This window comes from Burkholderia sp. Bp9016 (assembly GCF_003857765.1).
Classification (GTDB): domain Bacteria; phylum Pseudomonadota; class Gammaproteobacteria; order Burkholderiales; family Burkholderiaceae; genus Burkholderia.
This window is the reverse complement of sequence record NZ_QTPY01000038.1, coordinates 1-40,684: the sequence shown is the minus strand read 5'-3', so window position 1 is coordinate 40,684 and position 40,684 is coordinate 1. Positions and strand designations below refer to the sequence as shown.

Sequence of the window (40,684 nt, the reverse complement as noted above, 5' to 3'; positions counted from 1 at the left end):
CCCTGCGCGGCCATCACGGCCGGGCTCGTGTAGTTTTCCGACGCGATCAGCTCGATGTGATCTTCCTGCCGGCGGTTCTCGTCCTGAATGGCAGTCCAGAGTTCCGGATCGACGTTGGCGACGGTGCTGGTAGTGCGATTGAACATGATGATTGATCAAAAGAGAGTGATGGATTGACCCTGGTAGGCCGGGCTTGCCCGGCCCCGCGAAGTCGAGCGCCGGACCGGCGCCCGATGGCATCGACAACCACGCCGCCCCGCGATGCCGGCTGAACGGTTATTCGGCATTGCCATTCCAACAGACGCAAATTCGTTCAGATAGAAGGATTGCGACATTCCGCTAGGACGCATCGCGCGGCGCACCGGCCAAGAAAAATCGAAGGTCCGCATCGCTGCGGAACCTTCGACAGAACCGGTCGTTCCTGGAGAGGCCGTGCCCGACCGGCGGCTTCTTGCGAATATCGGGGCCTAAACAGCGGAGAAACAGTTGTCGACGAACAGTTGAGTGCCGTTGACGAAGCTCGATTCGTCGGAGGCCAGGAACAGCGCGGCGGCGGCCACCTCCGACGGCTCACACAGCCGGCCTTGCTGCACCGCGATAGCTGCTTCGGTTGCGTCCACGCCCATCGCCTGCAGGTCCTTCAGCTCGCGCATCCCGTGCGGCGTGCGGATGAAACCGGGTGCGAGCGCGTTGCAGCGGATGCCGCGGTCGCGGTATTCGACGGCGATCGCCCGCGCGAACATGTGGCATGCCCCCTTGGTCGCGTCGTACAGCACTTCGCCGGGTGTCGCGCAGACGGCCGAGATCGACGACGTGCAGACGATGCTGCCGCGCCCTTGTTCCAGCATCTGCGGCAGCACCGCCTTCGTCATCAGGAACATGCTCTTCACGTTCACGCCCATCAGCCAGTCCCATTCCGACTCCTCGATATCGAGGAACGGTTTGACGATCAGCGTGCCCGCATGATTGAACAGGATGTCCGCATTGCCGTACTGCCGGCGCGCCGCATCGACCGCCATCCGCACGTCCGCCTGCTTCGACACGTCGGCGCCGAGGCCGATCGCCTGCAGGCCGGTATCGCGCAGCCGCGACGCAAGCGCTTCGGCCGCATCACCGTCGCGGTCGACGATCGCCACCTTCGCGCCCTGCGCGGCGAACAGTTCCGACGCGGCGCCGCCGCATCCGCCCGCGCCACCACTCACGATGGCGACCTTGCCGGCCAGGCGACCGTCAATCTTGGCATTCATACTTCGTTCTCCAGTCTGGTTCGTCCGGACCGCTCAGCTGAACAGCGTCCGAAGATGATCGTTGAGAAAATGGCCTTCGGGGTCGATGCTGCGGCGCAGTTCGCGGAACGCTTCGGCTTTCGGGAACCAGCGGTCCACGTCGTCGCGGTTCGTGAAGTGCAGCTTGCCCCAGTGCGGTCGCGAGCCATAGTCGCGCAGGATGTCGTCGACATCCTTCAGGAACGGCCAGTAGTCGACGCCGTTCGGACCGCCCGAGCACGAGATGGTCACGCTGTCCTGGTTGTGGAACGGGCTGATCCACGCCGGGTCGCCCTTCGTGAAGCGATACTCGACCGGGAAGATGCAGTCGCGATGCTTCGTGAGGATCAGGTCGCGCACGCGGCGCAGCGCTTCCTTGCCGTGTTCGGCGGGCACCGCGTATTCGAGTTCGTGGAAGTTCGCGACGTAGTGGATCGCATAGACTTCCGAGCTGTATGCGATCTTCTCGTGCTCGCCTTCGTAGAACGTGCGCTCCTCGGTGAAGTCCATCACCTTGATTTCGCACACGTCGTAGTCCTTCTTCGAGTTCGACACCTTCGTGGTGTCGGGCAGGCAGTACAGGTCGCGGCTTTCGGACGTCGGGCACCAGAAGAACCCGAAATGCCGGTGCTTCGCCGCGAGGTCGTCGTACTTTTCCATCAGTGCCTCGAAGTCCTCGCGCCACACACGGTCGTGCAGCCAGAACGCGTCGGTCACCTGCAGCGTGAGTTCCGAGACCACGCCGAACATGCCGATGTTCACCTGCGTCGCGTGCAGCAGGTCGAGGTCCTGCTTGTCGCTCACTTCCATGATCGAGCCGTCGGGGCGAACGATCCGCATCCCGACGACCTGCGACGACAGGTTGCTCAATGTCGTCCCCGTGCCGTGCGTGCCGGTTGCGAGCGCACCGGCGATGGCCTGCGAATCGATGTCGCCCTGGTTGACGAGCGAGAAGCCGATTTCCTTCAGATGACGCGTCACCGCGTTGAGCCGCGTGCCGGCCTTCACCGTGACGCGCTTCTGCCGCTCGTCGACCGCGACGATGCCCTGATAGTCCTGCAGCGACAGCAGCAGGCCGCTTGTCGCGACGACCGGGGTGAACGAATGTCCCGATCCCGAGCATCGGACGTGCTTGCCCTGGCTCGTCGCGGCGTGCACCAGCCCGGCAATCTCGGCCTCGCTGGCCGGCGACGCCATGTGCGCGGCGACGCACGACTGATTGCCCACCCAGTTCCGCCAGAATCCACCACGTGGAAGCTCCATCAATGTCTCTCCAGAAGTGTGCTGCCGGTACTGCACCGGCAGGCGGGTTCGGTTCGTCCGGCAGCGAAGCCGAGATGCTCGCTGGCCGGCGCGATGCGTTGCGTTACGTTGTGTCGCGTTCGTACCAAAGGTATTTCGCCGGCCGCCTTTTCACTATCGGATTTCGGCAAGCGAGGGTTTCCACGGGGAATCGGGCCGCCAGGCTTTTTGACCGGCGCGCCGAGCGGCTACAATGAATCGACCCGGCCCGCCCCTTCCTCCCCGATGACGCCGTCTGCCGATCCGAGCGATTTCTCCGACACCCCGTTGTTCGCACGAACGGTGGCGTTCTGCGCGTTCACCGACGTGGAGGAACAGGCGCGGATCTTCGACGGCTGGGATCTCAACTACACGCAGATCTCGGGCGGCCTGTTTCATGGCTCGTCGTCGATCGTGTCGCTCGGCGGCATCCGGCTGCTGGTCGAGGATCTCGACAAGGCGATCCTGCAGCAGGGCGCGGTGCCATCGGACCGTATCGCGGTGGCCGTGCCGCTGGAACTCGAAGGCCATGCGCGGATGTGCGGCGCGAAGAGCGGCCGCGACAGCCTGCACGTGTTCTCGTGCCAGCCCGAATTCGAGTTCTATTCGCCCGACCTGCACGTGCTCGTGAACGTCGAGATCGAACCCGACAAGCTGTCGACGGAGGCGATGCGCACGCTCGCCGCGTCGCTGCGCGCACGCACCTTCGCACCGCTGATCCCGATGACGCAGCAGGTTGCGGACCGCCTGCGCGACCTGCTGCGTCACACGATGGCCGCCGCCGCGAAAAGCACGCCGGTCGAGGATGTGACGACGCAGGACCGGATCGAGCTGCTCGAGCGGACGGTGCTGTATGCGATCTCCGAAGCAATGACGATACCCGCATCGGACGCGGATGCCCTCGCGACGCGACCGACGAAATACTGGTCGCTCGTCAACGCGGTGCAGGAGCGCTTGCAGGATGCGTCGACGTGCCCGCTGTCGATCGCCGAGCTATGCGTGCAGCTCGGCATCAGCCGCCGTACCGCGCAATACGCGTTCAACGACACGCTCAACCTGAACCCGATCGCGTACCTGCGCGCCGTTCGGCTGAATCACGTGCGCCGCGAACTGCGGCTCGGCGGGTCCGTGACGTCAGCTGCGACGAAGTGGGGCTTCTGGCACCTGGGCAGTTTCGCGCAGGACTATCGCGCGATGTTCGGAGAATTGCCGTCGGCGACGGCGCGGCGCTATGCGCACCGGGAAGCCTGAACCTCGATCGTGCGATGCGCGACGCATGACGCGGCGTCGCGTTGACAGTGCGCGTACTCGATAGCTTCCATGAAGAGAGCCGCGGCCGAACGCGCGCCGCGGCAAGTTGAAAACAGGTCGCCGCAGTCGGGCGGCCGGCGCCCAACCGGCACGCGCCACCCGCCCGCGCACGACCGCGCTACCCCGTCACTCCTGCTGCTCCTGCTGCGCCGCCGCCTGCCGCTGCTGGATGAACTGCTTCACATCGCTCATCGTCACGCGACCGGTGTGTTTCGTATCGATCTCGTCGAAGTGCTTCGCGACGAAACCCAGCCCGTCGCTCTGCGCCTGCGCCTTCGTCACGGCCGCGCCGTTGCTCAACACCGTATTGCCGCCGAGCCTGGCGTCGACACGCCTTTGGGCCTGCTGCTGCAACGTCGCGCCGGTCGACGGCAACACCGGGGCCACGCGGGTCGAAGGGAAGAACGGACCGTCGACGCCGCGCCCGCCTTGGGGCAGCTTCACGGGCGCCACCGCCTGCGGCGGCAACGCATAGGCGCTGCTCGTCACGGCGCCGACGACGATCAACGGAGACATACGCCGCATCAATTGGATTAGGGACATGATCGCTCGCATTCAATGGATGAATAGAGGGTTCCTTTGACAAGGAGTCCGTCGCTTACGGTGCCGTCGCCAGCGTCGTCGCAGCCGTCGCGCCCGGCATGCTGCCGGTGGGCGTGCCGGCCGGGTTCTCGTCCGGCCACGGCGGCGGCAGCGTGCGCAGCGTCAGCGCGGTCGGAATCCGGCGGCCCTGGTAGAACGTCTTCAGGTCGCGCTTCATCTGCGGACGTGCCACATCATCCAGATAAATCATATGCCCGCCCTGGAAGAAGTTCACTTGCAGCTTCGGGTTCAGGCCCTTCACCGTCTGCAGCCGCGCGAGTTGCTTCTCCGTGTTGAAGAACGGCGTCGCCAGATCGTGGAAGCCGTTTTCCGCGAGCACCTGCAGCTTCGGATTCAACTGCAGCGCGCCGAGCAGATCGGGGATCGTGTCGGGCATCGGCTGGCCGTCATGCGAGAAGTCCCACAGGCCGATGATGTTGTCGTTCAACGGCACGTAGGTCGCGTTCGGCGCGGTGTAGCCCAGGTAATCGGGCATCTGCGTCGCGAGCGCGTTCGTGAACGGCTGCGAGATCAGGATGTCCGACGGATCGCCGTCCGTTTGCAGCCGCGGATCGGCGTTCGGCAACGACACGCGTCCGTCGTACCGGCCGATCGTCGTGCCGGGCAGCAGGCTCGAGCCGAACGGATTCGCGTTGAAGTAGCCGCGCAGCGCCTGCAGCGTCATGCTCGACGGCAACGACCAGAGCTTCAGCGTCGCATCGCTCGGGAAGACCGGCGTTCCGAGCGCATCCGGAATGCCGAGCTGGCTCAACACCCACGACTGCGAGTACTTCTGCAACTGGTTGTAGATCAGCGTCGTGAACAACTCGGTCTGTAGTGCATACAGATCCTGGTTGACCGGCGCCGGCGACACCTGGTTGAAGTATGCCGCGACCGCCGCATAGCCGGGCAGATAGCCGGCCACGGTATCGGTATCGAGCAGCAGCCCTTCGGTCGACTGCGTGATCGCCACCGCCTCCGTTGCGTCCGCGAAGTAGTTCAGGATCGACGATTGCAGCACGATCCCCGTCAGGTGCACGCCGGCCGATTCGAGCGCCAGTGCGAGCATGTCGGTACGCGGCGTGCCGTACGACTCGCCGTACAGGTAGATCGGCGACGCACCGCGGCTGTTGACGTTCAGGTAGCGCTGGATGAAGTCGCGCATGATGTTGACGTCCGCATCCGAACCCCAGTACTTCTGGTTGGTGTTCGGCGCTACCGCTTCCGACAGCCCGGTTCCCGGCGGGTCGATGAACACGAGGTCGGTCGTGTCGATCAGGCTTTCGGCGTTGTCGACGAGCGGATAGTTCGGCCAGTTGTTGCCGAACAGCGGATCGGGCGTGGCGACGCGCGTCGGCGCGAACGAGCCAAGCCGCAGCCAGATCGACGACGAGCCGGGGCCGCCGTTATAGACGAACGTGACGGGGCGCGGCTTGCCGTTCGTGCTCGGCGCGGTGTACGCGACGTACGACATCGACGCTTCCGCATTGCCGCTCGCGTCCTGCGCGGTCAGGTGGCCGGTGGTCGTCGTGTAGTTGACCGTCGTGCCGCCGGACTTCCACTGGTAATGCATCACGGCCGCCTTCTCCGAAACCTGCGCGGCCGTGAGACTGTCGGTCGCGTTCATCGAATAGGCGACAGGGTCGACGTAAGGCTGATTGGCCGACGGCGTCTGGCTGCCGGCCGCCTGCGCGCTCGCCTGCTGGCTGGCGGCGGTCTGCGCGAGACTCGACGCGCCGACGGACGACGAATCGTCTCCGCCGCAGCCCGCGAGTGCCAGCGTGATGACGGTCAATGCGCCTAGCCCGGCCAGCCGGCCGCGACGTTCGCGGCGACTGCCGGTCCTGCTCCTGTCTGGTTTCATGCCTCTATCCTTGTGTTGAGTCGGATACCGCTTCACACAGGCCGCCATCGCCGGCGCGAAACACGCAGGCGTACCCGCCACTCGCGTTGCACGGTCGGCAGACGGCGGTTGGGGATGGGACTTCTTCGAGAGACCGAACTTGATACAGACACAGCAAACTGCTGGCGGAGAATGATGCGTGGACGCCGCCCCCTTGCAGTTCTGACGACTTTTTTATTACCAAAATTTACGACATGACAAAAATAGGCGGTGCTGCGCCGCGTTGTCAAAGATCATTCCGACATTAAAAATTCTCTTATGATGCAAACGGCGGCCAGTGTATTGAATTTGAAAGAAAAACGATTGTTCGAATCAGATACGTCATATCCGAGCCATTCGCCGGGATTCACGTGCTTTCCTGCCCGCTGCGCGATGCGTTGCGAGCCTTGACGCCACATGGACATGTGCATCGAATCGCACCGTCTTTCTTTCATTTTAATTATCGCAATTCGATTGGCGCGGCACGGCGAATAAAATTCATCGCCATCCACAAAATACCGATTCGAATAATTCACCGAATCGAAATGCGGAATTATTTACATGTAATCCGAATAAATCGGCCGTCCGGTCCGGACGGCACCGATATGCAATGCGCGCGGTATTGCAATGGAAAAGCCGTCATTCGTTCCGCGCATTCCGGATCGCACTCGGGCAATCGCGCGTCGGACACGTGAAGCGTGGGGAGAGGCGCCGCGCGAGCGGCAGTGCGCGGCGCCGGCCATGCCGGCTATCTGCTCGTGACGGCGACACGCCGAATGTGCTGAATTCCGCCGAGCGTCTATGGACGCATCAGGACGCGCTCGATCGCGCGTCGGCCTGCAGCACCTGCTGCACGGCCGGCCGTGCCCTCACCCGCTCGTACCACCCGCGCAGGTTCGCATGCCGGCTCAGGTCGATGTCCGCGTTGTACACCGAGCGCATCCAGTCGGCCTTGCCCCAGCCCGTCAGCGCGAACAGATACGCATCGGCGATCGTAAACGTCTCGCCCGTGAGGTACGGGCTGCCGTCGAGTTGCCGGTCGATCCACGCGAAGCGGCCGTCGAGTTTCTGCCGCGCCGGCTCGACGTATTGCCCTGCCTGCACGGCATACAGCAGCGGAATGAAACCCTTGTGGATTTCGGTGCCGAGGAAGTTCAGCCATTCCATCAGCCGGTAGCGGGCGAGCGTGCCGTACGCGGGCGCGAGCCCTGCTTCCGGGCGTCGATCCGCGAGATACTGCGCAATCACCGGGCCTTCGCGCAGCATCGTGCCGTCGTCGAGTTCGAGCAACGGCACGTAGCCGAGTGCGTTGACGTCGTAGTAGTCGCGGCCGTCGTCGATCCGATGCTTGCGCGCATCGACCGTGACGATCCGCGCATCGAGATCCGCTTCGCGCAGCACGATGCGAATCGCCTGCGAACAGCTGCCGGGAGCGTGGTAGAGCTTCATGCGTTTCCTTCGTTGGAGGTTCGTATCTCGATTCGCCGCGACGCGGGCGCTAATATCTCGCATCGACGCAGCAATGAGAAGACGGCAGTCGTTTGTGCCGTAGTCACAAAAAAGTTACCGACCAGGGTCAGCAGCATGAAAACGAGTGCGACAGGATGTTCCGTGGAAGAAGCGATGCGCATGCTCGGCGGTCGCTGGCGGCTGCTGCTCGTGTCGTACCTGCTCGACGGGCCGAAGCGCTTCAGCGACCTGCGCCGCGACATGCCGGGCATCTCGCAGCGGATGCTGACGCTCGATCTGCGCGCGCTCGAAGACGCCGGCTTCGTGCGGCGCACCGTGTATCCGGAAGTGCCGGTGCGCGTCGAGTACGATCTGACCGCGGGCGGCGACCGGCTGCGGCCCGTCGTCGAAGTCATGCGCGAATTCGGGCTGTGGCTGAAGGCGCGCGATGCGCAATGCGATGCGCGCGCGACGCCCGACGCGATCGAAGCCGAAGCCGGCCAGTCCCGATAACCCCCACGCCTGGAGACACATCATGGAACTACACGCCACCGTCGGCGCGGCCACGTCCGACATCGACGACGATGAAAGCTGCGCGAACATCTATTGCCACGACGCGCGGCAAGACTATTGCTTCTCGTTGCTACGCTTTCCGGAGGAGGCATCGATCGAGGTGATGGTGCACGACCAGCTCACCGCGCACGTGAAGGATCTGGCGGTACGCCTGACGGGCGACACGATCGAAGTCGAGCTCGACGAACGCACCGCCGCGCGTCTGGACGGCAATACCCGTTACGTGATCCATCTCGCGCCGGGCGAGCACGACCCCGTCGTGCTGCGTGCCGCGCTGAAGGAAATCTTCGACGGCAAGAGCGGGTATCGCGACGACAGCGCAAGCGCGTAAGCCCGCCATTCCCTCCACGCGTCGGCACGCCGTTCATGACACCCATCTCGCGAATCCAACCGTTTCTCCGCCGCTGCGCGCTGCTGGTCGCGTGCTGCGCGTCGATTGCCGCCGCGCATGCGGCCAAACCGCTGCTCACGTTCAAGGTCGACGACATCGTCACGGCCCGCGTCGAACGTGCGGATGGCACACGCGTCACGATCCGCTTCCTGCCGAGCGGGAAAACACAGACGCTCGACGTCGGCGTAACCGACGAGGAAGGCCATTACCGGCTCGCGTCGGACGACTACAACTTCGACGGCCACCGCGATCTCGCCGCGCACGCGCTGCTCGGGATGGTCAACGAGAGCTACGGCATCTTTCTGTACGACGCCGCACGCCAGCAGTTCGAGCCGCTGAAAATGCCGGCGGCCGACATGCCGCACGGCAACTGCGACGATCTGATCAACATCCAGGCGAAACCGAAGGAGCGCACGCTGTACAGCTCATGCCGCGGCGGCCCGATCTGGTACACCGATGCGTATCGTTTCGACGGCAATGGCCGGATGTATCTCTATCAGGCAAGCGAAGCGATTCCCGACGACCTTCGCGACCTGCTCGACGGCGACTCGGGCCCGTCGTCAATGCTGCTGACCTACGACGAGCACGGCAAGCGCGTCTCGCGCCGCCCCGAAGCGTACGGCGGCGGCAAGATCACGTTCAAGGTGCGCCCGGCGCGCCTGCCGCTGCACGACGTGATGAACGATGCGCCGACGCGCCGCTACGTCGTCGCGGGCGATACGCTGGAACTGGTCGATGCGAGTGCCGATTTCCAGTGGCTGAAGGTGCTATACCGCAATCCGCGCGGCGGCACGACGCAGGGGTGGGTCGCGGCGAAGGAAGCGACCCGCTAGTTTTCCGGACAGGTCCGGACGAGGCCATCGCCAAAGGTATTCAGGGATCTTCCATGTGGGCTGCATCTTCGCCAACGAAGTGGTGCGTCTGCGTCGCCACCATCGCAATTGCTGCGAGCGCATTCGCCGGCACCGACGCGCCTGCGTCGGTCAGGCTATCCAGCGGGCACGAACTGCAACAGGACGGAAAACGCCTGGTGGAGATCGATGCCGCGCATCACCGCACGACCATCGTTCGCTTGCCAGCGGCACTGCGTCGGGCCGTCGCGTCGGCGTCGAGCATCGGCTTCCCGTCGGCGAGCTCGAAAGTCGTCGACGGCAAGGAGTTCGTCCTGATCGTCGTCAATCAATCGTCGAGCGACAACCCGACGGGTTACTGCGGCGCCGGCGAGGAAGGCACGCTGTACACGCTTCAGGTCAGCGGTAACGTCGCGACCTCGCGCTACGCGATGCCGGTGCAAAGCTGCCTGCACGACATATCGCTCGACACCGACGTGAACAACCGGTCGCCCTATCGCGCGATCGAGTGGCGCGACGATCCGCCGGGTTTCAGAATTGCGTGGACCTACATCGGCCACGCGGGCCCCGTGACCCGCGAATACCGCTACGACGGCACCACGTTCGTCGAACGCGGCAAGTAGCGCGCGGCAGTCCGGATCGCAAAATCCGGCGCTTTCGCACAGCTTTCCCACATATTGAGCGCGATGAATCCCATTAATAGGGATACCTGTTCAAATGTTGACGCACCTCGCTCCACGGCTCTAACGTTCGCCCCAATGCCATTGGATACGGCCGCCCCGCCGCGCGGGTGCAGGCCGACACAGAACAGAGGAGACGACCGTGGCCCAATCCGCGTCACGCACCCACGCCAACCCGCCGGAGCAGCCGCGCACGCGCGGCGACACCGCCCGCGATTCCGCCGCCCGCACGGCCGCGGCCGCTTCTACCGTGCCGCCGAGCCGCAAGCGCCTGCTGATCCTGATCCTGCTGTTCGTCACGGTCGTGATCAACTATCTCGACCGCAGCAACCTGTCGATCGCCGCGCCCGCACTGTTCAAGGAACTGAACATCGATCCGGTTCGCGCGGGCCTCGTGTTCTCCGCGTTCGGCTGGACCTATGCATTGATGCAGATCCCCGGCGGCTGGCTCGTCGACAAGGTGTCGCCGCGCGTGCTGTATGCCGGCGCGCTCGCCCTGTGGTCGGCCGCGACGCTGTTGCTCGGCTTCGCCGGTTCGTTCGTCGGACTGATCGTGTTGCGTCTCGCGGTGGGCGCGCTCGAAGCGCCGGCCTACCCGATCAACAACCGCGTGGTGACGACGTGGTTCCCGACCCGCGAGCGCGCCAGCGCGATCGGCGGCTATACGTCCGGGCAGTTCGTCGGCCTCGCATTCCTCACGCCCGTGCTCGCGTGGCTGCAGGTGCATCTCGGCTGGCACATGGTGTTCGTCGCGACGGGCGTCGCGGGCATCGTGTGGGCCGCGATCTGGTATGCGGTGTATCGCGAGCCGCGCGCGTTTCGCGGCGTCAACGCAGCCGAGATCGCACTAATCCGCGACGGCGGCGGCCTCGTCGATCTCGAGGACCGCATCGCCGCGCGCAGCGAACGCACGCCGTCGACGTGGCGCGACCTCGGCGTCGTGCTCGGGCGTCGCAAGCTGTGGGGCATCTATCTCGGACAGTTCGCGCTGAACTCGACGCTGTGGTTCTTCCTCACGTGGTTCCCGACCTACCTCGTGAAGTATCGCGGGATGGACTTCATCAAGTCGGGCTTTCTCGCGTCGCTGCCGTTTCTCGCCGCGTTCGTCGGCGTGCTGTGCTCGGGCCTGCTGTCGGACTGGCTGATGCGCCGCGGCGCATCGCAGGGCTTCGCGCGCAAGCTGCCGATCATCTCGGGGCTGCTGATCTCGACCTGCATCATCGGTGCGAACTACGTGAGCTCGACCGGCTGGGTAATCGCGTTCATGACGATCGCGTTCTTCGGCAACGGCTTCGCGTCGATCACATGGTCGCTCGTGTCGGGGCTCGCGCCCGCGCGGCTGCTCGGCCTCACGGGCGGCATGTTCAACCTGATCGGCAACCTGTCCGCGATCGCGACGCCGATCGTGATCGGGCTGCTCGTCGACGGCGCCGACTTCTCGCGCGCGATCACCTACATCGCCGCGATGGCGCTCGCCGGCAGCCTGTCGTACGGGCTGCTGGTCGGCAAGGTCGAGCGCATCGACGCCTGAGTGCAAACCGGCGCGGCACGCGCGTGCCGCACCGGTTTGCCCGCCATCCTCGAATCAGAACCGCAGGAACCCGTCGCGCGCAAGGTCGTGCGGATTGCCCGCCGCGTAGTCGAGCGCGCATGCGTCGGTATCGATGCCGACCGTCAGCAGCGTTTCCCAGCGTTCGGTGTCCGGCATCGACAGGTCCGGATGGAAGCACACCACCGCCTGGTCGCCGGCCGCGCCGCACATCGCCGACGCACGCTCGCGCACGTCGGCGCTCGTCATCCCCGTCACGACGTCGTTCAGGTGCGCGAAACGCTCGCGCGTCGTCGAGCTGTCCGGCATGCATTCGCCGCCGCTCAACGCACGATCGAGAAAGTGGTTCGTATGCAGCAGCCAGCCGTCCGGACGCGGCACGACCACACCGACGCCCGACGGGCTCAGCTCGATGCTCGCCGCACGCGGATGCCCGTCCTGTCGCGTGAACACCGTCAGCACCGTCGACGCGCTCACGTGCGCGCTGCGGGCGAGGTCGATCGCGTCCCGTACCGTCGTCGCTTCTTCGAGCATGCGCCGCGCGATCGCGTGCACCGGCACGCCCGCACTGTCGTTATCGCTCGCGTGGTGCAGGATGTTGAAGTGCAGCCCCAGCCCCGCGCTGTTCACGCCGAGCTTCGCGAGCATCCCGAATTCGGAGAACAGCTTCACGGTGCGGCCGTGCTGCGTGCCGAACTGCATCAGCAAACCTTGCGGCGCGAGGCTGTCGTGCCAGTCCCATGTCTGCAGCGTACGCGGCGCGTCGGGGCCGGCCGGTGCGTAGACGGTCGTCGAGCATTCGCCTTCGGCCGATGCAGGCGCCGTGGCGAGAATCTCGGTGCGCGCGTTCAGGCACGCGAGTTGCCAGCGCGGCAGGTCGACGCCGTCCGCGATCGCATCGATCTCGTCGGCCAGCGCGGGGCACCATGCCCGGAGCGACGCGAGGCTCGCCTCGCCGATCGCCCGCGCGCGCCGCGGCTCGATGCCGAGCTTCGGAAAGAACGCGAGGTAGCGCGCGACCGTCTCGCGAATCTCCGCCGCGAACTGCTCGCCGATGCGGCGGCCGCGCTCGCGCGGATCGGTGAGGTCGGTCGCGAAAGTGTGCAGCTTCAAGATGAATTCTCCTGGGTTGAATGGGATCCGGGCACATCCGGCCCGGACCGGGTTGCCTCGCGCGGCGACGGCAAGCGATGGCAGGCGATGGCCGCGATCAGAACGCGTAGATGAACTGCATCCCGGCCAGGTCGTTGCTGCGCCCGTAGGTGCCGTTGCTCCTCAGGAACACCGGATGGTTCGCCGCGTCGTGGCGATACTCGACCTTCACGGTGATTTGCTGCGTCGGATAGAACAGCAGGTCGGCCGTGATCGCATAGCGCTGCGCGCCCTTGCACTCGGTGCCGTTCGTCGCCGAGCCCTGGAAGCACGACGGATCGATGCCGAAGCCGCTCGACCCATTCACCGACGGATTGCCGCCCGCGAGCCCGTACTGGATATTCGTGCCGCCGCCGCCGTTTGCCGTGTTGTTCAGGTAGTCGAAGCGCAGCGTCGCGCCCATCCGGCCGACCCACGCCGATGTCCACTTCGTATGGCCGAGCAGCGACATCCCGTACCAGCGCGCGGTGCCGCCGTTCCAGGCGCCCTTCTGCAGCTCGCCGTAGTCGACCTGCGCGTTGATCTGCGTCTTGTCGTGCGTATAGGTCATGTCGGCTTCCACGTACTTGTAGAAACCCGTCGGCGACGATCCGTTGCACTGGTAGCCGTAGCCGCCCGCATCCGCGCACGGCGAGAACAGCGACTGCCGTCCGAGCATGCCGGAAATCCCGAAGTCGAATGCGGTCGACGTCGCGTTGTCGAAGCGCGCGGTGAGGGTCGGCGTCCAGTTGGTCTTGGTCGTGTTGTTCGCCGCGTTCGCGATCGCGCCGGCCGTGCGCAGCACCTCGTTGCCGACGATCACCTGCCAGAAGCGCGTCATCGCGTCGTTCGAGCCCTTCAGCCCGATGCCGACCAGGTTGCCCGGTTCGCTGAAGTCGTACAGCAAACCATGCGTGAGCGTGAGCATCTGGTTCGACGGCTGCACTTCGTAGCCGGCGAGGCTCGTCATCATCCCGGCCTCGAAGGTCTTCGTCGTGCCGAGCGGCACGTTGACCTGCGCCTGCGTGACGATGTTGTTGCCGATGCCGCCGTGCGCGTTGCTGAACACGTTGCCGAAGCCGCGGTTCGGCTGGATCACGATCTCCGCCGACGGCGCCATCGGGCCGACGCCAAAGGTCTTCTTGATGTCGAGGTAGACGTCGCCGATCGTGCTGTTGAAGTAGTCGTACGCGCCCGGATCGTGGTTCAGGAACTGGAACCCGGACGTGCGCTGCGCGCGGTTGAACAGGTACACCGGATCGACGTAGCCGGTGACGCTCAGGCCCGCGAGCGGGCCGGTCGTCGCGGCCTCCTGCAGCGAGTCGACCTTCAGCGACGCGTTCGCGATCTGCTCGCGCATCTGCTGCAGGTCGTCGTTCGTGAACGCGGGCGCGGAATCCGCTGCCGGGGTGGCGGCCGCTGCCGTGTCGATCGTGCCGATCGGCGCGCCGCCTGCCGATGCCGACCCTGCGGTTGCCGGCGCCTTCGACGCGAGCATGCTCGCGCGCAGCTCGCTCACCTGCTGCTGCAGCGCGGCGACCTGCGCCTGCAGCGCCTTCATCTTGCCGGAGTCGGTCGCGTCGCGCGGCGTGTGTGCAAATGCCGATGCCGCTTCGAACGCGAGCAGGCACAGCACCGTCATATGTTTGATTTTCATGTCGTGTGGGAATCGTCGGGACGAGCGCGCCCCCGCCCGCCGCGAAGGGCGGCGGGACGCGCGCAAACGAAAACGGGGAACGGGGCCGGCTTACTCGGTCTTCAGCTTGGTCCAGAGCCGGTTCTGCAGGCGCATCAGCTCGGGTGGAACCGGCTTGCTGAGGCTCAGCTTGCGGATCACGTCGGCCGGCGGGAACACGGCCGGATCGCTCGTCACTTCCGCGCGCACGAGATGCTTCGACGACGGTACCGCGGACGGATACGACGTGTCGTTGGTCAGGTTCGCGCTCTCCTTCTCCGACAGCACGAAGTTGACGAACTTCTGCGCGGCGTCCGGGTGCGGTGCGTCCTTCGGGATCGCCATCATGTCGAACCACATCGCGCTGCCTTCGCTCGGGATCACGTACTTGATGTGATACGGCTTCTTCGCGGCCGCCGCGGCGATGCGCGCGGAGTTCACGTCGCCCGACCAGCCGAGCGCGAGACAGATGTCGCCGCCCGCGAGATCGTTGATGTAGCTCGTCGAGTTGAACTGGGTGATGTACGGCCGCACCGTCTTGAGCAGCTCGTACGCGGCCTGGTAGTCGGCCGGGTTCGTCGTGTTCGGATCCTTCTTCAGATAGACGAACGCCATCCCGAACGCGTCGACCGGCGAATCGATCACCGACACGCCGCAGCTTTTCAGCTTGCTCGCGTACTTCGGATCGAACAGCAGCGACCAGCTGTCGAGCGGCGCGTCGTTGCCGAGCACGGCCTTCACCTTCTCGACGTTCATCCCGAGCCCGTCGGTGCCCCACGTCCACGGAATGCCGTACTGGTTGCCCGGATCGTCCTTCGACAGCACCTTCATGATTTCGGGATCGAGCAGCCCGTAGTTCGGCACCTGGGCCTTGTCGATCTTCCGATAGATGCCGGCCTGCAACTGCCGCGCCCAGAAGATGTCGGACGGCACGACGACGTCGTAGCCCGACGTGCCCGACAGCAGCTTCGCCTGCAGCGTCTCGTTCGAATCGAACTCCTGGTAGACGACCTTGATGCCGGTCGCCTTCTCGAAGTTCGCGACCGTCTGCTTGCCGATCGAGTTGCCCCAGTTGTACACGTTGACGACATCCGCCGCGTGCGCGGACGGCGCCCCGAACCACGCAAGCCCGCCGAGCGCGAGCGCCGCGCATGCCGTTCGCAGCGTGTTGTTCCAGTCTCCTGCCATGTTTTCCTCCGTCGATATCGTGGTCCGTTCGTCGCGAACGGTGTTTCGTTCGGTCAGGAAAATGTAGCCAGAGGAAATTGGCCGGTCTGCCCTGCCAACAGGGGGACACGCTACACAATCGGCATGCGGCGCAAGCGGTTTGAAAGCGATTCCGTCACCGCTTCGCCGCCACCTCGCCGCCGCTTCCGCCCCCGCTCAGTGAGCGACGATGCCCGTGCGCGCGCCGAAATCCTCGCCCACGTGCGTCACGCCGCCGCCCATCATCGTCAGCGCGACGTCGATGCGACCGATGTCGTACTGGCCGACCTCGAACAGGTCGCTCTCGAGCACGACCAGATCCGCGCGCTTGCCGGGCGTCAGCGAACCGACCTCGTGCTCCATCCCGAGCTGGTACGCGCCGTGGATCGTGTACGCGGCGATCAGTTGCGGAATGCTCAGGCGCTCGGCAATGTCCGGGAACACCGGCGCATCGGGCTCGCCCGCGAGCTGGCGCGTGTGGCCCGATTCGATGTGTTCGAGCGGCTTGTGCTGGCAGCGGCACTGGCACGCGAGGCCGTCCATCCCGATCGACACCGTCACGCCCGCCTCGACGAACGTGCGGAACTTGTACATGTTGCTCCAGCGCTCGTGGCCGTAGTGATCGCGCAACTGCTCGGTGTATGCGTCGACCACGCCCCATTGCAGCTGCGTATTCGCCATCACGCCCGCGCGGCGGAAGCGCGGAATGTCGTCCGGATGCGTGAGGAACGCGTGCGTGATCACGTGGCGGCGATCGCGCGGCGGGTTGTCCCGGTTGACCGTTTCGAAGCCCTCCAGCGCCATCCGCACGGCCGCGTCGCCCACGCAGTGGACCATCACGTTCGCGTTCGCGCGATCGGCTTCGACGAGGTAGCGGTTGAACGTGTCGGCCGGCATCGTCGGCGCACCGCAGGTGTCGGGACGGTCCGCGTACGGCTCCAGCAGATACGCGGTGTGGTTCGCCTCGGTGCCGTCGAGGAACAACTTCAGCGCGCGCGCCTTCACGAGCGGCGAATCGTATTGCTCGCGATATTTCACCAACGTGCCGACCGGATCGTCGATCTCGCCGATCACCGCGACGCTGCCGACCACGCGCAGCTTCAGGTCGCCCGCGCGCTCCATCGTCTGCAGCGTCTCGTACAGCAGCGACTGGTCGCCGCTCGCATCGAAGAAGCCCGCATCGAACACGGTCGTCACACCGGCCGCGCACAGCTTCTTCTGCCACGGCGGAATCGACTTCAGGTACAGGTCGATGCCGGTCGGCAGCAGCCCGGCCGCACTGATCCGCTGCATCAGGATCGAATACGCGGCGCCGTCGACCACCAGCCCGGTCGGCTCGCCCGTCACCGCGTCCTTCTCGAACCAGCTCGCACCTTCCTGCACCGGTGGCGTCGACGCGTCGATGCCCGCGATCTCCAGCGCCTTCGAGTTCACCCACATCGAATGGAAGTCGGTCGACAGCAGGCACACCGGGCGATCCGCGCAGATCGCATCGAGCGTTTCCTTGCGCAGCAGTTCGGGCGAAATCGTCGCCTGCACCCAGCCCATCCCGGTGATCGCCGGCTCGTCCGGATGCGCTTCCACGTATGCGCGCAGCGCGCCGAGCACCTTCTGCGGATCCTCGTAGTTGACGAACGCCTGGAACGCGAACGCGGTCGTCTCGAAGTGCCAGTGCGATTCGACGAAGCCCGGCAGCACGAGCCGGCCGCCCGCATCGACGACTCGAGTCGTCGCGCCGACATGCGCCTGCACACCCGCGGTATCGCCGACGTAGACGATCCGGCCGTCACGCACCGCGACGGCCTGCGCCCACGGGCGGTGCGGATCGACGGTGTAGACCTTCGCGTGCGTCAGCACGAAATCCGCCGGCGCCGCGGCCGGGTGCATCGATTGATTCTGCATTGCCTGTCCTTTCCGGTTTTCGAAGTGCTTTCACTATAGGCAGACGATACGCACGGGTCTGCCCCCCCGGCGCCGGGGCTTGCGCGGAATCGGGCTGTGCGCGGCGGGTTGCTTGTCGTCAATGTGAGGACAACGCGCGACACGGGCCGCAAAATCCGGTGAATTCCCGGCAGACGCGCACGCGGGCTTCGCGTAACGTCGCGCTGTCATCCGCTCGACTCCGCCCACCATGCGACTTCTCCATCCCGATCCCGCCGCGCCAGGCCACTATCTGATCGGCGTGCGGCCCGGCTCGCTCGGCGCGACGCTGCGCGCGGTCGGCACACCCGATTTCATCGGCGCGATCACCGCGTTCGTGAACGACAGCATCGCGGCGGACGCCGTGCATCTCGAACGCTGGCGCGCCGACGCGGGCAGTGCGTCCGGTCACGTGGTCGAGTGGCTGGGCAGCGGCAGCACGCGCTATGCGGCGGACACGCTGCGCGTGATGGATGCGTACTACCAGGACTACTGCCACGTCGATCCGCTGTTCGCGCCGCTGCGCGGCAAGGCCGGCACGCTGCTCGTGCAGCGTCATATCGACGGGCTCGCGCAGGGCGACTTCCGCCGCCGGATCTTCGACGAGCCGCGCATCGCACAGGAATGCGTGCTGGTGCACGGCACCGCGCACATGCAGTACGCGCTCGGGCTCGCGCGCACCGACGGGCAGGCTGCGTTCACGACCGACGAACTGTTCCACTTCCGGCAGATGGTCGACCTGCTGTTCCCGATGTTCGAATTGCATGCGCGCTCATGCGCCGCGCGGCGGGTCGCGTCGATGTCGGCGAATGCGGTGTCGTATGCGGGTTTCGATGCGCGTCTCGAGCGGCAACAGGTGCAGCTGTCGCGCCGCGAGCACGAGATCTGCAAGCTGCTGCTGTGCGGACGTTCGGTGCCCGAGGCCGCGCAGCAGATCGACGTGAAGCTGTCGACCGCCGAGTCGTACGTGAAGCGCGCGTTCGCGAAGCTCGGCGTGCGCACGCGCCGCGAGCTGTTCGACTGGGTGATGGTGGACTGCTGACGCGAAGCGGCGCGAACGCCGCTCGCGCTAGGCGGCCAGCGCGACTGCCTTGATGTTGAACGCGCGCAGCAGGTCGTCGCAGAACGCATCGACGATCGGCTTGTCGCTCGCGCTGCGCTTCATCGCGAGATGCAGCGGCACGTCGAAGCTGAACGTCGAGCGGCCCACCGCCTTCACGAGCCCGCGCTGCTCGAACGGCTCCGCGTAATGCGCGGGCAGGTAGCCGAGGTGCCCACCCGACAGGATCAGGATCGTCGCGGCCTCGATGCTGTCCGCGCTCGCGGTCACGCGCCGCTCCGGCAGCGGATACTGCTCCTCCGGCACCGGATAGGTGCGCCATACCCAGTCGTGCGCCTGCAGATCGTCGGCCGACACCGGCCGCGACGCATGAAACAGCGGATGCCCGCGCCCGCAGTAGACCACCTGTTCCTCGGTAAACAGCGGCGTGTAGTCGAGCCCCGGCACGCGATGCCAGAAATACCCGATCGCAAGATCGAGCTGATTGTTGACCAGACTTTCCTCGAGCTCCTGCGGCGACGCGACCTTCATCGCGAACGTGACGGCCTGGTCGCGCTTGCGGAACGCGCCGATCGCGTCGGCGAGGCGCGCATTCTCGACGAGCGGCGCCTGGCCGATCAGCCCGATCGACAGCGTGCCGACCAGCTTGCGGTCGATGTCGCGCACGCGCGCGACGAACTCGGAGGTCGCCGCGACCAGCGTACGCGCGGTCGCCGCGAAGCGCTCGCCCTTCGACGTCAGGCGAAAGCCGCCACGGCCGCGATCGCACAGCTTGAAGCCGACGCGCGCTTCGAGCGCGGACAGCTGCGTGCTGATGGTCGACTGCCGCACGCCGAGCGACGCCTCGGCAGCCGTGATGCCGCGTGCGTCGACGACGGCCAGAAAGACCCGGATGAGCCGGAGATCGAGATCGGTGGTATTCGAAAACATGCTTCAAGCCGCTGCGCATGCGCGCGTTGCCGGGCCGGCACGGCACGACGCGCATCGCGCGCCCCGCCGGCCGCCTTCGCCGATGAACCGAATCGGTCGCGCGCCGCCATCGGCAGCGACGCGCGCCGCGTCCGTCACTCGGGTGTCGCCGCGAGTGCGCGCTCCATGCCGAACACCGCGGGCCGCAGCCGCACGTAGCAGAGGAACGCCACCGCGCACAACACGATCGCCGCGATCAGCGCCGACTGCGTGCCGACGCGCTCGATCAGCGAGCCGCCCGCGACCGAGCCGACGCCGTAGCCGAGCGCGACACAGCCCGGCGACAACGCGGCCGACTTGCCGATCAGGTCGTACTGCGGGATCGTCGCGTAGATCAGCAGCGCGCCGCCCGTCCAGCAGCCGATGAACACGATCGCACCGAGCGTGAAGGTCGCAACCGACGCCGGCATTGCGAGCAGCACGGCGGCGACCGCGCAGCCGCCGAGATTCGCGAGCGTCCAGCGGCGCAGCCCCGCGCCGGCGCCGAGCTTCGGCATCGCCGCGCAGATCACGAGGCTCGCGACGTTCGCGACGCCGAGCACGAGCGAGACCGCCTTGCCGCTCAGGCCCGCATCGGTGCCGATCTTCTCGAGGAAGGTCCACACGACGCCCACGCCGCCGTACAGCGCGAGCTGCGCGCACAGCACCAGCATCGCGCCCTTGCGGTCGATGCCGCCGCTCGCGCCGTCCGGCATCGGCGCCGCCAGCGTCTCGCCGCGACGAAACAGCGGCGTCGCGAGCACGAACGCGCCGAGCACCGTCGCGACGAAACCGAACACGCCGTGCGCGCCCCACGTGTCGCTCAGCATCGGGAAGATGGTCGCAAGCAGCACCATGCTCCACAGCACCTGCCCCATCAGCATCATCCCGAGATTGCGCTCCGGCGCACGCGAATACGACAGGTAGCGCAGCGCGATGCCGTTCAGCCCGCCCGAGCCGACGCCCGCGACGAACTGCAGCGCCGAATACGCGACGAGCCCGTGCGTCGCGAGCGTGCCGAGGTTCGCGCCGGCCGCGAGCGCGACCGCCGCCGCGAGCACGAGCCGCACCGGCTGGCGGCCGAGCACGAACGCGACGAGCAGCGTGCCGGTCGATTCGCCGAGCACCTCGACGAAGCTCGACAGCCCGAGCGCCGCTTCACCGAAGCCCCAATGACGTTCGACCTGCCCGACGATCGCGGGCAGGCCGAGAAATACCGTCGGCCCGAGAATGCCGAGCAGCAGCATCACGACGACGAACAGCGCGCTTTCCTGTCGCGCTTCACCCTGCAGATTCACACCAGTCATTCCGTGTCTCTCTCCGTGTCCGCGGTGCGGACCGTCCCCTCGAGGGGTTGTTGTCGTGCGGCGGCCGGACCCGCGCCGCCGCGGCGCTTACATCGGGAAGCCCATCGCCTTGATGCCGTTGATCCACGCGCGCTTCCAGCCGCCCTCTTCATCTGCGCCGTCGAACGCATGAAACGTGATCTTCGCGGCGACCCAGCGCATCGGTTCGGGCGGGATGTAGCTCGGGCTCTGGTTCGCGATGTCGAGCTTGCGCTCGGGACTGTCGCGATCGAACAGGATGTTCAGGCCCATGAACGCGCCGAACCGGCTTGCCGCGACGCCGAAGCCCGTATAGCCGGCAACGAACACGGCCTTGTCGCCAAGATAGCGCTTCGCGAACACCGAGCCACGCGAGCAGTAGTCGATCGGGCCGCCCCACGCGTGCGAGAAACGCACGTCGCTCAGTTGCGGGAACGTGCGATAGAACGCTTCCGCGAGCCGGATGTAGGTTTCGCGCTGGCCGTCCTGATGCGGTTCGGGATCGCCGTCGAAGTGATAGCTGACCAGCCCGCCGAAAATGATGTTGTTGTGCTTCGTCAGCCGGAAATAGTTGAGCTGCGTGCGCGTGTCGTACACGCCCTGGCGATTCTTCCAGCCGATCCGCGCAAGCTGTTCGTCGGTGAGCGGCTCGGTCGCGAGCACGTGGTCGCGCACCTGCATCACGCGGCGGTTGATGTCGGGAATGCCGACCTTCGCGGTGCCGCTGCCGAACACGACGCGCGGTGCGCGCACGCTGCCCTTCGGCGTCTTCACGAATACCGTGCTGCCTTCGTCGGTCACGGTCGTGAGCGGCGTGTGCTCGTACAGCTTCACGCCGAGCGACAGCGCCGCGCGCTTGAGCCCCCACGCGAGCTTCGCCGGGTGCACGATGCCGCTGCGATTGCGCGACCACAGCGCGCCCGCGAACAGCGGCGAGTTCAGTTGCTCGAGCGTTTCCTCGCGGTTGAGCAGCACGACGTTGTGCCCGTACTCGCGATGCAGGTCGTAGTCGCCCTTCAGGTGCGCGATGTGCTCGGGGTCGACCGCCACGGTCATTTCGCCGTTCCACTCGATGTCGGCGTCGATGTCGTAGCGCTTCAGCGTTTCCTCGAAACCGTCGAGGTTGCGATGGCCGAATTCCTCGAGCTGCGCGATGTCGTTCGGGAACACCCGCACCGCGTTCGGCAGCCCGTGCATCACCGACGTCGAGATGATCCCGCCCGCGCGGCCCGATGCGCCGTGCGCGACCTTGCCGGCCTCGATCAGCACGACGTTCAGGTGCGGCATCTGTTCCTTCGCCTGCACGGCCGTCCACAGCCCGGTGAAGCCGCCGCCGACGATCAGCAGGTCGGCCGTCACGTCGCCGACGAGCGCCGGCTCGGTGGCCGGCGCGGCCGGGTTGTCGAGCCAGTACGGGAACAGCTTCGTATTCGCGAGCGCGTCGGCGGCGCTCAGTGCGACCGGTGCGCCGCCCGTGGCGTGCGCGTGAGCCGGTGCGGCTTGCGTTGCTTCGTTGACTTCCATTTCCATGATCCCAGGCATCCCACGTGAACGCGGCCCGCGCCTGTCATGCATGCGCGGCGTGCCGATTTCGCCGATTTCGCCGATTTCGCCGATTTCGCCGATAGCGACGATCGGCGCAAGCGCCGCAAGCCGCGACGCGTTCCGCCGGAACGCGCGCAACGGACGTCGCTTGCGGTCGATCGAAAACACAACCGCCGCCGGACCCGCGTCAACCTGACGACGACGCCGCGGCGGCAGTTGCTCACATCACGACTTCTCGAGCAGCACGTAGAACTTCTTCGCGTCCTCGATCGTCTCCCAGCGTCCTGCGAAACCGGCCGGCAGCAGGTAGCCCTGGCCCGGCGTGAATTCCTTGCGGTTGCCTTCGACGTCGGTCAGCGCGATCCGGCCCTCGACCAGCCACACGGCTTCGTCGGCGGCGGTTTCCGGGAACTCCACCGAGCCGGCCTTGCCTTCCCACCAGCCGATCAGGTAGTTGCCGCTCTTGCCTTCGGCCGCGCGCCAGTCGCTTTCGTCCATCCCGAAGTCGAGCTTCGTGAATTCGCCAATGCCTGCGCCGAGCGGCAGGATGTCCTTGATCAATTTGGTCATCTGAATCTTTCGTCTCTTGATTGAAAAAAGCAGAGACAAAGTTACGCATTTACACTGCCCCGGTATGCCCCCCTTCGGGGGGGACAAGCCGCGTTTTCCGGGGCAGGCAAGGTCGCAGGACTCCGTACCGTATTTCTCCCTAATGACGTTTTCGTCGCCGAACGCTAAAATCGCCCCCGCTTTTCACCCGGGGAACCGCATGCTGCTCAACGTGAACCCCTTCCACCGCGACACCGACCGCTTCGACGTGTCGTTCAAGGCGCTGGGCGAGCTGATCGAGACGGTCGGCACCCCGCACTTCGTGCCGCGCCTCACGCAATTGCTGAACGAAGTGGTGCCGCTCGACGTCGCGCACGTCGAACGTTCGCGCGTCGACGGCTCGATGCCCACCGGCTACCGCTGCGAATGGATCGGCAGCAGCGGCATCGGCACCGAGGCCGCCGAAATCTCCGACGTGATGACGCTCTACTACGATCGTTTTCTCGACAGCGATCCGTTGTTCGCGGGGCTGCGCGGCAAGACGGGCACGATGCTGGTCGTGCGCGACATCGCGGCGATCCCGCCGGGCGAATTCCGCCAGCGGATCTATGACGACGTGCATATCGGCCACGAATGCGTGCTCGCGCGCGGCACCCGCTATGCGCAGCATTCGATCGCGCTGGAGCGCGGCCGCGACCGTCCGCCGTTCACGCTCGCCGAGATGAACCGCTTTCGCAGCATCAGCGACGTGCTGTTCCCGCTGCTCGAACTGCACGCGTCCACCACCGCCGCGCGGCGGGTCGCGCATCCGACGCCCGAAGTGCATCCGCTCGCGCAGTTCGATGCGCGGATCGCGGCCGACGACGTAAGGCTGTCCAAGCGCGAATACGAAACCTGCAAGCACCTGATCTCCGGCAAGACCGTGCCGGAAACCGCCGACATCCTCGGCGTGCGCGTCGCGACGGCCGAGTCGTACGTGAAGCGCGCGTTCCAGAAGCTCGGCGTGCGCACCAAGCGCGAGCTCGCCGCATGGGGCTCGGCCGTGCCGGCGTTCCCTCCCTCTGCTTCGCACCACGCCGCCACCGACGACGACGCGCCGCCCGCGATCGCCGGCTGATCGCTCGCGCCCCGTCGCTTACGGTTGCGCCGGGTCGATGCGGCAGCGCCGCTCGCATCGAGACCCGTCGATGTAAACGTTGCGACTTCAAAATCTTCGGGCCCGCGTTCTCCTCTACCATCGGCCGATCGTTTTTCACCGGAAAGAGGAGACGGCCCCATGCACCGCGAACTGAACCAACCGATGGGCGGCAACGAGATGCCGCGTTTTGGCGGCATCGCCACGATGATGCGCCTGCCACAGGCCGACACGACCGACGGCCTCGACGTGTGCTTCGTCGGCGTGCCGCTCGATCTCGGCACGTCGAACCGCTCGGGCTCGCGCTTCGGCCCGCGCCAGATCCGTACCGAATCCGTGCTGCTGCGCCCGTACAACATGGCCACCCGTGCCGCGCCGTTCGATTCGCTGCAGGTCGCCGACATCGGCGACGTCGCGACCAACCCGTACGACCTGAAGGATTCGGTGCGCCGCATCGAAGAGGCATACGACGAGATCGTCGCGAACGGCTGCCGGCCGATCACGCTCGGCGGCGACCACACGATCGCGTGGCCGATCCTGCGCGCGCTGCACCGGAAATACGGCAAGGTCGCCGTGGTGCACGTCGACGCGCACGCGGACGTCAACGACACGATGTTCGGCGAGAAGATCGCGCACGGCACGCCGTTCCGCCGCGCGGTGGAAGATGGCCTGCTGCAATGCGACAAGGTCACGCAGATCGGCCTGCGCGGCACCGGTTACCACGCGGAAGACTTCGACTGGTGCCGCCAGCAGGGCTTCACCGTCGTGCAGGCGGAGGAGTGCTGGAACCAGTCGCTCGCACCGCTGATGGCGCACGTGCGCGAACGCGTCGGCGACACGCCGGTGTATCTCAGCTTCGACATCGACGGCCTCGACCCGTCGTTCGCGCCCGGCACCGGCACGCCGGAAATCGGCGGGCTGTCGGTGCAGCAGGGGCTCGAAATCATTCGCGGAATGAAGGGGCTGAACATCGTCGGCGCGGACCTCGTCGAAGTGTCGCCGCCGTACGATCCGACCGGCACCACCGCGCTCGTCGGCGCGAACCTCGCGTTCGAAATGCTCTGCGTGATGCCGGGCGTCGCCTACCGCTGACCCGCCAATCCGACCGACAGGAAAACCGTCATGTCCACCGCTGAGCTTTTCCCTTCCGCCACGACGCGCGTGCTGCCCGCCGCGCACATCGCCGGCCGGCCCGTGCGCACGCATTCCGACGAGGCCGGTGCGCCGATCTTCAACGCGTCGACCGGCGAGACGATCGGCTGGCAGGAGTTCGCGACGGCCGCGCACGTCGACGCCGCGGTTCGCGCCGCGCATGACGCGTTCGCCGGCTGGCGCGACACGCCGCCCGCCGAGCGCGGCCGCCTGCTCGCGAAGATCGCCGAGCGCGTCGAAGCCGACCGCGAGCGCCTCGCGGCGCTGCAGATGCAGGTGAGCGGCAAGCCGCCGTTCGAAGCCGACGCCGACGTCGGCGACGTCGTCGCGACGTTCGCGTATTACGCGCAGCTGTGCGACGACCCGGCGCTGTTCGCCGCCGAGCCGGTCGCGCTGCCGAGCGACGCCGTCGAGGCCGAGCGCTTCCACGACGCGGTCGGCGTCGCCGCCCTGATCATGCCGTGGAACTTCCCGATGGTCACGACCGCGTGGAAGCTCGCGCCTGCGCTCGCGGCGGGCTGCACGGTCGTGCTGAAGCCGTCCGAGCTGACGTCGCCGGCCGAGCACGCGCTGATCGACCTGATCGCCGAAGCCGGCGTGCCGGACGGCGTCGTCAACGTCGTGAACGGCGGCGCCGACGTCGGCGCGGCACTGAGCGCGCATACGCTGATCGACAAGATCTCGTTTACCGGCAGCACGGCCGCCGGCCGCAAGGTCATGCAGGCCGCGGCCGACGACATGAAGCGCGTGACGCTCGAACTCGGCGGCAAGTCGTCGCTGATCGTGCGCGACGACGCCGATCTCGACGTCGCGGTGTCGCTCGCCGTCGCGGGCGCATTCACCAACGCGGGCCAGATGTGCTCGGCCACCGCGCGCATCCTCGTGCACGACAGCATCTATCGCAGCTTCATGGCCGCGTTCGAGACGGCCGTGCGCGCGCTCGTCGTCGCGCCGCCCGGCACCGAACAGGTCGCGATGGGTCCGATGATCTCGGCCGCGCAGCGCACCCGTGTCGACGCGATGCTCGAACGCGGCATCGCAGCGGGCGCGCGCGTCGCGTTCAGCGGCCGCGTGGCCGATGGCGGCGGCGACGGCTTCTTCATGGCGCCCGTCGTGATCGCGGAACCGGCCGCCGACAACCTGCTGTGGACCGACGAGGTGTTCGGCCCGGTCGCGTGCGTGAAGTCGTTCCGCACCGACGACGAGGCGATCGCGCTCGCGAACGACACGCGCTACGGGCTCGTCGCAACGATCGTCACGCAAGACGCGGACGTCGCGAACCAGTTCCAGGCGCGCGTGCGCGCCGGGCTCGTGTGGATCAACGCACCGCAGCTCATCTATCCGCACGTGTGCTGGGGCGGCTTCGGGTTGAGCGGGATCGGCCGCGAGCTCGGCGTCACGGGCCTGCGCAGCTATCAGGAACTGCGCCACGCGATGCGCGCGATCGGTTGACCAGGGCGGCCTTTCAGGCCACTGGCGGCGCCGCGCCCGGCAGGGGCGGCGCCGCCTTTTTTTGCGCCATCGATATATTCTGTAAAATATATCGACATCAGCACTACCGGAGAACCGCCATGCCCCGCCCGCCGACGGATCGCGCCCCGTTGCGCGCCGCACGCGCCCACGCGCCCGCGCCGACCCTGACGCGCAGCATCAGCGCGCTCAGACCGTTGTCGAACGACGGACGCGCACAGCAAGTCACGGACGTCGTCGACGCATTCCGGCGCCTGCGCGGCAGCGTCATGCGCTTCATCCGGCTGTTCTCGGCTGCGACGGACGAAACGCTGTCCGCGCTGAGCCTGCGCGAACTGTTGGCGATGCTCGAAAGCGACGCGCGCGCAGCGTGCTTCACGCGCGTGCCTGCCCTCGAACGGGCGATCGGGCAGGCCCGCAGCCTCGAGCGCACCCGCGACGACGTGTTCTCCGACGCGTTCAGCAACGACCCGGCCGCGATGCGCAACGCGGTGGCCGCGCTGGAGCGCGTCGACGTGCTGCTGGTCGGACTGTGCGTCGAACACGTGATGGAACGCCATATGCAGCAGCCGTCGCCCGGCACCCGCCACGCATCGCACCGCGAATCCGCAGAGCCTTGCTGAGCGGCGAACGCGGCGTTTCCCCGGAATTTCGTTCGTTATATTCCGTGGTATATTTCGCCAATCTTTCGCGCATCCGTCTCCGGCCCACCGGGCCGGGATCGAGGTTCACATGCACGCTCCGCCCTTTCGCCTGGCCCGCACGGCGGGTCTGCCGTCGTCCGGCGGCGCTTCGCCCAACGACGCGGGGCGGATCGACGCCTGCTGCGCGCCGTCCCGTGCGCAACAAGCCGAACTGAAGCGCCGCACGCGCCTGTCCGAGCTCGATTCGAACCTGCACTGCTCGATCATCGGCACCTGCCTGACCACGCACGAACTGCGCAAGCTCGTGCCGAAATTCACTGATCTGGACCGTCGGCACGCCACCGACCTGGAAATCCACCACGCGGCCGTCGAGCTCGCGATCGAGGGCGCGGCCGGCGGCAAGGCGTTGCACAAGGCGCTCGACGAGCGCTACGCGGGCGCAATCCGTGCGTTCGACAAGGCAAAGGATGCGGACGCACTCCTCGCGCTGTGGCAGGACGCACTGAAAAGCGGCGACATCCCGCCCGCGTACTGGGCGCTGATGACGCATCCGCGCACGACGATGACCGTGCGCCAGGCCGCGTTCGGCGACCTGCACATGCTGTCGCATCTAGTCGGCGCGGCGAATCGCGCGGATATCCGCCGGCTGGTCGCGTTCGAGGAAGAGCATGCGGCGCTGCACGCGAAGATCGAACGGCAGCAGGCGCGCCTGCACGAGATGAGCGTCGAGCGCGACGCTGCGCTGAACGAACTGGATGCGTGCCGCGCACGCGAGAGCGCGCAGCCGATGAGTGCCGAAAGCGCGTTGCGCAACGAAGTGCGCGAGTTGCGCGACGCACTGGCCGCGCGCGACGAACGTCTTGCGCTGCACACGAGCCGCCGAGAGGCGGCGGAACAGCGGATCGCCGCAGAGCAGGCGAGCGCCCGCGCGATGCGCGCGCGGCTCGACGACCTGATGGCGATGGTAAAAACGTTGCGCGCCGAAGCGAGCGCGATCGAACAGGCCGTGCAGGCGTCGACAGACGATCCGGCCGCCCCCGTCGCGGAATCGCTGTCGATCCTGCGACACAAGCGTGTCGTCTATGTCGGCGGCCGGCCCGGCTCGAATCGTGCGATCCGGCGGATCGTCGAAACGGCGGGCGGTGACATGACGTTGCACGACGGCGGCATCGAGGACCGCAAGGGTCTGCTGGCCGCGGCGCTGCCGGGTGCGAACCTCGTCGTGTTTCCGGTCGACTGCATCGACCACGATTCGGTGAACCTGCTCAAGCGGATGTGCGAGCGTCACCAGATCGCGTATTACCCGCTACGAACCGCGAGCGTCGCCAGTTTCGTCGAATTGATCGGGCGGCTCGATGCGCATGCGCGCGAGCTCATGCCGCCGGATGCGCAGGCGGGCGAAGCGTCGCGCTTCTGCCTGCGGCACGGCTAGGCCGCCGGCTGCACCGCCCGACAGCGCGATCGCGCAATCCTCAGCGGCGCACCATCTTCGTCAGCGCGGTGATTTCGTCCGCGCAGGCCGCGTAAGCACGCTCCTCGATCTCGCGATAGAGCCGGATGATCTCTTCGCCGACCGGTGTGAGCACGCTGCCGCCACCGCTCTGTCCACCGTGTTCGGACACCGTCGCAGGCGACTTCAGCGACCGGTTCAGCTCGTCCATCAGCAGCCACGCGCGCCGGTACGACATCTCCAGACTGCGCGCCGCCGCCGAAATCGACCCGTGCTCGCGCACGGCCTCGAGCAGCGCAACCTTGCCAGGCCCGAGCGCGATCGTGTCGCCCTGCTGGATGCGCATTCTGAACCGCACCGCTGGCTTGGGATGTGCCGAAGTCTTCATGTTTTCCGCCGGTTGAACGATGCGGCCAAGCATACACGAAGGCAGGCCCGGCGCAGCGCCGGCTCAGAGCTCCATCACACGCGCGACGATGCCCGCCAGCCGCTTCACGTGACGCGGCGCGGGCATGACGTCCGCACCGGAAAACAACAGCGGCGCACCGTCGTCGATCGACAGTGGTGTGTCGCCGCACTCGAACGCGACGATCACGCGTTCGCCGACTGGCGTGTTGAACAGCTCGTGCCAGGAAAACGTGACCGCGTAGCCGTCGTGCGCATACGCGATGAACACCATGCGTTTGAAGTCGCCCGGCATGTCGTTGCGCAGCCCGGCCGCCTCGATCAGGTCTTTCAGCCGCGCGCCGCGATACGGCTCCACGGAGCGGATGAAACGGTTCGTCGTGAAGCAACGCAGGTCGAACGGCTCGGCGCTCACGCACACGTGGCGCCGCAAGTCGTCGAGCGCGACCGTCATTGGCCGCTCGAATGCGCCGGCCAGCGCGATCGAACCCGCCGCCGCCTCATGCGCCGAAGGCACCGTCGTGCCAGCCATCTCCATCGCCCGCCGCCGGGCGGCGCCATCGTTGTATCGACGAATATATTACGCCGGGAAACGGCCGCGCGGCAGAATGCGTGCCGCACAGGCGGGATAACGGCACTGGATCACGACAGCACGATCTGCCTGATGGCCTTCCTGAGGTTCTTGTAGCTGTCGACCGACTCCGCCTTCTGGTCCGTCACCAGCGTGCCGATCCGCGCGGGTTCGCAAAAGCCGATCCGGCTCGTCGTGCCAAGCTTGCTGAAATCGGCGAGGATCGCGACGTTCGACGCGTTGGTCACCATCGCGCGCGCGACTTCCGTTTCCATCCGGTCGTAGTTCGTCGCGCCGCGCACGTGATCGACGCCGACCGGTGACAGCAACGCGAGATCGGCCCGGTAGCGGAAGATCTCGGCGATCGTCCCGTCGCCGACCGTCGCGGCCGCGCGGCTGCCGATCATCCCGCCGAGCAGGATCGTCTCGTTCTTCGCTTGCCCGGGGTCGCTCGAGCGCATCTTCAGCGCGACGTCGATCGAATTCGTGACGATCGTGAGACCGGACAGCTTCGACAGTTCCTCGGCCAGCAGCGTGGTGGTCGTGCCCGCGTCGATGAAGAGCGTCTGCGAGCCGGTGACGAGCCGGGCCGCGGCGCGCGCGATCGCGAGCTTCGCCTTCACGTGCGTTTGCGCACGCTCGGCGATCGGCGCTTCGTCGCCCACCTGCACCGCGCCGCCGTGCACGCGCTTCAGCTCCCCCATCGCCTCGAGATCGACGAGATCGCGACGCACGGTTTCCCGCGACACGTTCAGGTCGGCCATGATCCGGTCGGTGGAAACGCGCTGCATCTTCGATAACAGAAGCCGGATCCTCTGATATCGCTCTTCTTGCCACATGAAATGTCCTCGGAAATGAACGTCAATGTTATTCGAACCGGGTCTATGCGGCGCTTTCCTCCATCTTTTTGATGCCGACGAGGGTCTGCAGGGATTGACGGACCGCCTGGAACTCGCTGTTCGTCATCTTCGAAAACACCACGTGGATCCGATCGTCATCCGGCGTCACGTCGTCCTGCTCGATGATGAACTGGACGATGCGCGCCTGGTCGATCCCGGGCATCGCCTGCAACGACGTCAGCTTCACCGCGCCACGGCTCGCGAGGATGCGCACGCCCCAGCGCTGCCGCGTGGCGAAAAAGCGCTTCTCGATCGGCTTCAGGCCCGCGAGGATCGCCAGCACGATCGCCGTCGCGGCGATCGCGGCAACGTACATCCCGCCGCCCACCGCGAGTCCGACCGCCGCCACGACCCACAGGCTCGCCGCGGTCGTCAGGCCGCGGATGATCTCGCCGCGCAGCATGATCGACCCGGCGCCGAGAAAGCCGATGCCCGACACGACCTGTGCGGCGACCCGCGACGGATCGAGCGACACGTTCTTCGCGTTCTGGATGTCCGCGAAGCCGAATGCAGACACCACCATCACAAGCGCAGCGCCGACGGCCACCAGCATGTGCGTGCGCAGCCCGGCCGCCCACGACAGCCGCTCGCGCTCGATGCCGATGATGCTGCCGAGCAATGCGGCCAGCAGCAGCCGGGAAATGATTTCCATCTGACTGATCATTCGAAGTCTCCTTACGTTACCCAACTTGATGAAGCGCGGGCCGCGCGGTGTGCCGCACGACTTCGCCTGCTTTCGGTTTCCTGACGATCCGGATTCATCGCAAGTTGTATTTTTGTGCGAACTTGCGATTTTGTGCGTTCTAATATACGGTACGAAACACGACACGGCTAGCCCCGGATGCGTTTGTTTCATCCGATCAATACGATCGACCGTCGGAACCTGTCGGACCCACTACGCAACACGATCCGGAATACTTGCTTAGGAGACCAACATGACGAAAAAGGTATGGATGCTGGCTGCAACGCTGGTCGCGTCGATCGCGACGGCCCCCGCTCACGCGTCTGAAGGCGACGTCTGCAAGAAGGTGACGCTCGGCGATGTGGGATGGAGCGACATCGCAGCCACCACCGGTGTCGCGATGATGCTGCTCGACGGGCTCGGCTACGAAGCCAGCAAGACGATCGCGTCGCCGCCGATCGTGCTGGCCGGCGTGAAGAAAGCGCAGATCGACGCGTTTCTCGGCTACTGGGATCCGAGCATGACACCGACGGTGAAGCCGTTCGTCGATGCCGGCGCCGTGCACCTGTTGCCGCAGCCGAACCTGGTCGGCGCGCGCTACACGCTGGCCGTGCCGCAATACGCATCGGACAAGGGCCTGAAGAGCTTCGCCGACATCGCCAAATTCCGCGACCAGCTCGACGGCAAGATCTACGGAATCGGCGCCGGCAACAACGGCAACGCGCTGATTCAGCGGATGATCGACAAGAACGAATTCGGCCTGGGCGGCTTCAAGCTCGTCGAATCGAGCGAGGCCGGGATGCTGGTCCAGGTCACACGCGCCGTGCAGGAGCACCGGATGATCGTGTTCCTCGCGTGGGAGCCGCATCCGATGAACATCAACTACAGGATTTCCTATCTGGAAGGCGGCGACAACGTGTTCGGCCCGAACTACGGATCGGCGAAGGTCTACACGGTGGTCACGCCGGGCTACCTCGAACACTGCCCGAACGTCGGCCGGCTGCTGACCAACCTGAAGTTCACGACCGACGAGGAAAACCAGCTGATGGTGCCGATCATGAACCACGCGGATCCGGTCGCGGTCGCGAAGGACTGGGTGAAGAAGAACCCCGGCGTGCTGTCGAAGTGGCTCGACGGTGTCACGACCATCGACGGAAAGAACGCCAAGGACGCGATCGACAAGCTGATCGGCGCGTAAGCACGCAATACAGGGACTTTCACATGCACAAGCATCTGGCGCTGTTCGATCTCGATCACACACTGCTGCCGCTCGACAGCGATCAGGCCTGGGGCCGCTTCATCACCCGGGTCGGCTGGCGGGAGGACGGCGAGCACGCCGCACTGATCGACGAGCACTACGGCCACTATGCGGCCGGCACGCTCGACATGGACGCGTATCTGGCCGTGACGCTCGCGCCGCTCGCCCGCTATCCGCGGGAGCAGCTCGCGCACTGGCACGCGCAGTTCATGGACGAGGTGATCCGGCCGGCCATCACGCCGCAGGCGCGCGCGCTGGTCGATCGCCATCGCGAGAACGGCGATCTCTGCTGCATCGTTACCGCGACCAACGTGTTCGTGACGGGGCCGATCGCTGCCGAGTTCGGGATCGAGCATCTGCTCGGCATCGAGCTCGATACCGACGACGGCACGCCCGGCGGGCAGTTCACCGGGCGCAGCACCGGCGTGCCGAGCTTTCGCGAAGGGAAGATCGTACGCACCACCGAATGGCTGAATTCGCTCGGCTACACGCCGTCGGATTTCGAGCGGACCTACTTCTACAGCGACTCGATCAACGACGTGCCGTTGCTGGACTACGTCACGCATCCGGTCGCGACCAATCCCGATGCCCGGCTGTCGGATGTCGCCGGCACGCGCGGATGGCCTGTCATGAAGTTGTTCTGATTCGGGCGATATTCTCGGCTGTTCATTTCATGTCAGGAGGGGCGATGAAATCAGGAACAGGCACGACGACTTACAAACATTCAGGAATCCGACTCGAATCGGGCCGGTGCAGTACCGCACCACTGCCACGTGCGGAACACCGCCTTCCGCACTGGCCCGGTGTTTTCATGATCGCGCTCATTTGCACGCTCGCCGGTTGCGGCGACGGCGACTCAGGCGCCCCCGGCAATCCCGCCGCGAACCGCGCGTCGGTGTCGAGCCCGGCCGCCGTGCCGGTCCTGCACTGCGCCAGCGCATGCCACTGACGGACCGACGCCCACGTCCGCACGACGGTCGTCGCAATGTGCCGCGCACGACGCGCGGCGGTGCCCGGCCGGTCCGAGCGGCCACTCACGACAGAGAGCGATCATGCTAGACAAATCCACAACACGACGTCAGTTCCTCGCCGATGCGCTGAAGCTCGCGGGCGCCACCGCGGTCACCGGCATGCTGCCCGAAAGCATCCTGCGCGCGCAGTCGATCCCGGCGGCCACCATCACCGGCACCCTTCAGGACGTAAAGCACGTCGTGATCCTGATGCAGGAAAACCGGTCGTTCGACCACTACCTCGGCACGCTGCGCAGCGCGCGCGGCTTCGGCGACCCGCGCCCGGTCGTGATTTCGAGCGGCTACCCGGTCTGGCGCCAGCCGTGGCTGCTGTCCTACGCGTTCCCGTTCAACCCGTCGTCGCCGGCCGGCGTCGCGAACGGCGACACCTACTACGGCGACCTCGACCACAGCTGGAGCGGCACGCACAGCGCATGGAACAACGGCCGCTACGACAACTGGGCCGACGCCAAAACCAGCGGCACGATGTACCACTTCACGCAGAACGACATCCCGTTCTATTACGCGCTGGCGAGCGCGTTCACCGTGTGCGACGGCTACCACTGCTCGATGCTCGGCCCGACGGACCCGAACCGCCTGTATCTGTGGACCGGCTGCTGCGGCAACGTGCCCGGCTATGCGCCGTACACCACCAACACGATGACCGGCACCGGCTGGACCACGATGCCGGAACGGCTGAACGCGGCCGGCGTCACGTGGAAGTTCTACCAGGACAAGGGCAACGGGCTGGATTCGGGCCACGGCTACGGCGAATACAACAGCTCGAGCAAGGATCTCTGGTGGAACGGGAATTACGGCGACAACGTGATTCTCAACTTCAGGCAATACCAGAATCTCGGCGCGAACGATCCGCTCGCGCCCGCGCTGAACGGCACGCAGATCGACCCGAGCGGCGGCGGCACCGAATACGACACGCGTCTCTTCAGCCAGTTGCAGGCCGACGTCGCGAACGACACGCTGCCGCAGGTATCGTGGATCGCCGCGCCGTACGCGTACTGCGAGCATCCGTCGTGGGCCGCGAGCGGCGGCGAATGGTACGTGAGCAACGTGCTCAATGCGCTCACGTCGAACCCGAAGGTATGGGCCAGCACGGTGCTGCTCGTGATGTACGACGAGAACGACGGGTTGTTCGATCACGTGCCGCCGGCCGTGCCGTCGAGTGCGTATGCGGGCACCGGCCAGTCGACGGTGTCGACGGCGGCGGAATTCGTCGGCAGCAGCGGCGCCGCGTCCGACGGCTCGGCGAGCGGCGACGTGCCGATCGGTCTCGGCCCGCGCGTGCCGATGTTCGTGATCTCGCCCTGGTCGAAAGGCGGCAAGGTCAACTCGCAGGTCTTCGATCACACGTCGGTGATCCGCTTTCTGGAAGCGCGCTTCGGGCTGCAGGAAACGAACATCACGCCGTGGCGGCGCACCGTGTGCGGCGATCTCACGTCGGCGTTCGACTTCGCGAACCCCGACCAGACGATTCCGGCGATCCCGAGCCCGGCCAGCAACATGAACCCGAACGGCTCGACGGTCATCATCCCGCCGGCCACCACCACCGCGGTGCCCGCCCAGGCAGTCGGCCGCAACGCCGCATGCCGGCTGCCGTACGAGTTCTTCGTGCAGGGCAAGGTCAACCGGTCCGGCAAGACGCTCTCGCTCACGATGACCAACACCGGCACGGCAGGCGTGCATCTGCAGGCTTGGGTCGACGGCACCAGCACGATTCCGCGCCAATACACGATCGGCGCCGGCGCGACCGCATGCACGAACCTGTCGGATGCGCTCGCGCTGAACTCGACCGGCGGCTACGACTATTCGGTCTACGGCCCGAACGGCTTCCTGCAGACCTTCCGCGGCAGCATCGGCGCGTCGGGAAATACGGGATCGCCGGCCGAAGTGAGCCTCTGCTACGACGTGCGGAACGGCAACGTACAGATCACGCTCGACAATACCGCAGGCTCGAGCGCGACGACGTTCCAGCTCGTCGACAACGCGTACGGAATGAACGCCGCGCAGTCGGTCAGCGTGCCGGCCGGCGCGACGCGGGCCGTCACGTGGTACGGCGACGCCGGCTGGTACGACGCGAGCATCCGCGACGCGAACGATCCGAACTTCCTGCGTCGCGTGGCCGGCTGCGTGCAGGCGCAATCCGGCGCGCTGCTGACCGATCCGGCGATCGGCAATACGAACGGGAAGTTCGTCCCGGTGCTGTCGTCGCAGGGGGCGTCGTACGGCACGCTGCGCTTCGATTACGTCGTGCCGCCGTGGCGCCACAGCCCGAAGAACTGGGTCGGCATCTATGCACGCGGCGCGCAGCCGGCCAAGGGCGGCTACAAGTCGTGGGCATATCTGCCGAAGAGCACCGGCTCGCTGCTGTTCTCGTCGACCGCCAACAGCTCGCTGGCGTCGGGCCAGTACGATGCGTGGTTCCTGTTCGACGACGGTTATACGCCGCTGGCGGGCCCCGTCGCGATCGGCATCTGAGGTGCGCTGCGCGCCGGGCGACGCGCGTTAGCGGCGCGTCGCCCGGCGGCCTGCTCACGCTTATACGAGCAGGTCTTCGTGGAACGCGCCGAACGGGCGCGTCGGATGCGCGATCTGGACTTCCAGGATCCACAGCCCGGCAGCGGGCGCGCCGTCGAAATCGCCGAGATTGCCGGCCTTGTAGATCGCGTGCGGGAAATCGCTGACGCGATGGCCCTTGATGTCGACGTTCAACCGGAAGCCGTGCGCGTCGGCGCGCTGCGCCGCGAATTCGTACAGCGCGATGCCCGCGCATCCGGTGCTGCGCCAGTGGTGCTCGACTTCGTCGTAAATGACGCGTGCGGCCTGCGCGCAGGCCCGCATGTCCGGATCGTCGCCGCAGACGAAGGTCGCGCCCGCGTCGCCCTCGTGCTTGTTCCACACGGCGCCGAGGTCGATGAAGAAAATGTCGTCGGCCGCGAGTACCGGATCGTCGACCGAGCGTTCCTTGAACGTGCGCAGCGTGTTCTCGCCGAAGCGCACGAGGATCGGATGCCAGATACGGTCCATCCCGAGTTCCTCGAGCACGCGCAGCCCGAGCGCGTTGGCCTCCGATTCCCGCATGCCGGGCCGGATACCGGCCGCGATCGCGTCGACGGCCTGCCACGTCATGGTTCTTGCATGCTGCATCGCATCGAGCGAAAAAGCTTCGCCGACGGCTTCCCGGTGCGTCGAATTCACAATGGTGCTCCCGTGCTGATGAATGTGGGTCGGTGCGTTCGAATATCGTTTCGATATGCACAATCGAATATATCGTGTTCCGCGCCGATGCGTCGTCTGGTTGCGGAGTTGCGTGCCGTCACAGCGAAACGGGCGCTCCGCACTGGAGCGCCCGCTTTGCGGACATCGGCGGCCTCGGCGACGTCCGTGCTGCAAGTGGTAGACAATGGTTCGGGCTTCTGTCGCCTTGCCTCCACAGGCGCCGCACGGCATGCCGGCATGCCCGGCAGCGGCGATCCAGTGGCGGCCGCCGAGCGCGGCCGGGTATGCGCCGACATCCCGCATGATCGGGCATTGAACGGCGCCGCGACGAACGCATCGTGCAAGCGCGGCAATCCGAAACGGGAACGGGAAGCGAGGCTGGCCGCACGACGGCGGCGCCCGCCCCCGGGGGATACCAGACAATCCTGCCGAAGACAGGACACCGACACATGGACCGAGCCGGGCACATCAGCATCGAACAGGTGACAGACCTTCCCCCCGACGAACTGAACGCGTGCGACGTCTCGTTCGAGATCGCGGGGGAGCTGAATGCGCCGTACCAGGATCTGCTCGATCTGCGCGCGCTGCCCGTGCAGCGCGAGGACTACGGCTTCGACCCGACCGGCGGGGCGTGCAACGCAGCCGGCGGCAAGGTATCAGCCGGTTCCTGCCGGCCTCGGCGGGAGCGTGGGCGCGCAGCCGCGGGTTCGGCTTCATGCGGCTGGAGACGCAGGCGAACAACGTCGCGGCCTGCTACACATATGCCCGAGCGCGTTTCGTGGTGGGCGGGCACGACCGCTTCCTGTACGGCGACGGCGCGAACGACAGCGAAGTCGCCCTCTTCTGGCGCAAGGACCTGCGCGACGGGCAGAGCGCGACAAGCCCGACGGTCGCCCCGGAATCGGTGCGGCCGCCAGCCTGACCGGGTTTCGGCCGCCGCCCCGCTTCGGAATTACCTGTTGGTCACTTCCGCGTCGCGACGATGAACAGGCGCGGAAACGGCAGCAGCACGCTGCCGTCGTCGAGCACCGGATAACCGTTCGGCCCCGCGACGGCTTCGCGGTAGCGCGCGACGAACGTATCGCGCTCGCCTTCGTCCAGCGCCGCGAGGAACGGCCGCAATGCGCTGCCCTTGAACCATTCGACGACCGCATCGGCACCGCCGCTCAGCGGGTGGTAGTACGTCGTGCGCCACACGTCCACCCGCGAACACAACGGCGACAGCAACGCGTAGTAGTACCGGGCATCGAACCGCTCGGTGCGCGCCGCCTTCTTCAGTTTCTCCGCCCATGGCCCGGCCGCGGCCACGTCGCGCATCAACCGGTGTGCCGGTTCATCGAGGTTGTCCGGCATCTGCACCGCGAGATGGCCGCCCGGCGTGAGCCGGCCGACGAGCGACGGAAACAGCGTGTCGTGCGCGGGCACCCATTGCAGCACCGCGTTCGACAGGATCAGGTCGTAGCCGCCCGGATCGTCCCACGTGGCGACATCGGCCAGATCGAAACGCAGCGCAGGCAGGCGCTTGCGCGCGGCCGCGATCATGTCCGGCGACGCGTCGATCCCGCGCACCGTCGCATCCGGTGCGCGGGCGATCAGCGCCTCGGTCGAGTTGCCGGGCCCGCAGCCGATGTCGATCGCGGTGCGGATCGGCGTGTCCGGCACGGCAGCCAGCAGATCGCGCACCGGCCGTGTGCGTTCGCGCTCGAATTGCACGTACTGGTTCGCGTATGGGTCGAGTGGGGTCGTCATGATATTCCTCCGGGTCGGCGTGGACGGTGCCGGGATACGGGCAGCCGTCGATGCAACGCATTCTGCGATGCCGATGATCTTCAGTAAAATGAATTTAATATCGCTATTGATTCAAAATTCTGATGAAAATCGATACGCTGGGTGTGCAAGCCTTCGTCGCGATCGCCGACGGCGGCAGCTTCAGGCAGGCAGCCGATGCGCTGCACGTCACGCAAACGGCCATCACGCAACGGTTGCGCAAGCTCGAAGCGTTTCTCGGCGTCGCGCTGGTCGAGCGCACGACGCGCCGCACGGCGCTCACCGAGATCGGCCGGCGTTTCCTGCCGCAGGCGCGCCGGCTCCTGAACGAGCTGTCCGATGCACTGACCGAAATCCGCGAGACGGGCCTGAGCCAGCGCGGCGACGTGACGATCGCGTGCGTGCCGACCGTTGGTGTTCAATACCTGCCCCGCATTCTGCGCGCGTTCTCCGAACGCCGGCCGCACGATCGCGTGAAGATCCTCGATCACGCATCGGCGTCGGTGCTGCAGGCCGTATTGCGCCGCGAAGCGGAATTCGGGATCGGCATCGCCGGCGATCGGCACCCCGAACTCGTCAGCGTGTCGCTGACCGACGACCCGTACGTGCTCGTGTGCCGCGACGATCATCCGTTCGCTAAGCGGCGGCGGATTCGCTGGGCGGCGCTGCAGCCGCATCCGCTGATCTTCGCCGGCGAAGTGAGCGGCAATCGCGGCTTGCTCGAAGGTGCGCTGAAAACGAGCGGCATGTCGCTGCATTCGTTCTACGAGGTGCAGCGCAGTTCGACCGCGCTCGGGCTCGTCGCCGAAGGGCTCGGCGCGGCCGTGGTGCCGAAGCTCGCGATTCAGAAGAATGCGTATCCGATGATCCGCGCGATCCCGCTCGTCGAACCGTTGGTATCGCGCACGCTCGTGCTGGTGACGCGCAAGACCGCGCAGTTGTCGCCCGCGGCGCGGGCGTTGTACGACATGATCGTGGAGCGCGCGGCGCCGGGGCGCTGATCGGGGATGCGGCGAGGATGCTTCCGGAACGCTCCGTTGCCCTGTGGCACGACATCGGTGGACGTCAGGAGGAGGAGGAGGAGGAGGAGGAGGCTGTCGCAGGCGGGCCCTGCCACCACCGCGCAATCTCGCTCACAACGTCTTGACCATGAACACGCGCGCCGTGCCTTCCGGTTCGCATGGCACTTCGCCGAACGCCTCATAACCATGCTTGCGGTAGAAATCCGGCGCCTGGAACGTAATCGTGTAGAGCACCGCACGGGCGCATCCGCGCCGCTTCGCTTCCGCTTCGGCCTCGCCCAGCAGCCGGCTGCCGAAGCCGCCGCCGCGCAGCGATTCCGGCAGATAGAAAAGGTCGATGAAGAACAACCCGAGCGACGTCCGGCCAGTGAGGCCGCCCAATATCTCGCCGGTCGCGGGATCGGTCACGTAGACGTCGAGCGCCGCCGTGTCGGATCGCCCAGTCATCGCGTGGTTGAATTCGCCGAGCTTGCTGCTGATGAAGTCGCGTGCGGCCGGTTGTTCGGTATCGGTCAGCTGGAAGGAAACGTCGGGACGTGCGGTCATGTAGTCAAGGCGTACGAGAACGGGCCGTCGGGCGCACAGCGTCCATCACGGGCGTCGCAAGACTATAGCGCGTCTGCATGCAGCTTGACGGGCGCCAAAAGACTCCTGACGCACTTCATGACAAAAGCGCAAACGGCGGGCGCATCGCGCGCCCGCTGCTTCGACACCCGCCGCACCCGCTCAGGCCGTCGCGAACGCCGCCTTCATGTCGGCCACCCGACGCCGCTCGCGCGCGATCATCGCCTGGTTCACGACGATCACGCCGA

The 40,684-nt window shown here is 66.4% G+C and carries 39 protein-coding genes and 2 pseudogenes; 19 read left to right on the top strand and 22 right to left on the bottom strand.

Features of this window, described 5'->3' with window-relative positions:
• The 3 genes and pseudogenes from glyA to DIE13_RS30200 all read right to left on the bottom strand — a co-directional run.
• A pseudogene (gene glyA, locus DIE13_RS30210) lies at positions 1-146 on the bottom strand (serine hydroxymethyltransferase); the annotation flags it as partial.
• Between the two features lie 321 nt (positions 147-467).
• Complete coding sequence (locus tag DIE13_RS30205; protein ID WP_124830680.1) at positions 468-1,247, bottom strand: SDR family NAD(P)-dependent oxidoreductase; 780 nt, start codon at positions 1,245-1,247, stop codon at positions 468-470.
• Between the two features lie 33 nt (positions 1,248-1,280).
• Entirely contained in the window at positions 1,281-2,528 is a 1,248-nt protein-coding gene (locus DIE13_RS30200; RefSeq protein WP_124830679.1) for a D-arabinono-1,4-lactone oxidase, read from the bottom strand.
• Between the two features lie 306 nt (positions 2,529-2,834).
• On the opposite strand from DIE13_RS30200, the gene DIE13_RS30195 reads away from it, so the two are divergent.
• Positions 2,835-3,797, top strand: coding sequence for a helix-turn-helix domain-containing protein (locus tag DIE13_RS30195; RefSeq protein WP_279607272.1), 963 nt, complete (start codon positions 2,835-2,837; stop codon positions 3,795-3,797).
• Positions 3,798-3,983: 186 nt separating this feature from the next.
• Here DIE13_RS30195 and DIE13_RS30190 read toward each other — a convergent pair whose 3' ends face one another.
• From DIE13_RS30190 to gstA, 4 genes are all read right to left on the bottom strand, one after another.
• Complete coding sequence (locus tag DIE13_RS30190) at positions 3,984-4,373, bottom strand: 2-oxoglutarate dehydrogenase (RefSeq protein WP_233410094.1); 390 nt, start codon at positions 4,371-4,373, stop codon at positions 3,984-3,986.
• Positions 4,374-4,455: 82 nt separating this feature from the next.
• Positions 4,456-6,303: a S10 family serine carboxypeptidase-like protein gene (locus DIE13_RS30185; protein WP_124830676.1), complete on the bottom strand. Its 1,848-nt coding sequence runs from the start codon at positions 6,301-6,303 to the stop codon at positions 4,456-4,458.
• 272 nt (positions 6,304-6,575) lie between these two features.
• Entirely contained in the window at positions 6,576-6,857 is a 282-nt protein-coding gene (locus tag DIE13_RS33065; RefSeq protein WP_175762328.1) for a hypothetical protein, read from the bottom strand.
• Between the two features lie 274 nt (positions 6,858-7,131).
• A complete protein-coding gene (gene gstA / locus DIE13_RS30175) occupies positions 7,132-7,770 on the bottom strand; it encodes a glutathione transferase GstA (RefSeq protein WP_124830674.1) in 639 nt (212 codons plus the stop codon).
• A 135-nt stretch (positions 7,771-7,905) separates the two neighbouring features.
• Between gstA and DIE13_RS30170 the strand changes: the two genes are divergently transcribed.
• The 5 genes from DIE13_RS30170 (at position 7,906) to DIE13_RS30150 (ending at position 11,796) form a co-directional block, all read left to right on the top strand.
• Positions 7,906-8,283: a helix-turn-helix domain-containing protein gene (locus DIE13_RS30170; protein WP_124830673.1), complete on the top strand. Its 378-nt coding sequence runs from the start codon at positions 7,906-7,908 to the stop codon at positions 8,281-8,283.
• A gap of 22 nt (positions 8,284-8,305) precedes the next feature.
• Complete coding sequence (locus DIE13_RS30165) at positions 8,306-8,674, top strand: hypothetical protein (RefSeq protein WP_124830672.1); 369 nt, start codon at positions 8,306-8,308, stop codon at positions 8,672-8,674.
• 35 nt (positions 8,675-8,709) lie between these two features.
• Positions 8,710-9,567, top strand: coding sequence for an XAC2610-related protein (locus DIE13_RS30160; protein WP_124830671.1), 858 nt, complete (start codon positions 8,710-8,712; stop codon positions 9,565-9,567).
• Positions 9,537-10,208 (top strand): hypothetical protein, encoded by a 672-nt coding sequence (locus tag DIE13_RS30155; RefSeq protein ID WP_124830670.1) that lies wholly within the window; start codon positions 9,537-9,539, stop codon positions 10,206-10,208. Before DIE13_RS30160 ends, DIE13_RS30155 begins: the two co-directional genes overlap by 31 nt.
• A gap of 199 nt (positions 10,209-10,407) precedes the next feature.
• Positions 10,408-11,796 (top strand): MFS transporter, encoded by a 1,389-nt coding sequence (locus DIE13_RS30150; protein WP_124830669.1) that lies wholly within the window; start codon positions 10,408-10,410, stop codon positions 11,794-11,796.
• Between the two features lie 54 nt (positions 11,797-11,850).
• On the opposite strand, the gene DIE13_RS30145 is transcribed toward DIE13_RS30150, so the two are convergent.
• From DIE13_RS30145 to DIE13_RS30130, 4 genes are all read right to left on the bottom strand, one after another.
• Positions 11,851-12,927 carry a C45 family peptidase gene (locus DIE13_RS30145; protein WP_124830668.1) on the bottom strand — a complete coding sequence of 359 codons (1,077 nt, stop codon included), beginning with the start codon at positions 12,925-12,927 and terminating at the stop codon, positions 11,851-11,853.
• A 97-nt stretch (positions 12,928-13,024) separates the two neighbouring features.
• Complete coding sequence (locus tag DIE13_RS30140) at positions 13,025-14,602, bottom strand: DUF3138 family protein (protein ID WP_124830667.1); 1,578 nt, start codon at positions 14,600-14,602, stop codon at positions 13,025-13,027.
• A 90-nt stretch (positions 14,603-14,692) separates the two neighbouring features.
• On the bottom strand, positions 14,693-15,808 hold the full coding sequence (locus DIE13_RS30135) for a polyamine ABC transporter substrate-binding protein (protein WP_124830666.1): 1,116 nt from the start codon (positions 15,806-15,808) through the stop codon (positions 14,693-14,695).
• Positions 15,809-16,003: 195 nt separating this feature from the next.
• Positions 16,004-17,728: an amidohydrolase gene (locus tag DIE13_RS30130; RefSeq protein ID WP_124830665.1), complete on the bottom strand. Its 1,725-nt coding sequence runs from the start codon at positions 17,726-17,728 to the stop codon at positions 16,004-16,006.
• A gap of 229 nt (positions 17,729-17,957) precedes the next feature.
• Between DIE13_RS30130 and DIE13_RS30125 the strand changes: the two genes are divergently transcribed.
• Positions 17,958-18,788: a helix-turn-helix transcriptional regulator gene (locus tag DIE13_RS30125; protein ID WP_124830664.1), complete on the top strand. Its 831-nt coding sequence runs from the start codon at positions 17,958-17,960 to the stop codon at positions 18,786-18,788.
• A gap of 27 nt (positions 18,789-18,815) precedes the next feature.
• On the opposite strand, the gene DIE13_RS30120 is transcribed toward DIE13_RS30125, so the two are convergent.
• The 4 genes from DIE13_RS30120 to DIE13_RS30105 form a co-directional block, all read right to left on the bottom strand.
• Positions 18,816-19,736 carry a LysR family transcriptional regulator gene (locus DIE13_RS30120; protein ID WP_124830663.1) on the bottom strand — a complete coding sequence of 307 codons (921 nt, stop codon included), beginning with the start codon at positions 19,734-19,736 and terminating at the stop codon, positions 18,816-18,818.
• Between the two features lie 134 nt (positions 19,737-19,870).
• The gene (locus DIE13_RS30115; RefSeq protein ID WP_124830662.1) at positions 19,871-21,061 is read right to left on the bottom strand and encodes an MFS transporter; all 1,191 of its coding nucleotides are present in this window, start codon (positions 21,059-21,061) and stop codon (positions 19,871-19,873) included.
• Between the two features lie 87 nt (positions 21,062-21,148).
• Positions 21,149-22,609: an FAD-binding oxidoreductase gene (locus tag DIE13_RS30110; RefSeq protein WP_124830661.1), complete on the bottom strand. Its 1,461-nt coding sequence runs from the start codon at positions 22,607-22,609 to the stop codon at positions 21,149-21,151.
• A 240-nt stretch (positions 22,610-22,849) separates the two neighbouring features.
• Positions 22,850-23,194, bottom strand: a complete 345-nt coding sequence (locus DIE13_RS30105) for a cupin domain-containing protein (RefSeq protein ID WP_121858102.1) — start codon at positions 23,192-23,194, stop codon at positions 22,850-22,852.
• A 199-nt stretch (positions 23,195-23,393) separates the two neighbouring features.
• Here DIE13_RS30105 and DIE13_RS30100 point away from each other — a divergent pair, with 199 nt between their 5' ends.
• From DIE13_RS30100 to DIE13_RS30080, 5 genes are all read left to right on the top strand, one after another.
• On the top strand, positions 23,394-24,290 hold the full coding sequence (locus DIE13_RS30100; protein ID WP_124830660.1) for a helix-turn-helix transcriptional regulator: 897 nt from the start codon (positions 23,394-23,396) through the stop codon (positions 24,288-24,290).
• A gap of 159 nt (positions 24,291-24,449) precedes the next feature.
• Entirely contained in the window at positions 24,450-25,400 is a 951-nt protein-coding gene (gene speB / locus DIE13_RS30095; protein WP_124830659.1) for an agmatinase, read from the top strand.
• A gap of 30 nt (positions 25,401-25,430) precedes the next feature.
• Positions 25,431-26,912 carry an aldehyde dehydrogenase family protein gene (locus DIE13_RS30090; RefSeq protein ID WP_124830658.1) on the top strand — a complete coding sequence of 494 codons (1,482 nt, stop codon included), beginning with the start codon at positions 25,431-25,433 and terminating at the stop codon, positions 26,910-26,912.
• 119 nt (positions 26,913-27,031) lie between these two features.
• Positions 27,032-27,553, top strand: a complete 522-nt coding sequence (locus DIE13_RS30085; protein ID WP_233410073.1) for a hypothetical protein — start codon at positions 27,032-27,034, stop codon at positions 27,551-27,553.
• A gap of 109 nt (positions 27,554-27,662) precedes the next feature.
• Positions 27,663-29,006, top strand: a complete 1,344-nt coding sequence (locus DIE13_RS30080) for a DUF2325 domain-containing protein (RefSeq protein WP_124830657.1) — start codon at positions 27,663-27,665, stop codon at positions 29,004-29,006.
• Between the two features lie 40 nt (positions 29,007-29,046).
• Here DIE13_RS30080 and DIE13_RS30075 read toward each other — a convergent pair whose 3' ends face one another.
• The 4 genes from DIE13_RS30075 to DIE13_RS30060 form a co-directional block, all read right to left on the bottom strand.
• Positions 29,047-29,370, bottom strand: coding sequence for a winged helix-turn-helix domain-containing protein (locus DIE13_RS30075; protein ID WP_124830682.1), 324 nt, complete (start codon positions 29,368-29,370; stop codon positions 29,047-29,049).
• A 105-nt stretch (positions 29,371-29,475) separates the two neighbouring features.
• Entirely contained in the window at positions 29,476-29,967 is a 492-nt protein-coding gene (locus DIE13_RS30070; RefSeq protein ID WP_124830656.1) for a molybdopterin-dependent oxidoreductase, read from the bottom strand.
• A 104-nt stretch (positions 29,968-30,071) separates the two neighbouring features.
• Complete coding sequence (locus DIE13_RS30065) at positions 30,072-30,839, bottom strand: DeoR/GlpR family DNA-binding transcription regulator (RefSeq protein ID WP_124830655.1); 768 nt, start codon at positions 30,837-30,839, stop codon at positions 30,072-30,074.
• A 43-nt stretch (positions 30,840-30,882) separates the two neighbouring features.
• Positions 30,883-31,563 carry an MgtC/SapB family protein gene (locus DIE13_RS30060; RefSeq protein ID WP_124830654.1) on the bottom strand — a complete coding sequence of 227 codons (681 nt, stop codon included), beginning with the start codon at positions 31,561-31,563 and terminating at the stop codon, positions 30,883-30,885.
• A 271-nt stretch (positions 31,564-31,834) separates the two neighbouring features.
• Between DIE13_RS30060 and DIE13_RS30055 the strand changes: the two genes are divergently transcribed.
• The 4 genes from DIE13_RS30055 to DIE13_RS30040 all read left to right on the top strand — a co-directional run bounded on the left by DIE13_RS30055 (position 31,835) and on the right by DIE13_RS30040 (position 36,342).
• On the top strand, positions 31,835-32,779 hold the full coding sequence (locus DIE13_RS30055; RefSeq protein WP_124830653.1) for a choline ABC transporter substrate-binding protein: 945 nt from the start codon (positions 31,835-31,837) through the stop codon (positions 32,777-32,779).
• Positions 32,780-32,802: 23 nt separating this feature from the next.
• On the top strand, positions 32,803-33,483 hold the full coding sequence (locus tag DIE13_RS30050; RefSeq protein WP_124830652.1) for an HAD family hydrolase: 681 nt from the start codon (positions 32,803-32,805) through the stop codon (positions 33,481-33,483).
• Positions 33,484-33,650: 167 nt separating this feature from the next.
• Positions 33,651-33,788, top strand: a complete 138-nt coding sequence (locus tag DIE13_RS33595) for a hypothetical protein (RefSeq protein ID WP_233410071.1) — start codon at positions 33,651-33,653, stop codon at positions 33,786-33,788.
• 103 nt (positions 33,789-33,891) lie between these two features.
• Positions 33,892-36,342, top strand: a complete 2,451-nt coding sequence (locus DIE13_RS30040; RefSeq protein WP_124830651.1) for a phosphocholine-specific phospholipase C — start codon at positions 33,892-33,894, stop codon at positions 36,340-36,342.
• A gap of 60 nt (positions 36,343-36,402) precedes the next feature.
• Here DIE13_RS30040 and DIE13_RS30035 read toward each other — a convergent pair whose 3' ends face one another.
• Positions 36,403-37,062 (bottom strand): M24 family metallopeptidase, encoded by a 660-nt coding sequence (locus tag DIE13_RS30035; RefSeq protein WP_124830650.1) that lies wholly within the window; start codon positions 37,060-37,062, stop codon positions 36,403-36,405.
• A gap of 470 nt (positions 37,063-37,532) precedes the next feature.
• On the opposite strand from DIE13_RS30035, the pseudogene DIE13_RS33725 reads away from it, so the two are divergent.
• Positions 37,533-38,005: pseudogene (locus DIE13_RS33725) on the top strand (GNAT family N-acetyltransferase).
• A gap of 41 nt (positions 38,006-38,046) precedes the next feature.
• Here DIE13_RS33725 and tam read toward each other — a convergent pair.
• Positions 38,047-38,832: a trans-aconitate 2-methyltransferase gene (tam, locus tag DIE13_RS30025; protein WP_124830649.1), complete on the bottom strand. Its 786-nt coding sequence runs from the start codon at positions 38,830-38,832 to the stop codon at positions 38,047-38,049.
• Between the two features lie 122 nt (positions 38,833-38,954).
• Here tam and DIE13_RS30020 point away from each other — a divergent pair, with 122 nt between their 5' ends.
• Positions 38,955-39,851 carry a LysR family transcriptional regulator gene (locus DIE13_RS30020; RefSeq protein WP_124830648.1) on the top strand — a complete coding sequence of 299 codons (897 nt, stop codon included), beginning with the start codon at positions 38,955-38,957 and terminating at the stop codon, positions 39,849-39,851.
• A 132-nt stretch (positions 39,852-39,983) separates the two neighbouring features.
• Here the strand turns inward: DIE13_RS30020 and DIE13_RS30015 are convergent, their stop codons facing one another.
• Positions 39,984-40,418, bottom strand: coding sequence for a GNAT family N-acetyltransferase (locus DIE13_RS30015; protein WP_124830647.1), 435 nt, complete (start codon positions 40,416-40,418; stop codon positions 39,984-39,986).
• 84 nt (positions 40,419-40,502) lie between these two features.
• Here DIE13_RS30015 and DIE13_RS33175 point away from each other — a divergent pair.
• On the top strand, positions 40,503-40,684 hold a 182-nt coding region (locus DIE13_RS33175; protein ID WP_221622220.1), incomplete at its 3' end, for a hypothetical protein.

What these genes read in the sequence shown, in the direction of transcription:
- DIE13_RS30205 (WP_124830680.1), bottom strand. Translation starts at nt 1,247, where the DNA reads ATGAATGCCAAGATTGACGGTCGCCTGGCCGGCAAGGTCGCCATCGTG.
- DIE13_RS30200 (WP_124830679.1), bottom strand. Translation starts at nt 2,528, where the DNA reads ATGGAGCTTCCACGTGGTGGATTCTGGCGGAACTGGGTGGGCAATCAG.
- DIE13_RS30190 (WP_233410094.1), bottom strand. Translation starts at nt 4,373, where the DNA reads ATGTCTCCGTTGATCGTCGTCGGCGCCGTGACGAGCAGCGCCTATGCG.
- DIE13_RS30185 (WP_124830676.1), bottom strand. Translation starts at nt 6,303, where the DNA reads ATGAAACCAGACAGGAGCAGGACCGGCAGTCGCCGCGAACGTCGCGGC.
- gstA (WP_124830674.1), bottom strand. Translation starts at nt 7,770, where the DNA reads ATGAAGCTCTACCACGCTCCCGGCAGCTGTTCGCAGGCGATTCGCATC.
- DIE13_RS30170 (WP_124830673.1), top strand. Translation starts at nt 7,906, where the DNA reads ATGAAAACGAGTGCGACAGGATGTTCCGTGGAAGAAGCGATGCGCATG.
- DIE13_RS30165 (WP_124830672.1), top strand. Translation starts at nt 8,306, where the DNA reads ATGGAACTACACGCCACCGTCGGCGCGGCCACGTCCGACATCGACGAC.
- DIE13_RS30160 (WP_124830671.1), top strand. Translation starts at nt 8,710, where the DNA reads ATGACACCCATCTCGCGAATCCAACCGTTTCTCCGCCGCTGCGCGCTG.
- DIE13_RS30140 (WP_124830667.1), bottom strand. Translation starts at nt 14,602, where the DNA reads ATGAAAATCAAACATATGACGGTGCTGTGCCTGCTCGCGTTCGAAGCG.
- DIE13_RS30135 (WP_124830666.1), bottom strand. Translation starts at nt 15,808, where the DNA reads ATGGCAGGAGACTGGAACAACACGCTGCGAACGGCATGCGCGGCGCTC.
- DIE13_RS30130 (WP_124830665.1), bottom strand. Translation starts at nt 17,728, where the DNA reads ATGCAGAATCAATCGATGCACCCGGCCGCGGCGCCGGCGGATTTCGTG.
- DIE13_RS30125 (WP_124830664.1), top strand. Translation starts at nt 17,958, where the DNA reads ATGCGACTTCTCCATCCCGATCCCGCCGCGCCAGGCCACTATCTGATC.
- DIE13_RS30120 (WP_124830663.1), bottom strand. Translation starts at nt 19,736, where the DNA reads ATGTTTTCGAATACCACCGATCTCGATCTCCGGCTCATCCGGGTCTTT.
- DIE13_RS30115 (WP_124830662.1), bottom strand. Translation starts at nt 21,061, where the DNA reads ATGACTGGTGTGAATCTGCAGGGTGAAGCGCGACAGGAAAGCGCGCTG.
- DIE13_RS30110 (WP_124830661.1), bottom strand. Translation starts at nt 22,609, where the DNA reads ATGGAAATGGAAGTCAACGAAGCAACGCAAGCCGCACCGGCTCACGCG.
- DIE13_RS30105 (WP_121858102.1), bottom strand. Translation starts at nt 23,194, where the DNA reads ATGACCAAATTGATCAAGGACATCCTGCCGCTCGGCGCAGGCATTGGC.
- DIE13_RS30100 (WP_124830660.1), top strand. Translation starts at nt 23,394, where the DNA reads ATGCTGCTCAACGTGAACCCCTTCCACCGCGACACCGACCGCTTCGAC.
- speB (WP_124830659.1), top strand. Translation starts at nt 24,450, where the DNA reads ATGCACCGCGAACTGAACCAACCGATGGGCGGCAACGAGATGCCGCGT.
- DIE13_RS30090 (WP_124830658.1), top strand. Translation starts at nt 25,431, where the DNA reads ATGTCCACCGCTGAGCTTTTCCCTTCCGCCACGACGCGCGTGCTGCCC.
- DIE13_RS30085 (WP_233410073.1), top strand. Translation starts at nt 27,032, where the DNA reads ATGCCCCGCCCGCCGACGGATCGCGCCCCGTTGCGCGCCGCACGCGCC.
- DIE13_RS30080 (WP_124830657.1), top strand. Translation starts at nt 27,663, where the DNA reads ATGCACGCTCCGCCCTTTCGCCTGGCCCGCACGGCGGGTCTGCCGTCG.
- DIE13_RS30075 (WP_124830682.1), bottom strand. Translation starts at nt 29,370, where the DNA reads ATGCGCATCCAGCAGGGCGACACGATCGCGCTCGGGCCTGGCAAGGTT.
- DIE13_RS30070 (WP_124830656.1), bottom strand. Translation starts at nt 29,967, where the DNA reads ATGGAGATGGCTGGCACGACGGTGCCTTCGGCGCATGAGGCGGCGGCG.
- DIE13_RS30065 (WP_124830655.1), bottom strand. Translation starts at nt 30,839, where the DNA reads ATGTGGCAAGAAGAGCGATATCAGAGGATCCGGCTTCTGTTATCGAAG.
- DIE13_RS30060 (WP_124830654.1), bottom strand. Translation starts at nt 31,563, where the DNA reads ATGATCAGTCAGATGGAAATCATTTCCCGGCTGCTGCTGGCCGCATTG.
- DIE13_RS30055 (WP_124830653.1), top strand. Translation starts at nt 31,835, where the DNA reads ATGACGAAAAAGGTATGGATGCTGGCTGCAACGCTGGTCGCGTCGATC.
- DIE13_RS30050 (WP_124830652.1), top strand. Translation starts at nt 32,803, where the DNA reads ATGCACAAGCATCTGGCGCTGTTCGATCTCGATCACACACTGCTGCCG.
- DIE13_RS33595 (WP_233410071.1), top strand. Translation starts at nt 33,651, where the DNA reads ATGATCGCGCTCATTTGCACGCTCGCCGGTTGCGGCGACGGCGACTCA.
- DIE13_RS30040 (WP_124830651.1), top strand. Translation starts at nt 33,892, where the DNA reads ATGCTAGACAAATCCACAACACGACGTCAGTTCCTCGCCGATGCGCTG.
- tam (WP_124830649.1), bottom strand. Translation starts at nt 38,832, where the DNA reads ATGACGACCCCACTCGACCCATACGCGAACCAGTACGTGCAATTCGAG.
- DIE13_RS30020 (WP_124830648.1), top strand. Translation starts at nt 38,955, where the DNA reads ATGAAAATCGATACGCTGGGTGTGCAAGCCTTCGTCGCGATCGCCGAC.
- DIE13_RS30015 (WP_124830647.1), bottom strand. Translation starts at nt 40,418, where the DNA reads ATGACCGCACGTCCCGACGTTTCCTTCCAGCTGACCGATACCGAACAA.